The sequence below is a fragment of the Pseudomonas sp. HMSC057H01 genome (assembly GCF_001836405.1).
GTDB classification, from domain to species: domain Bacteria; phylum Pseudomonadota; class Gammaproteobacteria; order Pseudomonadales; family Pseudomonadaceae; genus Pseudomonas; species Pseudomonas aeruginosa.
In genome coordinates this window covers 26,246-81,503 of record NZ_KV828475.1, presented here as the reverse complement: position 1 = coordinate 81,503, position 55,258 = coordinate 26,246, and the positions used below count along the sequence as shown (strand labels likewise).

54 protein-coding genes (1 of these 54 only partly in view) are annotated in these 55,258 nt (G+C 67.8%); 33 read left to right on the top strand and 21 right to left on the bottom strand.

All coding sequences use genetic code 11. The annotated features are described in order from the left end of the window. The 5 genes from HMPREF2581_RS15825 to HMPREF2581_RS15805 form a co-directional block, all read left to right on the top strand. Positions 1-518, top strand: the 3' end of a protein-coding gene (locus HMPREF2581_RS15825) for a M16 family metallopeptidase (RefSeq protein ID WP_004365024.1). The gene continues 970 nt to the left of window position 1, outside the view; the window shows 518 of its 1,488 coding nt (coding positions 971-1,488); the start codon falls outside the window, past its left edge; its stop codon occupies positions 516-518. Further along, positions 518-1,114 carry a 16S rRNA (guanine(966)-N(2))-methyltransferase RsmD gene (rsmD, locus tag HMPREF2581_RS15820; protein WP_003102864.1) on the top strand — a complete coding sequence of 199 codons (597 nt, stop codon included), beginning with the start codon at positions 518-520 and terminating at the stop codon, positions 1,112-1,114. The genes HMPREF2581_RS15825 and rsmD overlap by 1 nt, the downstream gene beginning before the upstream one ends. A gap of 2 nt (positions 1,115-1,116) precedes the next feature. Next, complete coding sequence (locus HMPREF2581_RS15815; protein WP_003110405.1) at positions 1,117-1,683, top strand: hypothetical protein; 567 nt, start codon at positions 1,117-1,119, stop codon at positions 1,681-1,683. 36 nt (positions 1,684-1,719) lie between these two features. Further along, positions 1,720-2,718, top strand: coding sequence for a hydrolase (locus tag HMPREF2581_RS15810; RefSeq protein ID WP_003084490.1), 999 nt, complete (start codon positions 1,720-1,722; stop codon positions 2,716-2,718). 62 nt (positions 2,719-2,780) lie between these two features. Further along, positions 2,781-3,191: a GNAT family N-acetyltransferase gene (locus HMPREF2581_RS15805; protein ID WP_003084489.1), complete on the top strand. Its 411-nt coding sequence runs from the start codon at positions 2,781-2,783 to the stop codon at positions 3,189-3,191. Here the strand turns inward: HMPREF2581_RS15805 and HMPREF2581_RS15800 are convergent. Then, on the bottom strand, positions 3,176-3,823 hold the full coding sequence (locus HMPREF2581_RS15800; protein WP_003084488.1) for a TetR/AcrR family transcriptional regulator: 648 nt from the start codon (positions 3,821-3,823) through the stop codon (positions 3,176-3,178). The two genes, HMPREF2581_RS15805 and HMPREF2581_RS15800, sit on opposite strands and share 16 nt — an antisense overlap. Before the next feature lie 288 nt (positions 3,824-4,111). Here HMPREF2581_RS15800 and HMPREF2581_RS15795 point away from each other — a divergent pair, with 288 nt between their 5' ends. From HMPREF2581_RS15795 to HMPREF2581_RS15765, 7 genes are all read left to right on the top strand, one after another. After that, positions 4,112-5,542: a coniferyl aldehyde dehydrogenase gene (locus HMPREF2581_RS15795; protein ID WP_004365023.1), complete on the top strand. Its 1,431-nt coding sequence runs from the start codon at positions 4,112-4,114 to the stop codon at positions 5,540-5,542. A gap of 54 nt (positions 5,543-5,596) precedes the next feature. After that, positions 5,597-6,145 carry a hypothetical protein gene (locus HMPREF2581_RS15790; RefSeq protein WP_003084486.1) on the top strand — a complete coding sequence of 183 codons (549 nt, stop codon included), beginning with the start codon at positions 5,597-5,599 and terminating at the stop codon, positions 6,143-6,145. Positions 6,146-6,200: 55 nt separating this feature from the next. Continuing rightward, positions 6,201-7,796, top strand: coding sequence for a GMC family oxidoreductase (locus HMPREF2581_RS15785; protein ID WP_003102870.1), 1,596 nt, complete (start codon positions 6,201-6,203; stop codon positions 7,794-7,796). Positions 7,797-7,944: 148 nt separating this feature from the next. After that, positions 7,945-8,424, top strand: a complete 480-nt coding sequence (gene coaD, locus HMPREF2581_RS15780; RefSeq protein WP_003084466.1) for a pantetheine-phosphate adenylyltransferase — start codon at positions 7,945-7,947, stop codon at positions 8,422-8,424. A gap of 120 nt (positions 8,425-8,544) precedes the next feature. Then, positions 8,545-8,796 carry a YfhL family 4Fe-4S dicluster ferredoxin gene (locus tag HMPREF2581_RS15775; protein ID WP_003084462.1) on the top strand — a complete coding sequence of 84 codons (252 nt, stop codon included), beginning with the start codon at positions 8,545-8,547 and terminating at the stop codon, positions 8,794-8,796. Positions 8,797-8,923: 127 nt separating this feature from the next. Continuing rightward, positions 8,924-10,657 (top strand): gamma-glutamyltransferase, encoded by a 1,734-nt coding sequence (gene ggt / locus HMPREF2581_RS15770; protein ID WP_004365022.1) that lies wholly within the window; start codon positions 8,924-8,926, stop codon positions 10,655-10,657. Between the two features lie 151 nt (positions 10,658-10,808). Next, positions 10,809-11,240, top strand: a complete 432-nt coding sequence (locus tag HMPREF2581_RS15765) for a hypothetical protein (protein ID WP_003084454.1) — start codon at positions 10,809-10,811, stop codon at positions 11,238-11,240. 112 nt (positions 11,241-11,352) lie between these two features. Here the strand turns inward: HMPREF2581_RS15765 and HMPREF2581_RS15760 are convergent, their stop codons facing one another. The 5 genes from HMPREF2581_RS15760 to HMPREF2581_RS15740 form a co-directional block, all read right to left on the bottom strand. Beyond that, positions 11,353-12,339 (bottom strand): tetratricopeptide repeat protein, encoded by a 987-nt coding sequence (locus HMPREF2581_RS15760; protein ID WP_003110409.1) that lies wholly within the window; start codon positions 12,337-12,339, stop codon positions 11,353-11,355. Between the two features lie 269 nt (positions 12,340-12,608). Beyond that, positions 12,609-12,953 carry a hypothetical protein gene (locus tag HMPREF2581_RS15755; protein WP_003084452.1) on the bottom strand — a complete coding sequence of 115 codons (345 nt, stop codon included), beginning with the start codon at positions 12,951-12,953 and terminating at the stop codon, positions 12,609-12,611. 82 nt (positions 12,954-13,035) lie between these two features. Beyond that, positions 13,036-13,614, bottom strand: a complete 579-nt coding sequence (locus HMPREF2581_RS15750) for a lysophospholipid acyltransferase family protein (RefSeq protein ID WP_004365021.1) — start codon at positions 13,612-13,614, stop codon at positions 13,036-13,038. Between the two features lie 76 nt (positions 13,615-13,690). Further along, positions 13,691-14,503: a bifunctional DNA-formamidopyrimidine glycosylase/DNA-(apurinic or apyrimidinic site) lyase gene (gene mutM, locus HMPREF2581_RS15745; protein WP_003102876.1), complete on the bottom strand. Its 813-nt coding sequence runs from the start codon at positions 14,501-14,503 to the stop codon at positions 13,691-13,693. A gap of 58 nt (positions 14,504-14,561) precedes the next feature. Next, positions 14,562-15,386, bottom strand: a complete 825-nt coding sequence (locus HMPREF2581_RS15740) for an HDOD domain-containing protein (RefSeq protein ID WP_004365020.1) — start codon at positions 15,384-15,386, stop codon at positions 14,562-14,564. A gap of 216 nt (positions 15,387-15,602) precedes the next feature. Between HMPREF2581_RS15740 and pfpI the strand changes: the two genes are divergently transcribed. From pfpI to HMPREF2581_RS15715, 5 genes are all read left to right on the top strand, one after another. Beyond that, a complete protein-coding gene (pfpI, locus tag HMPREF2581_RS15735; RefSeq protein ID WP_004365019.1) occupies positions 15,603-16,142 on the top strand; it encodes a protease PfpI in 540 nt (179 codons plus the stop codon). 72 nt (positions 16,143-16,214) lie between these two features. Next, positions 16,215-17,411 (top strand): class I SAM-dependent rRNA methyltransferase, encoded by a 1,197-nt coding sequence (locus HMPREF2581_RS15730; protein ID WP_003084438.1) that lies wholly within the window; start codon positions 16,215-16,217, stop codon positions 17,409-17,411. Between the two features lie 327 nt (positions 17,412-17,738). After that, positions 17,739-19,577: a dihydroxy-acid dehydratase gene (gene ilvD, locus HMPREF2581_RS15725; protein ID WP_003084436.1), complete on the top strand. Its 1,839-nt coding sequence runs from the start codon at positions 17,739-17,741 to the stop codon at positions 19,575-19,577. A gap of 229 nt (positions 19,578-19,806) precedes the next feature. Then, the gene (locus HMPREF2581_RS15720) at positions 19,807-21,192 is read left to right on the top strand and encodes a nucleobase:cation symporter-2 family protein (protein WP_003102887.1); all 1,386 of its coding nucleotides are present in this window, start codon (positions 19,807-19,809) and stop codon (positions 21,190-21,192) included. Between the two features lie 138 nt (positions 21,193-21,330). Next, the gene (locus HMPREF2581_RS15715; RefSeq protein ID WP_003102894.1) at positions 21,331-21,804 is read left to right on the top strand and encodes a metallophosphoesterase family protein; all 474 of its coding nucleotides are present in this window, start codon (positions 21,331-21,333) and stop codon (positions 21,802-21,804) included. Positions 21,805-21,819: 15 nt separating this feature from the next. Here HMPREF2581_RS15715 and HMPREF2581_RS15710 read toward each other — a convergent pair whose 3' ends face one another. The 3 genes from HMPREF2581_RS15710 to HMPREF2581_RS15700 form a co-directional block, all read right to left on the bottom strand. Continuing rightward, on the bottom strand, positions 21,820-22,326 hold the full coding sequence (locus tag HMPREF2581_RS15710; RefSeq protein WP_003084430.1) for a dihydrofolate reductase: 507 nt from the start codon (positions 22,324-22,326) through the stop codon (positions 21,820-21,822). A 70-nt stretch (positions 22,327-22,396) separates the two neighbouring features. Then, entirely contained in the window at positions 22,397-23,437 is a 1,041-nt protein-coding gene (locus HMPREF2581_RS15705) for a hypothetical protein (RefSeq protein ID WP_004365014.1), read from the bottom strand. Then, positions 23,434-24,528 carry a hypothetical protein gene (locus tag HMPREF2581_RS15700; protein WP_003110414.1) on the bottom strand — a complete coding sequence of 365 codons (1,095 nt, stop codon included), beginning with the start codon at positions 24,526-24,528 and terminating at the stop codon, positions 23,434-23,436. The genes HMPREF2581_RS15705 and HMPREF2581_RS15700 overlap by 4 nt, the downstream gene beginning before the upstream one ends. Positions 24,529-24,737: 209 nt before the next feature. On the opposite strand from HMPREF2581_RS15700, the gene HMPREF2581_RS15695 reads away from it, so the two are divergent. Further along, the gene (locus tag HMPREF2581_RS15695; RefSeq protein ID WP_003110415.1) at positions 24,738-25,889 is read left to right on the top strand and encodes a glycerophosphodiester phosphodiesterase; all 1,152 of its coding nucleotides are present in this window, start codon (positions 24,738-24,740) and stop codon (positions 25,887-25,889) included. A 36-nt stretch (positions 25,890-25,925) separates the two neighbouring features. Here HMPREF2581_RS15695 and HMPREF2581_RS15690 read toward each other — a convergent pair whose 3' ends face one another. Beyond that, on the bottom strand, positions 25,926-26,288 hold the full coding sequence (locus tag HMPREF2581_RS15690; RefSeq protein ID WP_004365011.1) for a hypothetical protein: 363 nt from the start codon (positions 26,286-26,288) through the stop codon (positions 25,926-25,928). A gap of 191 nt (positions 26,289-26,479) precedes the next feature. Here HMPREF2581_RS15690 and HMPREF2581_RS15685 point away from each other — a divergent pair, with 191 nt between their 5' ends. From HMPREF2581_RS15685 to HMPREF2581_RS15675, 3 genes are read left to right on the top strand one after another with little or no spacing between them, the layout of a single operon-like run. After that, positions 26,480-27,865, top strand: a complete 1,386-nt coding sequence (locus tag HMPREF2581_RS15685; RefSeq protein ID WP_004365009.1) for a DUF2868 domain-containing protein — start codon at positions 26,480-26,482, stop codon at positions 27,863-27,865. Further along, entirely contained in the window at positions 27,858-29,237 is a 1,380-nt protein-coding gene (locus HMPREF2581_RS15680; protein ID WP_004365006.1) for a GTPase/DUF3482 domain-containing protein, read from the top strand. The genes HMPREF2581_RS15685 and HMPREF2581_RS15680 overlap by 8 nt, the downstream gene beginning before the upstream one ends. Positions 29,238-29,271: 34 nt before the next feature. Then, positions 29,272-30,069 carry an FkbM family methyltransferase gene (locus HMPREF2581_RS15675; RefSeq protein WP_003084414.1) on the top strand — a complete coding sequence of 266 codons (798 nt, stop codon included), beginning with the start codon at positions 29,272-29,274 and terminating at the stop codon, positions 30,067-30,069. Between the two features lie 26 nt (positions 30,070-30,095). Here HMPREF2581_RS15675 and HMPREF2581_RS15670 read toward each other — a convergent pair whose 3' ends face one another. The 3 genes from HMPREF2581_RS15670 to HMPREF2581_RS15660 form a co-directional block, all read right to left on the bottom strand. Beyond that, entirely contained in the window at positions 30,096-30,890 is a 795-nt protein-coding gene (locus tag HMPREF2581_RS15670) for a thymidylate synthase (RefSeq protein WP_003110588.1), read from the bottom strand. Between the two features lie 205 nt (positions 30,891-31,095). Next, on the bottom strand, positions 31,096-31,896 hold the full coding sequence (lgt, locus tag HMPREF2581_RS15665) for a prolipoprotein diacylglyceryl transferase (protein WP_003084409.1): 801 nt from the start codon (positions 31,894-31,896) through the stop codon (positions 31,096-31,098). A 9-nt stretch (positions 31,897-31,905) separates the two neighbouring features. After that, a complete protein-coding gene (locus tag HMPREF2581_RS15660; RefSeq protein WP_003128899.1) occupies positions 31,906-32,709 on the bottom strand; it encodes a sulfite exporter TauE/SafE family protein in 804 nt (267 codons plus the stop codon). Between the two features lie 121 nt (positions 32,710-32,830). Here HMPREF2581_RS15660 and HMPREF2581_RS15655 point away from each other — a divergent pair, with 121 nt between their 5' ends. Continuing rightward, entirely contained in the window at positions 32,831-33,586 is a 756-nt protein-coding gene (locus HMPREF2581_RS15655) for an NRDE family protein (protein WP_003084407.1), read from the top strand. Between the two features lie 3 nt (positions 33,587-33,589). On the opposite strand, the gene HMPREF2581_RS15650 is transcribed toward HMPREF2581_RS15655, so the two are convergent. The 3 genes from HMPREF2581_RS15650 to HMPREF2581_RS15640 all read right to left on the bottom strand — a co-directional run bounded on the left by HMPREF2581_RS15650 (position 33,590) and on the right by HMPREF2581_RS15640 (position 37,527). Further along, a complete protein-coding gene (locus HMPREF2581_RS15650; protein ID WP_016254322.1) occupies positions 33,590-34,627 on the bottom strand; it encodes a sensor domain-containing diguanylate cyclase in 1,038 nt (345 codons plus the stop codon). A gap of 118 nt (positions 34,628-34,745) precedes the next feature. Then, entirely contained in the window at positions 34,746-37,025 is a 2,280-nt protein-coding gene (ptsP, locus tag HMPREF2581_RS15645; RefSeq protein WP_003084404.1) for a phosphoenolpyruvate--protein phosphotransferase, read from the bottom strand. A gap of 22 nt (positions 37,026-37,047) precedes the next feature. Further along, complete coding sequence (locus HMPREF2581_RS15640; protein ID WP_003084400.1) at positions 37,048-37,527, bottom strand: RNA pyrophosphohydrolase; 480 nt, start codon at positions 37,525-37,527, stop codon at positions 37,048-37,050. A gap of 203 nt (positions 37,528-37,730) precedes the next feature. Here HMPREF2581_RS15640 and HMPREF2581_RS15635 point away from each other — a divergent pair, with 203 nt between their 5' ends. After that, on the top strand, positions 37,731-38,384 hold the full coding sequence (locus HMPREF2581_RS15635) for a histidinol-phosphatase (RefSeq protein WP_004364996.1): 654 nt from the start codon (positions 37,731-37,733) through the stop codon (positions 38,382-38,384). 49 nt (positions 38,385-38,433) lie between these two features. After that, a complete protein-coding gene (locus HMPREF2581_RS15630) occupies positions 38,434-39,675 on the top strand; it encodes an MFS transporter (RefSeq protein WP_004364994.1) in 1,242 nt (413 codons plus the stop codon). Here the strand turns inward: HMPREF2581_RS15630 and HMPREF2581_RS15625 are convergent. The 4 genes from HMPREF2581_RS15625 to ilvA form a co-directional block, all read right to left on the bottom strand. Beyond that, positions 39,648-40,115 (bottom strand): DUF2269 family protein, encoded by a 468-nt coding sequence (locus tag HMPREF2581_RS15625; RefSeq protein WP_003084393.1) that lies wholly within the window; start codon positions 40,113-40,115, stop codon positions 39,648-39,650. The two genes, HMPREF2581_RS15630 and HMPREF2581_RS15625, sit on opposite strands and share 28 nt — an antisense overlap. Continuing rightward, positions 40,112-41,383, bottom strand: coding sequence for an SDR family oxidoreductase (locus HMPREF2581_RS15620; protein WP_004364992.1), 1,272 nt, complete (start codon positions 41,381-41,383; stop codon positions 40,112-40,114). Before HMPREF2581_RS15620 ends, HMPREF2581_RS15625 begins: the two co-directional genes overlap by 4 nt. A 50-nt stretch (positions 41,384-41,433) precedes the next feature. Beyond that, on the bottom strand, positions 41,434-41,901 hold the full coding sequence (locus HMPREF2581_RS15615) for a DUF2269 domain-containing protein (protein ID WP_003084389.1): 468 nt from the start codon (positions 41,899-41,901) through the stop codon (positions 41,434-41,436). A gap of 119 nt (positions 41,902-42,020) precedes the next feature. Next, complete coding sequence (ilvA, locus tag HMPREF2581_RS15610; protein ID WP_071535559.1) at positions 42,021-43,559, bottom strand: threonine ammonia-lyase, biosynthetic; 1,539 nt, start codon at positions 43,557-43,559, stop codon at positions 42,021-42,023. Between the two features lie 234 nt (positions 43,560-43,793). Here ilvA and rpiA point away from each other — a divergent pair, with 234 nt between their 5' ends. The 3 genes from rpiA (at position 43,794) to HMPREF2581_RS15595 (ending at position 47,164) form a co-directional block, all read left to right on the top strand. Next, complete coding sequence (rpiA, locus tag HMPREF2581_RS15605; RefSeq protein WP_003084386.1) at positions 43,794-44,465, top strand: ribose-5-phosphate isomerase RpiA; 672 nt, start codon at positions 43,794-43,796, stop codon at positions 44,463-44,465. A 122-nt stretch (positions 44,466-44,587) separates the two neighbouring features. Continuing rightward, positions 44,588-44,920 carry a YegP family protein gene (locus HMPREF2581_RS15600; protein WP_003110581.1) on the top strand — a complete coding sequence of 111 codons (333 nt, stop codon included), beginning with the start codon at positions 44,588-44,590 and terminating at the stop codon, positions 44,918-44,920. A gap of 300 nt (positions 44,921-45,220) precedes the next feature. Next, positions 45,221-47,164, top strand: coding sequence for an autotransporter outer membrane beta-barrel domain-containing protein (locus HMPREF2581_RS15595; protein WP_004364986.1), 1,944 nt, complete (start codon positions 45,221-45,223; stop codon positions 47,162-47,164). Positions 47,165-47,202: 38 nt separating this feature from the next. Here HMPREF2581_RS15595 and HMPREF2581_RS15590 read toward each other — a convergent pair whose 3' ends face one another. Then, positions 47,203-48,168 (bottom strand): SdiA-regulated domain-containing protein, encoded by a 966-nt coding sequence (locus tag HMPREF2581_RS15590; protein ID WP_004364984.1) that lies wholly within the window; start codon positions 48,166-48,168, stop codon positions 47,203-47,205. Between the two features lie 327 nt (positions 48,169-48,495). Between HMPREF2581_RS15590 and HMPREF2581_RS15585 the strand changes: the two genes are divergently transcribed. The 6 genes from HMPREF2581_RS15585 (at position 48,496) to aphB (ending at position 55,212) form a co-directional block, all read left to right on the top strand. Continuing rightward, positions 48,496-49,545 (top strand): ABC transporter ATP-binding protein, encoded by a 1,050-nt coding sequence (locus HMPREF2581_RS15585; protein WP_004364982.1) that lies wholly within the window; start codon positions 48,496-48,498, stop codon positions 49,543-49,545. Then, positions 49,542-50,471 (top strand): ABC transporter permease, encoded by a 930-nt coding sequence (locus tag HMPREF2581_RS15580; protein ID WP_004364979.1) that lies wholly within the window; start codon positions 49,542-49,544, stop codon positions 50,469-50,471. Before HMPREF2581_RS15585 ends, HMPREF2581_RS15580 begins: the two co-directional genes overlap by 4 nt. Further along, positions 50,468-51,256 (top strand): ABC transporter permease, encoded by a 789-nt coding sequence (locus HMPREF2581_RS15575; protein WP_003084366.1) that lies wholly within the window; start codon positions 50,468-50,470, stop codon positions 51,254-51,256. Before HMPREF2581_RS15580 ends, HMPREF2581_RS15575 begins: the two co-directional genes overlap by 4 nt. A 47-nt stretch (positions 51,257-51,303) precedes the next feature. Beyond that, positions 51,304-52,347, top strand: coding sequence for an ABC transporter substrate-binding protein (locus HMPREF2581_RS15570; RefSeq protein ID WP_004364977.1), 1,044 nt, complete (start codon positions 51,304-51,306; stop codon positions 52,345-52,347). Between the two features lie 420 nt (positions 52,348-52,767). Next, on the top strand, positions 52,768-54,162 hold the full coding sequence (locus tag HMPREF2581_RS15565; protein ID WP_003110575.1) for an APC family permease: 1,395 nt from the start codon (positions 52,768-52,770) through the stop codon (positions 54,160-54,162). Positions 54,163-54,177: 15 nt separating this feature from the next. Continuing rightward, on the top strand, positions 54,178-55,212 hold the full coding sequence (aphB, locus tag HMPREF2581_RS15560; protein WP_003110574.1) for an acetylpolyamine amidohydrolase AphB: 1,035 nt from the start codon (positions 54,178-54,180) through the stop codon (positions 55,210-55,212). Positions 55,213-55,258: the final 46 nt, after the last annotated feature.

Here is a 55,258-nt window from a genome sequence, read left to right as displayed (position 1 = left end):
ACCAGATCCTCGGCGGCGGCGGCTTCGGCACCCGCCTGATGGACCAGGTGCGAGAAAAGCGCGGCCTGACCTACGGCATCTATTCCGGCTTCACCGCCATGCAGGCACGCGGTCCGTTCATGATCAACTTCCAGACCCGCGCCGAACTCAGCGAAGGTGCGCTGAAGCTGGTCCAGGACATCGTCCGCGACTACCTGGCCAACGGCCCGACCCAGAAGGAACTGGACGACGCCAAGCGCGAACTGGCCGGCAGCTTCCCGCTGTCCACCGCGAGCAACGCCGACATCGTCGGCCAGCTCGGCGCCATCGGTTTCTACGGCCTGCCGCTGGACTACCTGGAAAGCTTCCTCAAGCAGGTCGAGGGACTCAGCGTCGAACAGGTCAGGACCGCCATGGCCAAGCACCTGGACGCCGACGCCTTCGTCATCGTCAGCGCCGGCCCGAGCGTGCCGCAGAAACCCCTGCCGCCACCCACCGCCAAGCCGGCCCAGCAACCCAGCGGCGTTCCGGAGCATTGATGAGCAAACCTACTGCGAAAGCCCCCGGCCGCCACGGCGGCCAGGGACAGCTGCGGATCATCGGTGGCGAATGGCGCAGCCGGCGTTTCGTCTTTCCCGACGGGCCCGGCCTGCGACCGACCCCGGACCGGGTCCGCGAGACCCTGTTCAACTGGCTGGCACCCTATGTCGAAGGCGCACGGGTGCTCGATCCCTTCGCCGGCAGCGGCGCGCTGTTCCTCGAGGCGTTGTCGCGCGGCGCCCGCGAAGGGCTGGCCCTGGATACCAACGGCGAAGCGGTGGCGGCCCTGCGCAACCACCTCGACGCGCTCAAGTGCGGCACCGCCCAACTGGTCCTCGGCGATGCCGTGCGCTACCTGGGAAACCAGGCTCCGAGCGCCTTCGACCTGGTGTTCCTCGACCCGCCGTTCCATCAGAACCTGCTGCAGGACGCCTGCCGCCTGCTCGAAACCCGCGGCTGGCTGAACCCCGACGCCTGGATCTATACCGAGAGCGAGAGCGTCCCCTCGTCCCTCGGCCTGCCCGGAAACTGGCGGCTGCACCGGGAAAAGAAAGCCGGCAACGTACATTACGCGCTCTGGCAGCGGGGAGCCTGAGGATGAGCCCGGCTTCCGCGAGCATTCGCCAACGCCTGCTGGCGCTTGGCGAGCCTTGCGCGGCGCAATCCGCCGCCGACTGGCAGGGCGATATCGCCCTGCCCGCCGAGCTGGAGCGTTTCTACCGCGAGGTCGGCCCACTCGACTGCACCCTGGAGAGTGCCGGCAACCCATTTTTCCTGCCGTCCCTGGCCCGCCTCTGGCAGCGCCAGGCCGGCTACCGCTGGCACGGCATCAGCGGCGAGCGCCTGTCGGGCTGGCAGGACGACTGGCTGGTGGTGGCCGACCAGGGCGCCGACCCTTTCATCCTCGAGACCGGCAGCGGGCGCATACTCTTCGACCTGCATGGCGGCAGGGGCTGGGACCCGGCCCCGTGCTTCGACGACCTGTGGCAGATGGCGGCCAGCCTGGCCTGCTTCGGCGAGGTCTGGAGCGGCGCCGGCGAGGACATCCTGCTGGACGACTGCAGCGTCGCGCCCCGCTATCGGCAGCAGCTCGTCGACGAACTGCAACCGATCCTCGGTTCGCGCCAGCGGGCGGAGGACCTCGCCGACGAGTTCGGCTGGTAAGCTGGTGACCACACCACCACCGCCCATGACCTGCGCATGACCGCGTCCCCGACCTTCCAGCCCGCCTGGTGGCTGCCCAATCCGCACCTGCAGACCCTGTGGAGCCCGTTCTTCCGCCGCGGGCCGACCCTGGAACGGCAGCGCGAACGCCTGTGGCTGGCCGATGGCGACTTCATCGACCTCGACTGGGCCGGCCCGCACGATGCCGAAACCCCGCTGGTGCTGGCACTGCACGGCCTCACCGGGTCATCCTCGTCACACTACATCCTCGGTCTGCAGCGCGCCCTGCTGGAGCGCGGCTGGGCCAGCGTGGCGCTGAACTGGCGCGGTTGCTCGGGGGAGCCGAACCGCCTGCCGCGCGGCTACCATTCCGGGGTCAGCGACGACCTCGCCGAGGTGGTCGCGCACCTGCGCGCCAGGCGCCCGCAAGCGCCGCTGTACGCGGTCGGCTATTCGCTGGGCGGCAACGTGCTGCTCAAGTACCTGGGCGAAACCGCTGGGGACTGCCCGCTGCTCGGCGGCGTCGCGGTGTCGGTGCCGTTCCGCCTGGACGAGTGCGCCGACCGCATCGGCCTGGGCTTTTCCCGGGTCTACCAGGCGCACTTCATGAAGGCCATGCTGGCCTACGTGCAGGACAAGCAGCGGCTGTTCGGCGAGCAGGGCCAGGCGGAAGGCCTGGCCGCCCTGCAACGCCTCGGTCCGCTGGAGGGCATGCGCACCTTCTGGGACTTCGACGGCCGGGTCACCGCGCCGCTGCACGGCTTCGCCGACGCCAGGGATTACTATCGGCGCGCGTCCAGCCGCTACTACCTGCCGGACATCCGCACGCCGAGCCTGATCATCCATTCCAGCGACGACCCCTTCGTGTTCGCCCGCAGCCTGCCCGATCGCAGCGAACTGGCACCCTGCACCGAGCTGGAACTGCACGCCCGCGGCGGTCACGTCGGCTTCGTCGACGGCTCTCCGCGCCAGCCCACCTACTACTTGGAACGACGCATCCCCGACTGGCTGGAGGCCCGCCTGCGGCAGCACTGAGCTGGCCGGCGTCCGGCGACGGGCGGCAGAATAGGAACAGGCTGAAGGAAAAAGGGGGGCGAATGGAACTGACGCTGCGGCACAACCCGATGCTCGACGACGCCGACTGCGAGGCGATCCTGGCGATCCACGCGGCGGTCGGCTGGGACCGGCGCATGCCGCCTGCCGAGCTACGCACGCTGTACCAGCATTCCGGCTATTCCCTGCTGGCCGAACGCGACGGCCGCCTGGTCGGCCTGCTGCGCGCCGAGGAAGAAACACCGATTCGCGTCTGGCTGGCGGAAATCGCCGTGCTGCCCGGCGCACAGCGCAGCGGCGTCGGCGCAGCCCTGCTGCGGCGCTTCGCCGAGGATCACCGCGGCGCCTACCTGTTCACCGACGCCACCCTCGGTACCGAAGCCTTCTTCCGCCGCCACGGCATCCACATCCAGCAGGTGCTGGAGAAAACCCTGCGCGATCAGAGCGGCACGTAGAGCCGCTCGGAAATCCCGTCCACCGCATCCTGGGCCTGCGCCTCGATGTGCCCGCTCTCCAGCGCCAGCACCTGGTAGATGCCGCGACGCAGTTGCGCCTCGCTGAGGTCGCCGTCGAGATCGAGGGTGGTGCAGAGGAAGCGCACCCAGGAGGTGAGGATGATCCAGGCGTTGAGGGTCAGGGCCTCCAGCTGGGTCTCGTTCATCCGCAGGATGCCGGCCTCGGTGAAGCCCCGGTAGATCGCCTTGGCGTTGACCAGGCAACGCTGGGCGAAGGCGCGGTAGCGCGCCGCCAGCTCCGGGTCGCTTTCCAGCAGGTGCTCGAGGTCGCGGTGGAGGAAGCGGTAGCGCCACATCGCGGCCAGTAGCGCTTCCAGGTAGAAGGTCTTGTCGTCCACCGTCAGACCCCGCCCTTCGGGCAGGCGCAGGAAACTCTCGACGTGGCTTTCGTACTCGGCGAACAGCTCGGCGATGATCGCCTGCTTGTTCGGGTAGTGGTAGTAGAGGTTCCCAGGCGATATACCCAGGTGGGTGGCGATATGGTTGGTGGTGACGCTGCGCTCGCCCTGGGCGTTGAACAGTTCCAGGCTGGCCTGGGCGATGCGATCGCGGGTCTTGATGCGTGGTGCCATGGGGACGACGGGCTCGTTCGGGTAACAGTGCGGGGCGCGCCCCGCCGTGACAGCGTAGAAGGTACACAAAGCTGGCCGCCCGGGTCAGCCCCCGGGGTGGCGGCCGGCGACCGGCCCGCCTTTCGTTGGGTACGCAAGCGCCGGGCTGGCAGGCATGCTGTTTGACACTTTAGAGTATTTACTCTAGAAATCCAGCGACGCAGCGAAATTCATCGGACCGACCCAGGTCCGCCATAACGACAGACGCGCGGCCACGCAGCCGCCCACGCTTCGCCGAGGAGCCAGCCCATGGTCGCCGATATCGCCTACCTGCAGCAGAGCCAGCAGGAAATCAACCAGCTCGAAGCCCTCTTCGCCCGCCAGCGCGCCGCCTACCTGGCGCAGCCGATGCCCGACGCCACGCAGCGCGTGCAGTGGCTGAAGGCCCTGCGCGAGCTGCTGTTCAAGGAACAGCAGGCACTGATCGAGGCCATCGACCGGGACTTCAGCGCGCGCTCCGCCGACGAGACCCTGCTCGCCGAGATCATGCCCAGCCTGCACGGCATCCACTACGCCGCCAAGCGCGTGAAGAAATGGATGAAGCCCGCGCGCCGCGCGGTCGGCCTGCAATTCCAGCCGGCCTCGGCCCAGGTGGTGTACCAGCCGCTGGGCGTGGTCGGGGTGATCGTGCCTTGGAACTATCCGCTGTTCCTCTCCATCGGCCCGCTGACCGGGGCCCTCGCCGCCGGCAACCGGGTGATGATCAAGATGAGCGAGTCGACCCCGGCCACCGGGCGCCTGCTCAAGGACCTGCTGGCGCGGATCTTCCCCGAGGACCAGGTCGCCGTGGTGCTAGGCGAGGTAGACGTCGGCGTGGCCTTTTCCAAGCTGCCGTTCGACCACCTGCTGTTCACCGGCGCCACCAGCGTCGGCAAGCACGTGATGCGCGCCGCCGCCGAGAACCTGACCCCGGTCACCCTGGAGCTGGGCGGCAAGTCGCCGGCGATCATCTCCGACAGCGTGCCGATGAAGGACGCCGCCGAGCGGATCGCCTTCGGCAAGAGCCTCAACGCCGGGCAGACCTGCGTCGCGCCCGACTACGTGCTGGTACCGAGCCGGCGCGTCGAGGAATTCGTCAGTCAGTACAAGGAGGTGGTCCAGGGCTTCTTCCCGCGTCTTTCGGACAACCCCGACTACACCGCGATCATCAACGAGCGCCAGCTCGGCCGCCTCCGGGGCTATCTCGACGACGCCCGCGAGAAGGGCGCGACCCTCGTCCCGCTGTTCGCCGAAGGCCAGCAACGGCGCCTGCCGCAGACGCTGCTGCTGAACGTCAGCGACGACATGAAAGTGATGCAGGAGGAAATCTTCGGCCCGCTGCTGCCGGTGATCCCCTACGAGCGCCTGGAAGACGCCCTGGCCTACGTCAACCAGCGCCCGCGACCGCTGGCCCTGTACTACTTCGGCTACGACAAGGCGCAGCAGCAGCGCGTGCTGCACGAGACCCACTCAGGCGGTGTGTGTCTGAACGACACCCTGCTGCATGTCGCCCAGGACGACATCCCGTTCGGTGGCGTCGGTCCCTCCGGCATGGGCCACTACCATGGCCACGAAGGCTTCCTCACCTTCAGCAAGGCCAAGGGCGTGTTCAGCAAGCCGCGCTTCAACGCCGCGCGAATGATCTACCCGCCCTACGGCAAGTCGATCCAGAAGCTCGTCTACAAGCTGTTCGTGCGCTGAACCGGGGCGCGTGCGGCGCCCCCTCATTCCTACGCTGCAGGTGACATAACAACAATGAGCGACACCACTCTCGAAAGCGCCGGCCTGTCCCGACGCAGCCTGATGAAAGTCGGCCTGATCGGCGGCGCCTTCCTCGCCACCGCGGGCGTCACCGCCAGCCTCACCGGCTGTTCGGCGGAGAAACCGGCGAGCGGCCTGGAAAAGGTCCGCGAATCCGACCTGCCGTTCCTCCGTGCGCTGCTGCCGGTGATGCTGCTCGGCGCGGTTTCCGCCGAGCAGATGCCGAAAGCCGTGGAGGGCGCGATCCAGAGCCTCGACCACAACCTGGCGCGGCTCTCCCCGGAGATGTTCAAGCTCACCCAGCAACTCTTCGACGTGCTCGCCCTGCCGCTCACCCGTGGCCCGCTGACCGGTATCTGGGGCAGTTGGGAGAACGCCAGCGGCGACGACGTGCGGGCATTCCTTTCGCGCTGGGAAAACAGCTTCATCGGCCTGTTGCGGATGGGCCACAGTTCGCTGATGCAACTGGCGATGATGGCCTGGTACGCCCGCCCCGAGGCGTGGGCCCATTGTGGCTACCCCGGACCGCCGAAGATCGCTTGAGCCGCCCCCGGAACAATACGAAGAGCCCGAAGCCGCCTAGCCTGAGAGTGCATTCATGCCTGTACCCGATCTGTTCGCCGAGGGCCTCGCCCGCGGCTGGAAAACCTACAACGGCTCGCGCCTGGACGACGACCTGGAGCTGGAGGCCGACGTGGTCGTGGTCGGCACCGGCGCCGGCGGCGGCACCACCGCGGAAATCCTCAGCGCCGCCGGCCTGAAGGTGCTGCTGGTGGAAGAGGGCCCGCTGAAGACCAGCAGCGATTTCAAGATGCAGGAGGCCGACGCCTACCCCGAGCTGTACCAGGAAGGCATCGGCCGGATGAGCAAGGACGGCGCCATCACCATCCTCCAGGGCCGCGCCGTGGGCGGCACCACCCTGATCAACTGGACCAGCAGCTTCCGCACCCCGGAACCGACCCTGCAGCACTGGGCCCAGGTCTACGGGGTCAAGGGCCACAGCGCGGAGGACATGGCGCCCTGGTTCGAGAAAATGGAGCAGCGCCTGCACGTGGCGCCCTGGGCGCTGCCGCCGAATGCCAACAACGACGTGATCCGCCTGGGCTGCGAGAAGCTCGGCTATCACTGGAAGGTCATCCCGCGCAACGTCCTCGGTTGCTGGAACCTCGGCTACTGCGGCATGGGCTGCCCGGTCAACGCCAAGCAGTCGATGCTGGTCACCACCATCCCGGCGACCCTCGACAAGGGCGGCGAGCTGCTCTACCTGGCGCGCGCCAACCGCCTGCTGCTGGATGGCGACAAGGTGACGGGCCTCGAATGCCTGGGCATGGATGAGCGCTGCGTGGCGCCCAACGGCCGCCGGATCAGGGTCCGGGCCAGGCACTACGTGCTGTCCGGCGGCGGCATCAACACCCCGGCGATTCTTCTCCGCTCGAAGGCGCCTGATCCGAGCCAGCGGGTCGGCAAGCGCACCTTCCTGCACACGGTGAATTTCAGCGCAGGGCTGTTCGACCGGGTGATCAACCCCTTCTACGGCGCACCGCAGTCGATCTACTCCGACCATTTCCAATGGGACGACGGCGTCACCGGACGCATGTCCTACAAACTGGAGGTGCCGCCGCTGCAACCGTCGCTGGCCTCGGTGCTGCTCGGCGGCTTCGGCAGCGACAACGCCCTGCGCATGGAACAGCTACCGCATACCAACATGATGCTCGCCCTGCTCCGCGACGGCTTCCACCCGGACAGCGCGGAGGGCTCGGTCGGCCTGCGCGGCGACGACACCCCGGTGCTCGACTACCGAATGACCGACTACACCTGGGACGGTATCCGCCGTGCCTTCCATACCATGGCGGAGATCCAGTTCGCCGCCGGCGCCCGGGAAGTGCGGCCGGTGCACAGCGACGCGCGTAGCGCGAAGAACCTGCAGGAGGCGCGCGGGATCATCGACGGCCTGCGCCTGGAGATCTACCGCACGCGCCTGGGCAGCGCCCACGTCATGGGCGGCTGCGCCATGGGCGAAGACCCGGCCGTGGCGGTGGCCGACAGCCTCGGCCGCCATCACCACCTGCGAAACCTGTCGATCCACGACGGCTCGCTGTTCCCCACCAGCATCGGCGCCAACCCGCAGCTCTCGGTCTACGGTCTTACCGCGCAACTGGCCAGCGCGCTGGCCGAACGCCTGGCCAGGGCCTGAACCGCCGCCGGGCCGGCCGCGCGCCGCGGCAGCCGGCCCGGCGCCATCAGACCTATGGGCTAAAGGCCGATGGCCCGTGCGTCTTGGCCGCACGGGCATCCCTGCGCTACCATCCGATTCCCTTACGAAACCCTGCCAGGACGTAGCGATGAACCGAGTGCTGTACCCAGGCACCTTCGATCCCATCACCAAGGGTCACGGCGATCTGATCGAACGTGCTTCACGGCTTTTCGACCATGTGATCATCGCGGTCGCCGCCAGCCCCAAGAAGAACCCCCTGTTCAGCCTGGAACAGCGGGTGGCGCTGGCCCAGGAGGTCACCAAGCACCTGCCGAACGTCGAGGTGGTGGGCTTCTCCACCCTGCTGGCGCACTTCGTCAAGGAGCAGAAGGCGAATGTCTTCCTCCGCGGCCTGCGCGCGGTTTCCGACTTCGAGTACGAGTTCCAGTTGGCCAACATGAACCGCCAGCTCGCCCCCGACGTGGAAAGCATGTTCCTCACCCCGTCGGAGAAGTATTCCTTCATTTCCTCGACGCTGGTCCGGGAAATCGCCGCTCTCGGCGGGGATATCAGCAAGTTCGTGCATCCGGCCGTGGCAGACGCCCTGGCGGAACGTTTCAAGCGCTGATCCGCGTCTCTTCGCCGGCCTCCCGTCGGCGCCCCGCGTGCACTGCGGGCGCCGATGCGGCACAATTCCGCTATTCCCGTTACCGATGCCGTGGCTGTCCGTCGCGGTTGGAGTTGTTAGATGTCCCTGAAAATCACTGACGATTGCATCAATTGCGACGTCTGCGAACCCGAATGCCCGAACGGCGCGATCTCGCAAGGCGAAGAAATCTATGTGATCGATCCCAATCTCTGCACCGAGTGCGTCGGCCACTACGACGAGCCGCAGTGCCAGCAGGTCTGTCCGGTGGACTGCATTCCCCTCGACGACGCCAATGTCGAGAGCAAGGACCAGTTGATGGAGAAATACCGGAAGATCACCGGCAAGGCCTGATCCCCGCCGGCGCCTGTCCTTCAGGGACGGTTCGCGCCCCGTCCGACGCGCTTTTGGCTATCCTTGGCAATCCAGTCTGAGGCGTTCACGGTCCCGTCCCGCGAACGCCGCTGAACAGTGAGCCGCCATGTCCTTCCTGAACCTGCCCGTCCGTACCCTGGTCGCCGCCTGCGGCCTGTCCCTGCTCAGCCTCGCGGCGCATGCCGACAGCTTTCGCGGCGACGCCCACGCACCGCAGCAGGCCGCCGTCGCCACGCCACATCCGGCCGCGACCGTCGCCGGCCTGGAAACCCTGGCCAATGGCGGCAACGCCTTCGACGCCGCGGCGGCCATCGCCGCTGCCCTGGCGGTAGCCGAGCCTTACGGCTCGGGACTCGGCGGCGGTGGATTCTTCCTTCTGCGCCAGGCCGGCGCGCAGCCGACCTATCGCTTCCTCGACGCCCGCGAGCGCGCGCCGAAGGCCGCCTACGCCGACATGTACCGGCGCAACGGCAAGGTCGACCCCAGGCTGTCCGTCGACGGCCCGCTGGCGGCGGCGATCCCCGGCCTGCCGGCGGCGCTGGTCGAATTGAGCGGCCGCTACGGACGCAAGCCCCTGGCCGACAATCTGGTGCCGGCGATCCGCCTGGCGGTGGATGGCGTATCCGTCGACCGGGTCTACCGCGACCGCGTCGCCATGCGCCTGGAAGCGATGCGCAAGGACCCGGAAACCGCGCGGATCTTCCTCGACAAGGGCGGAATCCCCGACGAATGGAACCTGCTCCGCCAACCGCAGTTGGCACGTACCCTGGAACGCCTCGGGCGCTACGGGCGGATCGGCTTCTACGAAGGCGAGACAGCGGACAAGCTGCTCACCGGGGTCCGCGCCGGCGGCGGCATCTGGAGCGCGGCCGACCTGCGCGACTACCGGGTGATCGAACGCCGCCCGCTGGAGGTGAAGCTGGCCAACGGCCGCGAACTGATCAGCGCACCGCCGCCCTCGGCCGGCGGCGTGGCCCTGGCGCAGAGCCTGCAGATGCTGGAACAGCTGCCGTGGCAGAAGGCCGAGCCGGTACAGCGCGCCCATTACGTGCTGGAGGTCCTGCGCCGTGCCTACCGCGATCGAGGCCTGCTCGGCGACCCGGACTTCGTCGCCAACCCGCTGCCCAGCTTGCTGGCGCCGGACTACCTGAAGCGCCTTGCCGCCGGCATCGACCCGCGCCGCGCCACGCCCAGCTCGGCGCTGCCGGAAGCGCCGGCCTGGCGCGAAGGCGACCACACCACCCACTTCGCGGTGATCGATGCCCAGGGCAACGCGGTGGCCGCCACCCTCTCGGTGAACCTGCCGTTCGGCGCCGCCTTCACCGTTCCCGGTACCGGCGTGGTGCTGAACAACGAGATGGACGATTTCGCCGCCGACACCCAGGGCGCCAACAGCTACGGCCTGGCCGGCAGCCAGGCGAACGCGGTGGCGGCCGGCAAGCGCCCGCTGTCGAGCATGAGCCCGAGCTTCCTGGAAAGCCCGACCGACTTCGCCGCCTTCGGCACCCCTGGCGGCAGCCGTATCCCGAGCATGGTGCTGATCTCCATGCTGCAGTACTTCGACGGCCGCCCGGTCGGCCAATGGGTCGCCGCGCCGCGCTACCACCACCAGTACAAGCCGGACGTCGTCGAGTACGAACCGCGCGCCTTCAGCGATGCCGAGGCCGCCGAACTGCGCCGGCGCGGCTATCAGCTCAAACGCCTGGAGCGCAGCTACGGCAACCAGCAGGTGCTCTACTGGGACAAGCGCAGCGGCCGCGTCGACGCCGCCAGCGACCCGCGCGGGATCGGTTATTCGGCGTTTTCCCCGGAGATGCAGGCACAGCCCCAGGCGCACTGAACCCCAGGAGAGCGGCGAAACGAGAGACAGCGCTCAAAAACGCGGATACCAGCGATCGATGATGGCCTTTTGACATCCATCCATGCTAGCTTGCGCGCCGCCGCGCAGGCGGCTCACACGGATACTGGATAATCAAAAGCAAGGAAACCCGATGTCGCTGTTTCGTCCCCTCCTGATCGCCTCCACCCTCGCCCTCGCCAGCGGTTGCGCCAGCGGCCTCAACTCGCAGCAGACGGCCGAACTTGAGTATTACGAAGCCCGCAACCTGGCGGTCATCGAGAAATCCCCCGGCACCGGCGCGGCCCTCGGCCTGCTCCCCGGCGGCGGCTCCTTCTACGGCCGTTCCTACGGACTCGGGGTGGTCAACCTGCTGTTCTGGCCGCTGTCGATCCTCTGGGACCCGGTGAGCGGCTACGACGCATCCCAGCGCATCAACTACACCGCGACCCGGGTGCACCTGGAGAAGCTGCGCCAGCGCGACTTCGACGAACTGCAACGGCTGGCCGACAACGGCGCATTGGACGGCGCCACGCTGGCGCGGAAGCGCCAGGACGTGGAAACGAAATACCGCTACACCCCCTGAACAAGAAAAAGCCGATCGATGACCGGCCGGGTCCTCCTCGACCGACAGGGCGCCCCGGCCCACGCGTAGACGTCTCGCCGACGAGTCCGGCTGGCAATCCAGGCGGCGGGCCTCACTGGCTCGCCGCTTCAGCCGCCTGTTGCGCATCCTCCGCACTGGCTTCCACCGCCTCCGGTTCAGACGAGGCGCCCTCCATGCCTCGGCCGGAGTGCCGGCGATCGGCGACACCGGAGCAGTCGGCGACGCCGGACAGCTCTCCATCCAGCGCAGCGTGAATCCAGTTTTCCAAACGGGTGTACCAGGCTGCGTTCGCGGCGCTCTCCAGCCAGGCGATGGCATCCGCATCCTGCTGCTGTGCGGCCTTTTCCAGCCAGAGCCGTGCTTGCAGCTTGTTCATCCCGGCACCGGAACCGTTCCAGTAGGCCTCGCCCACCTTGAACTGGGCACGGGCATCTCCCTGGGTCGCAGCCTTGCAGAACCACTGGAAGGCCTTTTCCCGGCTGCCGGCATAACGGTCCAGCAGGGCGGCTTCCTCGTCTGAAGTGGCGGAATAGACGCCTTGCGAGTCGTCCAGGTAGAACCATCCCAGATTGGTTTCGGCGTCTTCGCTACCGCTGGCCGCCGCACGTTCGAACCAGGTCCCGGCCTTCACCCGGTCCTGGTCGACCCCTTCGCCTCTCCAGTAGAGAACGCCCATTTCATTCTGGGCGGCGGCATCCCCCTGCTCCGCGGCCTTCCGGAACCAGCGTGCCGCCTCGGTCTTGTCCTGTGGCCCGCCGTCACCATCGCGATAGAGCATGGCCAGTTGGATCTGCGCGCGGACCATCCCCGCAGCGGCCGCCTTGCCCCACCATTCGCGCGCGCTGGCGTAGTTCTGTTGCTGGTAGAAGTAGGCGCCGAAATCGAACAGAGCCTGCGGCTCCCCCGTCTCGGCGGCCTGGCGGAGGCGGGTGAATTCGGCGAACAGTTCATCGCCGCGCTTGTCGCCCTGCTCGGCCTTGGACTGCTCCTTGGCGAGGTCGGACACCGCATCCTCCGCCCAGGCGAACGAGGGTACGGCAAGAGCAAGGACGGACAGGAACACCCACTGACTGAACATACGCGAAATCCTTATCTTGGTTGAGTCGGTCGGCCACCCCTGGTCGACCTTGTGACCTTGCTGGTCAGCAGGACACTGTCACCATCGGAGAGTCCGATCAAGTGCCGCGAACGGTCCGTGCGGAACATCTGTCATCGGCCGATGCGGCGCTATAGCTGCCGCCTGCCGTGGCGGAAGAAAAGACTTAGCCCAATCTCCGTGCCCCCTGCAATGCATCGAGAAAACAAAAAGCCGGTCGATGACCGGCTTTTTTTCATTCCGTTGGAAACTCAGCTTTCGTCGTGGTTATAGCCGCTGGTGGTGCAGCCCAGGCAACGGACGAAGGCTTCCTTGCCCGGATCGACCACCAGCGCCTGGCCGGCCTTGCCGACGCTGCCGCTGGCCGCGGTGAACGGCAGGCTGACCACGAAGGCCACCGCCCCGACGGCCGTGGCGGCGATCAGGAAGGGACGGGCGATGAGCAGATCGCCGATCATGGCGTACGCGGGGGGCGCTTCGACGGTGTACATCGGGTCGCCGCTGGCGTTTTCCTGCACGGCATCCGCCAGCGCGGGCATGGACGAGAGCCCGGTGGTCAGCGCCAGCACGAGCGCGGTGGTGCGAAACAGGTTCATGGAGGCGGTCCTTTCTGGTTTTTGGTTGGGCAGATATCGCCTAACTATAACAGCGCTGCGGGTAGTGCCAGCGTGACCGCCTTCAATCGCCGAGGAATGCGTAGTGCGGCTTTTTCGGGATGAACGGCCGGTAGAAGCCGATCAGGCTGCACAGGTCGGCGTCCTCGTTGCCGGTCGGCCAGAAGGGTTCGCCGATGACGATCCGCCGGTTTTCGTAGTCCAGCGCCGCCGGCACCACCGGTACGCCGGCGCCACGGGCGATGTGGTAGAAGCCCATGCGCCAGCGGTCGACCTTCTTGCGCGTGCCTTCCGGAGCGATGATCAGCATGAACTCACGGTGCTCGCGGAAGGCCTGGATCGCCTGGTCCACGGTATTCAGCTTCAGGTGGCGCTGGATCGGGATGCCACCCCAGCGCCGCATCAGGCCGCCCAGCGGGCCCTTGAACAGGGTGTGCTTGCCGAACCAGCGGGCGTTCAGGCGCAGGACGAACTTGGCGGCGAGGAAGGCCACGAAGTCCCAGTTCGAGGTGTGGTGGGCGCCGATCACCACGAACTTGTCGAGCGCGGGCAATTGGCCCTCGATCTTCCAGCCGGAGAGTTTCAGCATGGCATGGCCGAGCGACTCGACCAGGGTGTTGCGAGGCAGGTAATTGCCGGACATCGTGCACCTTTCTTATGGCAGGCCGCTCACCGTGGCGGCCCTTCTTGTGGCGGTAGAGTATGCGCGGCGCGGCGCTTCAGCGTTGGCAGCGCGGGCAGTACACGCTGGCGCGCTGGCCTAGGCGGATCTCGCGCAGGGTGCTGCCGCAGACCTTGCAGAACTCCCCGCCACGGCCATAGACGAACAATTCCTGCTGGAAGTAACCGGGCTGGCCGTCGCCGCCGACGAAATCGCGCAGGGTGGTGCCGCCGCGCTCGATGGCGATCGCCAGGATCCGCTTGATCTCCTCCGCCAGGCGCAGGTAGCGCGCCTTGGAGATGCTCCCGGCGGGCTTGCGCGGATCGATGCCGGCGGCGAACAGCGCTTCGCTGGCGTAGATGTTGCCGACCCCGACCACCACCGCGTTGTCCATGATGAACGGCTTGACCGCCATGCTCCGCCCGCGCGACAGCTCGAACAGACGCTGGCCGGCGAAAGCGTCGGTCAGCGGTTCCGGGCCGAGGTTGCGCAGCAGCTCGTGTTCCAGTGGCGCCAGGCTCCAGAGCATGGCGCCGAAGCGCCGCGGATCGGTGTAGCGCAGGGCCATGCCCGAGGCCAGCTCGATGTCGACGTGCTCGTGGCGACTGGCCGGGGTGCCGCTCTCCACCAGCCTCAGGCTGCCGGACATGCCCAGGTGGCTGATCAGCGTACCGGCCTCGGCGCCCAGCAGCAGGTACTTGGCGCGGCGCTCGACGCTGACGATGCGTTGTCCGGACAGGCGCACGTCCAGGTCTTCGGGGATCGGCCAGCGCAGGCGCCGCTCGCGCACGATCACGCGCTCGACGCGCTGGCCTTCGAGGTAGGGGGCGATGCCCCGGCGGGTGGTTTCGACTTCGGGTAGTTCGGGCATGGCGGCAGCAATCCGGTTGACCGCGGCACCTTAGCAGGAAGCGCCGCAGCGCGGCCAGTCAGTAGCTGCCCTGGCCGACGCCCAGCTCGAGAATCGAGCCCTTGAGGTTCTCGAAGTCGTAGTCGGTGAGCCCGACGTAGTCCAGCACCAGCGCGCCGATGCTGTTCCACTCGTGGTCTTCCGGCTGGTTGCCGAGAATCCGGTGCGAGCCGCAGATGTGCTCGGCCATCTTCAGGATCGCCAGCAGGTTCTTCAGCTGGGTGTCGCGGGCCGACTCGTCGCCGAAGATCGACAGCGCGTTGTGGTGGTTGGCGATCGCCTCGCAGACGTGCTCCGGCAGGCGCCAGGAACGCGCGGTGTAGTAGCCGACCACCGCATGGTTGGTGTTCAGCACGCGGTTCTCGGTGTCCACCACCCGGCGCTTGTCGCTGGCGGCGGCATAGGCCTCCTCCAGCACCGCCATATAGTGCGGGAAGCGCTTGAGCATCAGCGGAATGCCGCAGTTGTGGAACAGGCCGAGGGCGTAGGCTTCGTCCACCGACTCGTAGCCGACCCGCTTGGCCAGGCTCAGGCAGCTCATGGCCACGTCCTGGGCGGTGTCCCAGAAACGGTTGAGGGTGACGATGGTGTCGTCGCTCATCTCGCCCTTGATCGACTGGGCATTGATCAGGTTGATCACCGAACGACTGCCCAGCAGGTTCACCGCGCGCTGGATCGAAGTGATGCGGTTGGCCAGGCCGAAGAACGGCGAGTTCACCAGTTTCAGGAGGGCGCCGGAAAGGCCCGGGTCCTGGCTGATCAGCCTGGCGATGTTCTTCAGGTCCGGATTGGGCATGACCTGCTCCATCTGCAGGTCGACCATGATCTGGGGTTGCGGCGGCACGCTGATGCCTTGCAGGGCCTGGCGGATCTGCTCGGCGGTGAGTTCTTGGACCATGAGGGCGGGGGCGAAAGTTGACGGTGTGCGCAGTTTACCCGGAGAACCCCGCCATGGGGCGGGCTTCTGCCGGAAAAGCGGCGCCAGGCAACGGGCATGGAACTTTTCCCGCAGCCGCCAGGGTCGGAATGAATACCCCCATCCGATATCGGGAGACACGCCATGACCCAATCCCTGCACGGCAAGGTCGTCGCCGCCCTGGTGACCGACGGTTTCGAACAGGTCGAACTGACCGGTCCGAAAAAAGCCCTGGAAGACGCCGGCGCCACGGTAAGGATTCTTTCCGCCAAGGCCGGCGAGGTGCGCGGCTGGAACCATCACCAGCCAGCCGACGCCTTCCGCGTCGACGGCACCTTCGAAGACGCCAGCCTGGACGACTACGACGCCCTGCTGCTGCCCGGCGGGGTGATCAATTCCGACCAGATCCGCAGCCTGGCCAAGGCCCAGGAACTGGCGATCCGCGCCGAACAGGCGAGCAAGCCGGTGGCGGTGATCTGCCACGGCGCCTGGCTGCTGATCTCCGCCGGCCTGGTGCAGGGTCGTACCCTGACCAGTTGGCCGTCGCTCAAGGACGACATCAACAACGCCGGCGGCCACTGGGTGGACCAGGAGGTAGCGGTGGACGGCAAGCTGGTGAGCAGCCGCAAACCCGAAGACATCCCGGCCTTCAACCGTCGATTCATCGAAATCCTCGCCGGCTGAACGGCCCGCGTTCGCGCAGCGGCGAATCCCGTCGCTGCGCTATAATCGCGCTCTTTTGCCGGAGCCTTTCCCATGACCCTGCCCAGCTTGCGTCTCAAAGCCAACGCCGAGCGCCGCCTGCGCGCCGGCCACCTGTGGGTCTACAGCAACGAGGTGGATGTCGCCGCGACGCCGCTGAATGCCTTCGCCGCCGGCGACCAGGCGGTGCTGGAAATGGCCAACGGCAAGCCGCTGGGCATCGTCGCGCTGAGCCCGAACAACCTCATCTGCGGCCGCCTCATTTCCCGTGATACCAAGCACGTTCTCGACAAATCACTGCTGGTTCATCGCATCAACATCGCCCTCAGCCTGCGCGAGCGGCTTTTCGACAAGCCGTTCTACCGGCTGGTCTACGGCGATTCCGACCTGCTGCCCGGCCTGGTGGTCGATCGCTTCGGCGACGTGCTGGTGGTGCAACTGGCGTCCGCGGCCATGGAACTGCGCAAGGACGAGGTGCTCGCTGCCCTGCTGCAGGTGCTCAAGCCCGCCGCCGTGCTCTGGAAGAACGACTCCAGCGCGCGCGACGCCGAGGGCCTGGAGCGCTACGTGGCCAACGCCTACGGCGAAGTGCCGGAGTGGGTTGCGCTGGAAGAGAACGGCGTGAAGTTCGAGGCGCCGGTGCTGGCCGGGCAGAAGACCGGCTGGTTCTACGACCACCGCATGAACCGCGCGCGCCTGGCGCCCTACGTGCAGGGCAAGCGGGTCCTCGACCTGTTCAGCTATATCGGTGGCTGGGGCATCCAGGCCGCCGCCTTCGGCGCCAGCGAAGTGATGTGCGTGGACGCGTCCGCCTTCGCCCTCGACGGCGTCGAGCGCAACGCGGCGCTGAACGGCGTGGCGGAGAAGGTCGCCTGCGTCGAGGGCGACGTGTTCGAGGCCCTGCGCGAGCTGAAGGCCGCCGACGAACGCTTCGACGTGGTGATCGCCGACCCGCCGGCCTTCATCAAGCGCAAGAAGGACCTGAAGAACGGCGAGGCCGCCTACCGCCGTCTCAACGAACAGGCCATGCGCCTGCTGAGCAAGGACGGCATCCTGGTCAGCGCCTCCTGCTCGATGCACCTGCCCGAGGACGACCTGCAGAACATCCTGATCGGCAGCGCCCGCCATCTCGACCGCAACATCCAGCTGCTCGAGCGCGGCGGCCAGGGCCCCGACCATCCGGTGCACCTGGCGATCGCGGAAACCCGCTACATCAAGAGCCTGACCTGCCGGCTGCTGCCCAACGGCTGAGCCCGTCCCGGCGGATGAGCGCCTGCGTTCATCCGCCCTACGGCCACCGCCTCTCATGGCGCGACGGGCGGCGCAAGACGCCAGCCGGGTCGCGACGCGCCGCTCCGCCGACCGCCAGCCTTCCCCATTCGCCCGCTCTGGGCTTAGAATCCGGGCATTCCTCGCCAATCATCCCCCGGCGGGCAGTGAGCCCAGGCCGTCGCCAATGGTGACCCCATTCAGACCCCGGCCAACTCCGTACACTCGGCTATTCCCCGTTTGCATCCGGTTCCTTCGACGCTCACGATACAGTCATAACCCGAACCTGATTAGCCGCAGGAAATCGTCATGCCCGATTACCGCTCGAAAACCTCCACCCACGGCCGCAACATGGCCGGCGCCCGCGCCCTCTGGCGCGCCACCGGGATGAAGGACGAAGACTTCAAGAAGCCGATCATCGCCATCGCCAACTCCTTCACCCAGTTCGTGCCCGGCCACGTGCACCTGAAGGACCTCGGCCAACTGGTCGCCCGCGAGATCGAGAAGGCCGGCGGCGTGGCCAAGGAATTCAACACCATCGCCGTCGACGACGGCATCGCCATGGGCCACGACGGCATGCTCTATTCGCTGCCGAGCCGGGAGATCATCGCCGACTCCGTGGAATACATGGTCAACGCCCACTGCGCCGACGCCATCGTCTGCATCTCCAACTGCGACAAGATCACCCCCGGCATGCTGATGGCGGCGCTGCGCCTGAACATCCCGGTAGTGTTCGTCTCCGGCGGGCCGATGGAAGCCGGCAAGACCAAGCTGGCCAGCCACGGCCTGGACCTGGTCGATGCCATGGTGGTGGCCGCCGACGACTCCTGCTCCGACGAGAAGGTCGCCGAGTACGAGCGCAGCGCCTGCCCGACCTGCGGCTCCTGCTCCGGCATGTTCACCGCCAACTCGATGAACTGCCTGACCGAGGCGCTCGGCCTGTCGCTGCCGGGCAACGGCTCGACCCTGGCCACCCACGCCGACCGCGAGCAACTGTTCCTGCGCGCCGGGCGCCTGGCCGTGGAACTCTGCCAGCGCTACTACGGCGAAGGCGACGACAGCGTGCTGCCGCGCAACATCGCCAACTTCAAGGCCTTCGAGAACGCCATGACCCTGGACATCGCCATGGGCGGCTCGACCAATACCATCCTGCACCTGCTGGCCGCCGCCCAGGAGGCCGAGGTGCCGTTCGACCTGCGCGACATCGACCGCCTGTCACGCAAGGTGCCACAACTGTGCAAGGTGGCGCCGAACATCCAGAAGTACCACATGGAAGACGTGCATCGCGCCGGCGGCATCTTCTCCATCCTCGGCGAACTGGCCCGCGGTGGCCTGCTGCACACCGACGTCCCCACCGTGCACAGCCCGAGCATGGCCGACGCCATCGCCCAGTGGGACATCACCCAGACCCGCGACGAAGCCGTGCACACCTTCTTCAAGGCCGGTCCGGCGGGCATCCCGACCCAGACCGCGTTCAGCCAGAACACCCGCTGGCCGAGCCTGGACGACGACCGCGCCGAGGGCTGCATCCGCAGCGTCGAGCATGCCTATTCCAAGGAAGGCGGGCTGGCCGTGCTCTACGGCAACATCGCTCTCGACGGCTGCGTGGTGAAGACCGCCGGGGTCGACGAGTCGATCCACGTGTTCGAAGGCAGCGCGAAGATCTTCGAAAGCCAGGACGCCGCGGTGAAAGGCATCCTCGGCGACGAGGTGAAGGCCGGCGACATCGTGATCATCCGCTACGAAGGACCGAAGGGCGGGCCGGGCATGCAGGAAATGCTCTATCCGACCAGCTACCTGAAGTCCAAGGGCCTGGGCAAGCAGTGCGCCCTGCTCACCGACGGACGCTTCTCCGGCGGCACCTCGGGCCTGTCCATCGGTCACGCCTCCCCGGAAGCCGCCGCCGGCGGCGCCATCGGCCTGGTGCAGGACGGCGACAAGGTGCTGATCGACATTCCCAATCGCTCGATCAACCTGCTGGTCAGCGACGAAGAACTCGCCGCCCGCCGCGCCGAACAGGACAAGAAGGGCTGGAAGCCGGCCGCGCCGCGTGCCCGCCGCGTCAGCACCGCGCTCAAGGCCTACGCCCTGCTCGCCACCAGCGCCGACAAGGGCGCGGTACGCAACAAGGCGCTGCTGGACGGCTGAATCGTCCCGCGACGAAAAAAGCCCGGTCCCGCGCCGGGCTTTTTCATTCGCGCGTGCGCACGCCGAATGGCGGATAACCGCAAGCGGTCATTCGCCCTACCGCTCACCCACGCTCCAACCGTAGGGCGCATACGCCACCGGCGTTATCCGCCGACATGCGGCGCAGCCAGGCCTGGGCGAGACCGCGTTCGCCCAGTAAAATCGCGCTCTTTTTCCCCGGACCGCCACCATGAGTTCCCTGCAAAGCCCGTCGGACGCCAGCGCCCGCAACGACCTGGTCTATGGCCTGGACGACCGTCCCAGCGCTCCCATCGCCCTGCTCGCCGCCCTCCAGCACCTGCTGGCGATCATCGTGCCGATCGTTACCCCCGGCCTGCTGATCTGCCAGGCGCTGGGCGTATCGCCGCGCGACACCAATCTGATCGTGTCGATGTCGCTGGTGATCTCCGGCATCGCCACCTTCGTCCAGTGCAAGCGCTTCGGCCCGTTCGGCGCCGGACTGTTGATCGTCCAGGGCACCAGCTTCAACTTCGTCGGCCCGCTGATCGCCGGCGGGGCGCTGATGGTCAAGCAGGGCACGCCGGTGGAAAGCGTGATGGCGGCGATCTTCGGCGTGGTCATCGCCGGCTCCTTCGTCGAGATGGGCATCTCGCGCATACTGCCGTTCGTCAAGCGGCTGATCACCCCGCTGGTGACCGGCATCGTCGTGCTGATGATCGGCCTGACCCTGATCAAGGTCGGCCTGATCAGCATGGGCGGCGGCTTCTCGGCGATGTCCAACGGCACCTTCGCCAACGGCGAGAACCTGCTGCTGTCCGGCGTGGTGCTGGGCATCATCGTGGTGCTCAATCGCATCCCGGTGGTATGGATGCGCAGTTGCGCCATCGTCATCGCCCTGGCCGTCGGCTACGCGCTGGCCGGCTACCTCGGCCGCCTGGACTTCACCGGCATGCACCAGGCCGAGCTGTTCCAGGTACCGACCCCGCTGCACTTCGGCCTGGACTTCTCCTGGCCGCTGTTCATCCCGATGCTGGTGATCTACCTGGTCACCTCCCTGGAAGCCATCGGCGACGTCACCGCCACCAGCAAGGTGTCGAAGCAACCGGTGGAAGGCCCGCTGTGGATGCAGCGGATCAAGGGCGGCGTGCTGGTCAACGGCGCCAACTCGTTCCTCGCCGGTATCTTCAATACCTTCCCCAGCTCGGTGTTCGCCCAGAACAACGGGGTGATCCAGCTCACCGGCGTGGCCAGCCGCTACGTCGGCCTGTGGATCGCCGCCATGCTGGTCCTGCTCGGCCTGTTCCCGAGCGTCGCCGGGGTCATCCAGGCGGTGCCGGAACCGGTACTGGGCGGCGCGGCGATGGTGATGTTCGGCGCGGTGGCCGCTTCGGGCATCAACATCCTCGCCGGCATCCAGCTGGACCGCCGCGCCCTGCTGATCATCGCCGTGTCCCTGGCCCTCGGCCTGGGCGTTTCGCAGGTGCCGGAGTTCCTCGCGCACATGCCCGCGGCGCTGCGCAACGTGCTGGAATCCGGGGTCGCCACCGGCGGCATCTGCGCCCTGCTACTGAACTGGTTCCTGCCGGAAAGCCCGGTCCAGAAGGCCGGACACTGATAGGCGCGGCGCCACCTCCGGGTGGCGTCGCGGTTTTCGCCGAAGGGTTTTCGTACCCGGCCAATGGTTGGGTATGATCGACGGCATGGCCATGCCCGTCGGCCACCCTCTTCCGTCCCGCAACCCGGACCCGCGCCCATGCCCCAGTCCCGCCGCCCGTTGCGCATCGGCCTGATCGCCGACACCCATGGCCTGCTTCGGCCCGAGGCGCTGGAACGGTTGCGCGGCTGCGACCAGTTGATCCATGCCGGCGACATCGGCAAGCCGGAAATCCTCGCCGAGCTGGAACGCCTGGCGCCGCTCTCGGTGGTGCGCGGCAACAACGACACCCAGGACTGGGCGGCGGACATCCCCGAGCGCCTGCTGCTGAAGATCGGCCGGCTGACCCTCTACGTACTGCACGACCTCAAGCGACTCGACCTCGACCCGGCCGCCGAAGGCATCGACGTGGTGGTCGCCGGACATTCGCACAAGCCGCTGAAGGAAGAGCGCGACGGCGTGCTCTACCTCAACCCGGGCAGCGCCGGGCCTCGGCGCTTCAGCTTGCCGATCGGGATCGGCGTGCTGGAAGTGGCGGGGAAGAAGATCGAGGCGGAGCTGATCACCCTCTGACCCCGCCTGGAACCGTCAGCGGCGCTCCCATACCTCGAAGGCGTAGGCAGGCGCATCGTCAGCCGCGGCGTGTTCGATGCTCGACGCCAGGCGCCAGGCCGCGCCATCGATCTCGGGGAAAAAGGCGTCGCCTTCCGGCGCCAGGCCCACCCGGGTCAGGTAGAGGCGCGCGGCGCGCGGCAAGGCCTCGGCATAGAGCTGGGCGCCGCCGATCAGCATCAGTTCGTCGGCGTCCTCCGCCTGCGCCCACGCCTCGGCGCGCGCCAGCGCGGCGTCCAGGCTGGCGAACACTTCCGCACCCTCCAGTGCCAGGCCGGCCTGGCGGCTGACCACCAGGTTGAGCCGGCCCGGCAGCGGCCGACCCAGCGAGTCCCAGGTCTTGCGCCCCATGATCACCGGCTTGCCGAGGGTCATCGCCTTGAAATGCTTGAGGTCGGCCGGCAGGCGCCAGGGCAGGCGGTTGTCGATGCCGATCGCGCGGTTCTCGCCAAGGGCGGCGATCATCGCCAGCGGTCGTGCCATGGGGTTACCTCATCGTGGAAGGACAAAGGCGCGAGGATAAACACTCGCGCCGGCGGACTCCAGGCCCGGCCTACAAGGGATTGGCATACGGCGGCACCTGCATGAAGAAGGTGCCATCCTCGTTGACCTGGGTGGTGCCGGTCGCCAGCACCTTGCGGTAGTCCTGCAGGTTGAAGGTCAGCACCTGGTCCGGGGTCTCGGTCTTCAGCAGCACCTGGGCGTAGGTGATGAGGATTTCGAAGATCTTCAGGTCGCCGGACTGTAGCCAGAGGAAGGATGGGCCCGCCGCGGCCGGCGGGCTGAACACCGGCGACGGCTGGCCGGGCGCCTGGGAGAAACGCAGGTGCAGCCCCTGGTCGTCGAGCCAGGCCTCCTGTACGTGGCCATCGATGCCCAGCAGCGGGAAGACCTTGCGGTAGTCCAGGCGCATGGCGCTGCCGACCAGGCTCGCCCCCGGCCGATCGAGGCTGACCAGCGCCGACATCGGCAAGCCGACCAGGCTCATCGCCCCGTACAGCGGCAGACCGATCACCTTCAACTGGTCGGGCCGATAGACCAGCGCGCCGCTGGCCGCGTCCACCTCCACGCCGCCGCCCAGCCGCAGCGGCAGCCAGGGCCCTACGCCGAGCGGACGCACCCGTCCCTCCACCTCCAGGCGTCCCGCCGCACTGCTCATGCGAAAGTCCTTCAACATGGTCCCGTCGTAGGCGAGGATGTGCTCGTTGAACAGGTTGGCCAGTTGCCGCGGGCTGAGCAGCACCTCGCCCTCCATCACCTGGAAATGAATGTCCTGCGGGCGATCGAAGTCCACCGGCTGGCCGGCCCGGTTCGGCACCAGCCAGCCCTTCACCTCGGGCACGTGGAAACCGATGTTGCCGCGCAGGTACATGTCCACGTTGCGCAGCAGTATGCCGACGCCATCCTGGCCGGAATCCGCCGGCCCGGCCGTACGCATGGGCAGCGGCACCGGCGCCGGCGGGACCTGCCGGTACCAGCCCTCGCGCAGCAGGGCCAGTTCGCGCTGCTGCCGGTCGATGGCGCTTTCGGCCTGGACCGCGCTGGCCGCCAACAGGCACCAGCCAAGCAGCACGCCCCACGGACGCCGGCTCACAGCCGTGCCTCCAGCGGCGCCGGCGCCTTCACCGGCGACACGGCGATCTGCACCATGCCGTCCTCGCGCAGGCGGATCACACCGTTCTGCAGTTGCCGCCGGTAGTCGTAGAGATTGAACAGCAGCGGCTGCCCCGGGCTGAGGCTGGTGAACAGGGCGTAGGCCTTGACCAGCACGGTGCGCGCCATCTTGATATCGCCGCCCTCGATGAACATGTAGCTGTCCGGCGCCCGTAATGCCGGCCATTGCAGGTCGGCCAGGGAGTCGCCGAGGGCGAGTTGCATGCCGCCGTCGGCCAGGGCCAGGCGACTGACGCGGAAGTCCAGGCGCGGCGGCGGGAACAAACCGTCGAGGTCGACGCGGATGCGGTTGCCGACCAGCTCCATGTGCCGGGTCTTCAGCTTCAGCACCTCGGACATCTCGATCGAGGCCGCCGCCAGCGACGAAGTGACCTCGACCCCGTCGACGAAGATCCGCCGGGGTACCAGGGTCACCTCCAGCGGACCGCTCAGCTCGATCTCGGTGAGCATCCGCAGCGGCCGCCAGCGCCCCTTGCGCAACAACTCGCCACGCACTTCCTGGCCGTCCTTGCGGGTGCTCATCCTGAGGTTGCGCACGGCCGCGCGGGACGCGGCGAGGTCCTGGTTGAGCAGGGTCGCCAGGGTGGCGTCGCTGACGAATATCTCACCGGCCTGGATCCGCGCCACCATCGCCGTCGGATCGTCGAGCGACAAGGGCGCGCCGGGACGAGTCGGTTCCATGCGGATCAGCATGCGCTGGATGAAGAAACCGATGTCGTCGTGCAGGCGGAAGTCGGTATCGGCGATCCACAGTCGCGAACTCGCCGATCCCGAGCCGCGGGCGCCGACACTCGCCTCCAGCGTACGCGGCGGCACGGCGCTCATCAGGCTGTCCGGCTGGCGCCCCCAGTCATCGGTAGCGGCCGTCGGCACACGCGCTTCGACACGGGCCGGCGGCGCCACGGCCTGGCCGCCACCGTGGGCATCGAAGGCCAGCCAGGCGCCCAGCAACAGGCAGGCCAGTTGCAACGACAGGCAGGGAAACGCGGAGGCAGGTTGCGCGGAAGCCATCACCGATCCTCTTATTGTTATGCGAGCGCCGTCACCCTATACCCTGCCCCGGTCGTCCGCCCCTTTCGTTGGATTGGCCGGGAAAACGCCGACGTCGTCACGCTGGCGGCGATTGTCACGGGAATGTCGCGAAACGGGCAAAGAAGTATCACCTGGCTGCGTCACTCTGCTGGACTGGAACACTCCCGAACCGCCGACGAGGACCCGTCATGCAACCAGCCTTCCTGCGCCGCCACCTCGGCGCCGCCTGCCTGATGCTCGCCGCTGGCCTGGCCAGCGCCGCCCACGCCGACACCGGCAACGTACAACGCGCCATCGACTGGGCCCAGGGCCAGGCCTCCGTTCGCCACCCGGCCGGCCACGAACGCTCGCCTCTGGTCATCGCCCACCGTGGCGCCAGCGGTTACGTACCGGAACACACCCTGGGCGCCTACGCCCTGGCGGTGATGATGGGCGCCGACTACGTCGAGCCGGACCTGGTGATGACCCGCGACGGCAAGCTGGTCGCCCGCCACGACAACGAGCTGGGCCTGACCACCGATGTCGCCCAGCACCCGGAATTCGCCGACCGCAAGCGCACGCAGAAAGTCGACGGAGTGGAACTCACCGGCTGGTTCAGCGAAGACTTCACCCTCGCCGAACTGAAGACCCTGCGCGCCATCGAGCGCATCCCCACGATCCGCCCGGGCAATGCGCGCCTGGACGGCACCTTCGAGATCCCCACCCTGCAGGAGATCATCGACCTGGTGAAAAGCCTGCAAATCAGCCAGCAACGCACCATCGGCCTGTACCCCGAGATCAAGCACGGCACCCACTTCCAGCGCCTCGGCCTGGCCATGGAACGCCCGCTGGTGAAGACCCTGCACCGCAACGGCTACCTCGGTCCGCGCGCGCCGGTATTCATCCAGTCCTTCGAGGTGAACAACCTGAAGGAACTCAAGCGCCTCACCGGCATCCGCCTGGTCCAGCTCTACGGCAGCGGCCAGCCCTACGACCAGCAGGCCAGCGGCGGCAGCCTGACCTACGCCGAGATGGCCACCGCCAAGGGCCTGCGCCAGGTGGCGCGCTACGCCTACGGGGTCGGTCCGGACAAGAGCTACGTGATTCCTCGCGATGCCAACGGCAACCTCGGCCAGCCGACCCGCTTCGTCGGCGACGCCCACGCCGCCGGGCTGAAGGTGCATCCCTACACCTTCCGCGCGGAAAACAGCTTCCTTCCGGCGGAGTTCCGCAGCGCCGACGGCAACCCGCAGTCGCGCGGCGACCTGGCCGGCGAGATCAGGGCCTACCTCGACGCCGGCATCGACGGCCTGTTCAGCGACCAGCCGGACGTCGCCGTGCGCCTGCGCGAGCAGCGCTGACGCAGCCCGACCGGCGCTCGTACGCGGGCGCCGGCCTCATGGACACTCGATGTAGCCGTCGAAGGGCTGTGCCTTGCCCTTCTCCAGCGCCTGCCGCCTGATGTTCCGGCAGATCCGCCGATCGCGCTCGTGCATGGCGTCGATCGACAGGTTGCCGGTGGGTTCCACGCCCTTGTGGTCCTTGACGCCAAAGGTCACCAAGGGCTGCTCCGGCTCCACCCGGAAGCGCGACGGCGTTTCCTTCTCCTCCTTGCGCGACGGCGGATCCGCCGCCAGGGTCGGCAACTGGTCGGCCTGCACGCCATAGCGTTGCAGCAAGGAGCCATCGGGCAACTCGTCGGCCAGCGCGCCCGCCATCCCCAGCAACAGCGCCAGGGGGTATCGGCGTACTACCTTCATCTCAGTGTTCCTCTCGCTACCGGCGCCGAACGCTTTCGCCACGGCGCCAGTCAAAATCCCACACCCCGCCGCCAGCCGGCTGGCAAGCCAGCATGAGCCGCCGGGGCGCTTTTTGCTATGTTTGGCGCTGATCAGACGCCGTTGGCCGGGCACGATTCACGCTCGGCAGGGAAATCGACACAGGAGGTGACTTGAGTCACACGACGCATCCCGGCCTCGACGCCCTCTGGCTGACCGAGGCCGTTCGCCTGCGCGAGGAGCAGGCCGGTCCGCTGGAAGACAGCGAGGCGCTTCGCCAGGCGCTGGCCCAGGGCGGTTCCCTGCCGCGCCGTATTCTCACCCGCGCCCACTGGCTGGGCCGCCGCGAGGGCCTGCTGGACGCCCAGCGGACCTGGCGCCAGGGTTCGCGGCTGGCGCTGGCCCTGCTGCTGGTGCTGGCCCTGGCCAGCGGCGCCGGACTGGCCTTCGCCGCGCTTGGCGACGGCCAGCGCCCGGTCAACGTGTTCTGGGCGCTGGCCAGCCTCCTCGGCCTGCACCTGCTGACCCTGCTCGGCTGGGCCCTCGGCCTGCTCGCCGGCGGCGAGGCCGCGGGCGCGCTCGGCCGGCTCTGGCTGTGGCTCAGCGGCAAGCTGGCGCGCGATGCCCGCGCCGCGCACCTGGCGCCGGCGCTATTGGTCCTGCTCGGCCGGCGCCGGCTGGCGCGCTGGGGCCTCGGCGCGCTGGTCCACGGGCTCTGGCTGCTCGGCCTGCTGACCGCGCTGGCCATGCTCCTCGGCCTGCTGGCGACCCGCCGCTACGGTTTCGTCTGGGAAACCACCATTCTCGGCAGCGATACCTTCATCGCCCTCACCCAGGCGCTCGGCGCCCTGCCGGCGTTGCTTGGCTTCCCGTTGCCGGACGCCGAGCTGATCCGCGCCAGCGGCGACGCCGCCCTGGCCAGCGAAGCCGCACGGCACGCCTGGGCCGGCTGGCTGGTAGGCGTACTGCTGGTCTATGGGGTCCTGCCGCGCGCGCTGCTCGGTCTGTTCTGCCTGTGGCGCTGGAAACGCGGCCTGGCCGACCTCGACCTGGACCTCGACGACCCAGGCTACAGCCTGCTGCGCGAACGCTTGATGCCGGCCAGCGAACGCCTCGGCGTCAGCGACGCGGCGCCGGACTGGCTACCGGAGCCGCAGGGCGGCCAGTCCGGCCAGGAAGCCGCCGGAGCGGTGCTGGTGGCGGTGGAGCTGGACGATCGCCGGCCCTGGCCGCCGAAGCTCGCCGAAGGCGTCGCCGACGCCGGCATCCTCGACGACGGCCAGCAGCGCCGTCGCCTGCTCGATCAACTGACCCGCTACCCGCCGGCGCGCCTGGCCATCGCCTGCGACCCGCGTCGCTCGCCGGACCGCGGCACCCTGGCACTGCTCGGCGAACTCGCCCGCTGCGCCGCCAGCACTCGCATCTGGCTGCTCCAGGCTCCGCCCGGCGAAGCGCTCGACAGCGACCGCCTGGGCGACTGGCACACCGCCCTGGAGCGCCTGCAACTGCCGCACGGCGAGACCTCGCCGCTGGCCTGGCTGGAGACCGGCCATGACTGAGCCGCTGATCCTGGCCGTGGTCGGCCACACCAATACCGGCAAGACCTCGCTGCTGCGCACCCTGACCCGCGACCGCGGATTCGGCGAAGTCTCCCATCGCCCCAGCACCACCCGCCACGTCGAGGGCGCCAGGCTGTCGGTGGACGGCGAAGCGCTGCTGGAACTCTACGACACGCCCGGCCTGGAAGACGCCATCGCCCTGCTTGACTACCTGGACGCCCTGGAGCGCCCCGGCGAGCGTCTCGATGGCCCGGAACGCATGGCGCGGTTGCTGGACAGCAACGAAGCGCGCGGGCGTTTCGAACAGGAAGCCAAGGTGGTCCGCCAGTTGCTCGCCTCCGATGCCGGGCTCTACGTGATCGACGCCCGCGAACCGGTGCTGGCCAAGTATCGCGACGAACTGGCGGTGCTTGCCGGCTGCGGCCGGCCGCTGCTGCCGGTGCTGAACTTCGTCGCCAGCCCGCAGCATCGCGAGGAGGAGTGGCGCGCCGCCCTCGCTCGCCTGGGCCTGCACGCCCTGGTGCGTTTCGACAGCGTGGCGCCGCCGCTGGACGGCGAACGGCGCCTCTACGAGAGCCTGGCGCTGCTGCTGGAGCGCGCCCGGCCGCAACTCGACCGGCTGATCGCCGACCATGAGACCCAGGCCGCCGCGCGCCTGCGCGCCGGGCAACGGCTGATCGCCGAATTGCTGGTCGACGTCGCCGCCTGCCGGCGCCTGGTGCCCGGCGGCGAAAGCGCCGTGCAGGAAGCCACCCGCGACCTGCACCAGCAGGTGCGCAAGCGCGAGCAGGCCTGCGTGGAAGCGCTGCTGCGGCTCTACGCCTTCGCCAGGGACGACGCCCGCGCCGCCGACCTGCCGCTGCTCGACGGCCGCTGGGGCGACGATCTGTTCAATCCGGAGACCCTGCGCCAACTCGGTATCCGCCTCGGCGGCGGGGTTGCGGCCGGTGCCGCGGCCGGCGCCGGCATCGACCTGCTGGTGGGCGGCGTCACCCTTGGCGCCGCCGCCGCCCTCGGCGCCCTCGCTGGCGGCGCCTGGCAGACCGTCGGGCACTACGGTTCGCGCCTGCTCGGCAAGCTCAAGGGCGCCCGCGAGCTGACCGTCAACGACGCCGTGCTGCGCTTGCTTGCGCTGCGCCAACGGCAGCTCCTGGCAGCCCTGCAAACGCGCGGCCACGCGGCGATCGAGGCGATCCGCCTGGAGACCCCGGAGGACAAGCAGTGGCGCGAAGGCAAGCTGCCGGAAGCACTGCGCAAGGCGCGCGCGCATCCGGAGTGGTCGTCGCTGAACGGCAGGCGGGTGGGCGGCAGCGACCGCCAGGAACAGATCGACGCGCTGGCCGAATTGCTGGAGAGCGGACGCGGGGAATGACAGACTGGGCGACGATCGCCCAAGAGGTAGGCCCATGCCCTTCGTTTCCTACGCGCAGAACCTGGAAGACGTCCGACTCTGGCGGGCCCTGAAACTCTTCCCCAGGGGGTTCTACATCGACGTCGGCGCCAACCACCCGCGGATCGACTCGGTCACCCTGGCGTTCTACGAGCGCGGCTGGCGCGGCATCAACATCGAACCGCTGCCCCACCTGCACCGCGAGCTGGAGCGGGAACGGCCGGAAGACCTCAACCTGAACCTCGCCATTGGCGAGCGCGAAGGCCGCGCCACGCTCTACGAGATGGCCGCCTCGGGTCTCTCCACCCTGGACCCCGAGCTAGCCCGCCAGCGCCAGGCCGAGGGCTGCACGGCCACTCCGCGCGAAGTGATGGTCAGCACCCTGGACGCGATCTGCGCGGCCCATGTCGAAGGGCCGATCCACTTCCTCAAGATCGATGTCGAAGGGCTGGAAGGCGCGGTGCTCCGCGGCCTCGACCTGAACCGCTGGCGCCCCTGGCTGATCCTCGCGGAAACCCCATTCGACCACGACCCCGAGTGGAAAGCGCCGCTGCTCGCCGCGGGCTACCGTTTCGTCCACTTCGACGGCCTTAACGGCTATTACCTGGCGGAGGAACAGGCCCGCCTGGAAGGCGCCTTCGCGCTACCGCCGAACCTGCTGGACGACTTCCAGCTCTGCCATGGCCACGCCATGAGCCATCCGGTCGCACCGCTGGAGCAGGCCCTGGAGCAGGCGCTGCAACGCGCAGAAGATGCGGAGCGGGCTTTGCGGGACTGGCGCGCGCTTCCCTGGTACCGCCGCCTGTTCGGTTGAGCGGAGCCGACGGCTCCGCCGAAGGGTCAGACCGCGACCGGTGCCTTGATGTGCGGATGGGCCTCGTAGCCGACCAGCTCGAAGTCCTCGAAGCGGAAGTCGAACAGATCCTTCACCTCGGGATTCAGCTTCATGCTCGGCAACGGCAGCGGCTCGCGGGTCAACTGCAGGTCGGCCTGCTCCAGGTGGTTGGCGTACAGGTGGCAATCGCCGCCGGTCCAGATGAACTCGCCCGGCTGCAGGCCGGCGACCTGCGCCACCATCAGGGTCAGCAAAGCGTAGCTGGCGATGTTGAAGGGTACGCCGAGGAAGATGTCCGCCGAACGCTGGTAGAGCTGGCAGCTGAGCTTGCCGTCGGCGACGTAGAACTGGAACAGCGCGTGGCAGGGCGGCAGGGCCATCTCGTCGATCAGCGCCGGGTTCCAGGCGGAGACGATCAGCCGGCGCGAGTCCGGATTCTTCTTCAGCATCGCCATCAGGTTGGCGATCTGGTCGATGTGGCGGCCGTCCGGCGCCGGCCAGGAGCGCCACTGGTAGCCATACACCGGGCCGAGGTCGCCGTTCTCGTCGGCCCACTCGTCCCAGATCGAGACGCCGTGCTCCTTGAGGTAGGCGATATTGGTGGAGCCCTTGAGGAACCACAGCAGCTCGTGGACGATCGACTTGAGATGGCACTTCTTGGTGGTCACCAGGGGGAAGCCCGCGGCCAGGTCGAAGCGCATCTGGTGGCCGAACACGCTATAGGTGCCGGTGCCGGTGCGGTCGCTCTTGAAGGTGCCGTGCTCGCGCACGTGGCGCATCAGGTCGAGGTACTGTTTCATCGGAGGCTCGGATCGATATCGGTGCGGCGCCGACGTGGCGGCTCCCACCGAGGGATGACAGAAGGATGGCCAAGTCTACGGCGACGGGGCCGGCATCGCCAGTTCGGCGCGACCGGCGCAAGCCATGCACGCCCTGGAGCGGAAAGCCGGCTGCCCGGAGCGGATGACGCCTGCGACGTTATCCGCCCCGGGCACGAAAAGCGGCTCAGGCCGCCTTCGGCTGCGCCGCGTCGCGGCGGTAGGCCCAGACCATCAGGGCAATGCCGGCCAGCACCATCGGTACGCAGAGCACCTGGCCCATGGTCAGCCAACCCCAGGCGAGGTAGCCGAGCTGGGCATCCGGCACGCGGACGAACTCGACGACGAAGCGGAAGATCCCGTAGCACAGCACGAACAGGCCGGAGACCGAGGCGGTCGGCCGTGGCTTGCGGGTGAACAGCCAGAGGATGACGAACAGCGCCACGCCTTCCAGGGCGAACTGGTACAGCTGCGAGGGATGCCGCGGCAGCGGGCCTCCGTTGGGGAAGACCATGGCCCAGGGCACGTCGCTGACCTTGCCCCACAGTTCCGAGTTGATGAAGTTGCCGATGCGCCCGGCGCCCAGGCCGATGGGCACCAGCGGGGCGATGAAGTCCATCAGCTGGAAGAAGCTCTTGCCATGGCGCTTGCCGAACCACCAGACCGCCAGCATCACGCCGAGCAGACCGCCATGGAAGGACATGCCGCCTTTCCAGACCTCGAAGATCAGCGTCGGGTTGGCGATGTACTCGTCCAGGTTGTAGAACAGCACGTAGCCCAGGCGGCCACCGAGGATCACGCCGCAGGCGACCCAGAAGACCAGGTCGGAAAGGCGCTCCTTGGTCCAGGTCGGGTCGAAGCGCTTCATCCGGCGCGACGCCAGCAGCCAGGCGCCGCCGATCCCGATCAGGTACATCAGCCCGTACCAGTGGATCTTCAGCGGGCCGACGGCCAGCGCAACCGGATCGATCTGGGGATACGTCAGCATCGATAACTCCTACGACAGAAAAGCGAGATCGGGGGTCAGGAAACTTATGCCCACGCTGAACAGCAGCAGGGCGAACAGTCGCTTGAGTACGCGCGGCGACAAACGATGCGCCAGGCGCGCGCCGAAGCGGGCGAACAGCATACTGGTGGCGGCGATGCCGACCAACGCCGGCAGATAGACGTAGCCCAGGCTCCACTCCGGCAACTGCGGGTTGTGCCAGCCGACCGCGATGAACGACAGGGCGCCGGAAATGGCGATAGGTAGGCCGCAGGCCGAGGAAGTCGCCACCGCCTGCTGCATCGGCACGCTGCGCCAACTGAGGAAAGGCACGGTCAGCGAACCGCCGCCGATGCCGAAGATCGCCGAGGCCCAGCCGATCACCGCGCCGGCCAGGGTCAGGCCGCCCTTGCCGGGCACCTCGCGGCTACCCTTTGGCTTGAGATCGAGAACCATCTGCAAAGCGACCAGGATGGCGAACACCCCGATTATCTTCTGCAACAGCAGCCCCTTGATCTGCGCCGCGGTCAGCGCGCCGAGGGCACTGCCGATGAGGATGCCGAGGGTCATCCAGGCGAACACCGGCCAGCGCACCGCGCCGCGCCGATGGTGTTCGAGAATGGAATTGATCGAAGTGAAGACGATGGTCGCCAGGGAGGTGCCGACCGCCATCTGGGTCAGGACGTCGCCGCCGAAACCGTGCGCGGTGAAGCTGAAGACCAGCGCCGGGACGATGATCAGGCCGCCACCGACGCCGAACAGTCCGGCCAGCACGCCGGCACAGGCGCCCAGCACGATATAGAGGAGAAACTCCATGCACGCCCCCGTTGGAAAGCCGGCATGGTAACGGAATTGCGCGCCGTGCGGCAGGCGTCGTGCTTGAACGGCGATGGCGGATGCCTTTAGCCTGACGGCCAGCCCATCCCAAGGACCGCGCATGTGCCTGATCGTCTTCGCCTGGCAACCGGGGCACGCCCTGCCGCTGCTGGTCGCCGCCAACCGTGACGAATTCTATGCCCGCCCGAGCCTGCCGCTGGCGGCCTGGGAGGACGCCGAGGGGGTATTCGCCGGACGCGACCTGGAGGCCGGCGGCACCTGGCTGGGGCTCGGCCCGGCCGGCCGTTTCGCCGCCCTGACCAACGTCCGCGATCCGTCGCAGGCTCTCGGCAAGCGCTCCCGTGGCGAACTGGTGGCGGACTTCCTGCGCGGCGGCGGCAACCCGGCCGACTACCTGGCGCAGGTCGCCGGGCGCGCTGCGGACTATTCCGGCTTCAACCTGCTCATTGGCGATCGCCATCAGCTCTGGCACTACAACCCCCGCGTAGGGCCACCGCGCCTGCTGCCGGCGGGGGTCTACGGGCTGTCCAACGCGGCCCTCGATACGCCCTGGCCGAAGCTGCTCAAGGCTCGCGCCGCCCTCGCCGAGCGGCTTGCCGAGCCGCATCCGCAGGCCCTGCTGGAGCTGCTGGCCGACGCAGCGCCGGCCGCCGACAGCCAGTTGCCGGATACCGGCGTGGGTCTGGCCACGGAACGTCTGCTCTCCAGCGTGTTCATCGCCAGCCCGAGCTACGGCACTCGCGCCAGCAGCGTCGTACGGGTACACGCCGACGGCACGCGGGAGATGATCGAGCGCAGCTTCGGGCCGTCCGGCGCCCGGCTCGGCGAGGTCAGCCTGGTGCTGCCGCCAGGCTGACCTTCAGCAACAGGCCACGCAATCGCGACGCTGCTTGGCCCGATAGAGGGCGTCGTCCACCCGGCACAGCAGCAGGTCGAGGGTCTCGCCATCGTTCAGCACGCCGACGCCGAAGCTGGCGGTCAACCGCTCGCCCATCTCGAAGGACTGCGAGCGAACCCGCTGGCGCAGGCGTTCGGCCAAGGCCGCCGCGGCCTCCAGGCCGGTTTCCGGAAGCAGCAGGATGAACTCCTCGCCGCCCCAGCGCGCCAGCACGTCGACCTCGCGCAGCTCGCTGGCGACCAGGCGGCCGAAGGCGACCAGCACGCGATCGCCGGTGGAGTGGCCGAACAGGTCGTTGATCCGCTTGAAGTGATCGACATCGATCATCATCAGTGCCGTCGCGCGTCCATGGCGCTGCCGGCGCATCCATTCATGGTGCAGGCACTGCTCGAACTTGCGCCGGTTGTACAGCTCGGTGAGCGGATCGATTTCGCTCAGGCGCTGGGCCTCGGCCATCTTCGAGGCCAGCGCCTGGTTGACCCGGTGCAGCGCCTCGGTGCGCTCGGCCACCAGGTCCTCGAGACGCCGGTTCCAGTCGAACAGTTCCTCGTTGCGCTGCTGCAACTCCAGCTCGACCAGCTTGCGCTGATGGATCTCGTGGTGCGCACCGATCATCCGCCGTGGCTCGCCGCGCTCGTCGAACTCGACGAAACGCCCGCGATCGCTGATCCACAGGTAATCCCCGCTGTAGGTGCGGCAGCGGTATTCCTCGCAGTATTCCGGGCTTTCGCCGTCGAGGTAGGCCTGGAAGCTGGCCATCACCCGCGGATAGTCCTCGGGATGGATGATGTTCTTCCAGGTCTCCACGCTCTCCGGCAGGCTATGTGGCGGATAGCCGAGCATCAGGTACCAGCCGGCGCTGCGGCTGACCTGGTTGGTCGCGATGTTCCAGTCCCAGATCCCGTCGCTGACGATCTCCAGGGCATATCGCAGGGTTTTCTCAAGGTCTTCGCGTGACAGCGGAAGAAGACCTGGCGGCTTCGACGCCCGTTCGTCCATTTTGCGGCAATCCCTCGCACGTTCGACTGGCCAGTGGCCTCTACCGAATGGCAGGCAGTCTATACGCTTGCGGGGAAAGCGTAAGCGCCGCACGACGAAGCGTCCGGCGCGCGGGAAATCAGGGCTGGACGGTAGCCGCCGGGTTGATCACGCGACCCAGGCCGAGGTTGCGCAACGCCAGGTGCAGCGAGCTGTGGATGACCTGCGGGTTGTCGAAGGTGAGCAACTGGCCGAGCAGGTCCCGGGCCTTGTCCAGGGTGATCTGGCGCAGCAGCCACTTCACCTTGGGCAGGTTGGTGGCGTTCATCGACAGGCTGTCGAAGCCCATCGCCATCAGCAGCACGGCAGCCGCGGGATCGCCGGCCATCTCGCCGCAGATGCTCACCGGCTTGCCTTCCAGGTGGGCATCGTCGACCACCTTCTTCAACGCATGCAGCACGGCCGGATGCAGGTAGTCGTAGAGGTCGGCGACCCGCGGATTGTTGCGGTCGACCGCCAGCAGGTACTGGGTCAGGTCGTTCGAACCGACCGAAAGGAAGTCGACCTGACGGGCCAGCTCGCGGGTCTGGTACACGGCGGCGGGAATCTCGACCATCATGCCGATAGGCGGCATGGCGATGTCCACGCCCTCGTCGCGCACCTCGCCCCAGGCGCGGTGGATCAGGTGCAGGGCCTCTTCCAGCTCGTGGGTGCCGGAGATCATCGGCAGCAGGATGCGCAGGTTGTCCAGTCCTTCGCTGGCCTTGAGCATGGCGCGGGTCTGGACCAGGAAGATCTCCGGGTGGTCGAGGGTGACGCGGATGCCGCGCCAGCCGAGGAACGGGTTGTCTTCCTTGATCGGGAAGTAGGACAGCGCCTTGTCGCCGCCGATATCCAGGGTGCGCATGGTCACCGGCAGCGGGTGGAAGGCACTGAGCTGCTCGCGGTAGATCGCCAGCTGTTCCTTCTCGCTGGGGAAGCGGTCGTTGATCATGAACGGCACTTCGGTGCGGTACAGGCCCACGCCCTCGGCGCCACGCTCCTGGGCGCGGGCGACATCGGCGAGCAGGCCGGTGTTGACCCAGAGCGGCATGCGGTGGCCGTCGAGGGTCTCGCAGGGCAGCTCGCGCAGGGCCGCCAGGCCCTTGCTCAGCTCGCGCTCCTCGGCGACCACGTCGCTGTACTGGCGCACCAGCTCGGCGGAGGGGTTGGTGTAGACCTCGCCGTGGTAGCCATCGACGATCAGGTCGATACCGTCGACCTTGGAGTACGGCAGGTCGACCGCCCCCATCACCGTGGGGATGCCCATGGCACGGGCGAGGATCGCCACGTGCGAGTTGCCCGAGCCGAGCACCGAGACCAGGCCGACCAGGCGCCCTTCCGGCACCTCGCCGAGCATCGCCGGCGACAGCTCCTCGCTGACGATGATGGTCTGCTCCGGGTAGGTCAGGTTCTGCTTGCGTTCTTCCTGCAGGTAGGCGAGCAGGCGGCGACCGATGTCCTTGACGTCGGAGGCGCGCTCGCGGAGATAGGCGTCGTCCATCAGCTCGAAGCGCTGCACGTGCTCCATCACCACCTGGCGCAGGGCGCCCTGGGCCCACTGGCCGGTACGGATGATGCGCTTGACCTCGTTGCCGATGGAGGCATCGTCGAGCATCATCAGGTAGACGTCGAACAGCGCGCGTTCTTCCTTGCGCAACTGGCTGGCGAGCTTGCTCGACAGCGCGCGCATGTCGGCGCGAACGCCCTCCAGGGCCTGCTTGAACAGGGCGATCTCGGCGTCGATGTCGTCGACCTGCTTGTCCGGCACCACTTCCAGGTCGGCCGGAGGCAACACCACCACCGCCTTGCCCACCCCGACCCCGGGGGCGCCGGGCACGCCGACGAACTTGGCTTCCTGGATGCCCTTGCCGAGCTTGCCCAGGCCGCGGATCGAACCGGTCGCCTCGGCATGCGCGATGACCCCGGCGAGCTGGGCGCTCATGGTGACGAGGAAGGCCTCCTCGCCTTCGTCGAACTGGCGGCGCTCCTTCTGCTGCACCACCAGCACCCCCATCACCCGCCTATGGTGGATGATCGGCGCGCCGAGGAACGACGCGTAGCGCTCCTCGCCGGTCTCGGCGAAATAGCGGTAGCGCGGGTGGGCGGCGGCGTTCTCCAGGTTGAGCGGCTCCTCGCGGGTGCCGACCAGGCCGACCAGGCCTTCGCTGGGGGCCATGCTGACCTTGCCGATGGAACGCTTGTTGAGGCCTTCGGTGGCCATCAGGACGAAACGCTGGGTCTCGGTGTCGAGCAGGTACACCGAGCAGACCTGGGTACCCATGGCTTCCTTGACCCGCTGCACGATGATGCCCAGCGCCGCCTTCAGATCCTTGGCGGAGTTCACTTCCTGGACGATCTTGCGCAGCGTGTTGAGCATGCTCGGGGCCTTGTCTCCGTGTTCAGTCCCGCGCCAGAAGGCGCGGGGCCAGTTCCTTCAGGGCGCGGCGGTAGACCTCGCGCTTGAAGGTCACCACCTGTCCCAGGGGGTACCAGTAACTCACCCAGCGCCAGCCGTCGAACTCGGGCTTGCTGGTGATATCCATGCGCACGCGCGCCTCGTCGGACATCAGCCGCAGCAGGAACCATTTCTGCTTCTGGCCGATGCACAGCGGCTGGCTGTGGGTCCGCACCAGGCGCTGCGGCAAACGGTAGCGCAGCCAGCCGCGGGTGCAGGCCAGGATGCGCACGTCCCCGGCCTCCAGCCCGACTTCTTCGTTCAATTCGCGATACAGCGCCTCTTCCGGCGTTTCGCGATCATTGATGCCTCCCTGCGGGAACTGCCAGGCTTCCTGATTGATACGCCGCGCCCACAGCACCTGCCCCGCCTCGTTGGCGAGAATGATGCCGACATTCGGGCGAAAACCATCGGAATCGATCACGCTGGGACATCCTCGAAATCGCATGTGCCCGCATTGTTCCATAAAGCTTGTGATAGCGGCAACGCGCGGCTTTGCGACTCGTGCGGGGAGGATACAGGGCCGGCAAAAGCCGGTAGGCTAGGGGTTTTCCCAAGGCCCGGTGGGAGCCTTCGCAAAAGGCTCTCGCGGCCCTCCCGCCACCCGCCAACCGATGGAGTCACCCCGTGCGTCTGGCCCTTTTCGATCTCGACAACACCCTGCTCGCCGGCGACAGCGACCATAGCTGGGGCGAATGGCTGTGCCAGCGCGGCCTGGTCGACGCCGCCGAATACCAGGCGCGCAACGACGCCTTCTATGCCGACTACGTGGCCGGCAAGCTCGACGTCCTTGCCTACCAGGCCTTCACCCAGGCGATCCTCGGTCGCACCGATATGGCCCAGCTGGAAACCTGGCACCGCCAATTCATGCAGGAAGTGATCGAGCCGATCGTGCTGGCCAAGGGCGAGGCGCTGCTCGCCGAGCACCGCGCCGCCGGCGACCGGCTGGTGATCATCACCGCCACCAACCGCTTCGTCACCGGCCCGATCGCCGAACGACTCGGGGTGGAGACCCTGATTGCCACCGAGTGCGAGATGCGCGACGGCCGCTACACCGGGCAGACCTTCGACGTGCCCTGCTTCCAGGGCGGCAAGGTGGTTCGCCTGCAACGCTGGCTCGACGAGAACGGCCTGAACCTGGAAGGCGCCAGCTTCTATAGCGACTCGCTGAACGACCTGCCGCTGCTGGAGAAGGTCAGCCGGCCGGTGGCCGTCGACCCCGATCCGCGCCTGCGCGCCGAGGCGGAAAAACGCGGCTGGCCGATCATTTCCCTGCGTTGACCCACTGACAAGTGCGCCGTCCGACGGGCGGCGCCACGGCGGACCCAGGATGCCCCACACCGCCCCCACTCCCGGCTCGCTGCGGCCGGTCGTGATCGTCGCCCTGGTCACCGCGCTATGCCTGGCCGGCGATTCGATGCTTTATATCGCCCTGCCGATCTACTGGCACGAGGTCGGCCTGGAGGCGCTCTGGCAGGTCGGCGTGCTGCTGTCGATCAACCGCCTGATCCGCCTGCCCTTCAATCCGCTGATCGGCCGCCTGTACAAGCACCTGGCACTGAAGACCGGCCTGCTCCTGGCGGTCGTCATCGGCGTGTTGAGCACCGCCGGCTACGGCCTGGCCAGCGGTTTCCTGGCCTGGGTGCTGCTGCGCGGACTGTGGGGGATCGGCTGGTCGTTCTTCCGCATCGGCGGGCTCTCGGCGGTGGTCTACTGCGCCGCCGACCACCAGCGCGGCCACGCCATGGGCCTGTACAACGGCCTCTACCGCCTGGGCAGCCTGGTCGGCATGCTGCTCGGCGGGCTGCTGGTGCCGGTCCTCGGCCTGCCGGCGCTGGCGCTGTCCTTCGCGATCCTGGCACTGCTCGGCCTGCCGCTGCTGGCGAAGGGTTTCGACCTGCCGGAGAATCCCGCCGGACAGGCGCGGACCTCCGCCGCAACGGCATCCACCAGCGTCGCCAGGCGCCCGCCGCCGCGCGGCCTGGTGATCCTCAGCGGCTTCGCCACCGCCCTCCTGATCCAGGGCGTACTCGCCGCCACCCTGAGCGCCCTGATCGCCCGCAGCTTCGGCACCGAGGTCAGCCTGCTCGGCCTGGCGCTCAGCGCCGCCGGCCTCTCCGGGATCATCCAGGCCCTGCGCTGGTCCTGGGAGCCCTGGCTGGCCGGGCGCTTCGGCGCCTGGTCGGATGGCCCGCGCGGGCGTCGGCGCTTCTACGTGGCTGCGCTACTGGTCGGCGCAATGGGCTTCGGCCTGCTTTCCAGCAGGCTGCCCATTCTCGCCTGGCTGGCCATCGCCCTGCTGGTGATGCTGGTCGCCACCGCCCTCACCACCCTGACCGACGCCCTCGCCGCCGACGTCGCCCGCGCCGGCGACGTGGTCGGTTTCATGACCCGCTACTCCATCGTCCAGGACCTCGGTGCCGCGCTGGGCCCGGCCCTGGCCTTCCTCCTGCTGGAGCGGCCCGGCGGCTTCGCCTGGTTGTACTGGGGCGGCTCCCTGGCGTTCCTGGTCCTGGCGTTGCTCTGGTTGCGCCGAGCGGACTCTCAGACCGGCTTGTTGACCATCAGGTAGAAGATGACCATGAAGGCGATGAAGGCCGGCCAGCCGAGGATGAACCAGGCGTTCATGTAGCGGTACGCCAGCGGTTCGATGGGCCGCGCCTCGCGCAAGGCAGCCTCGGCCATGTCGCGTACGCGGATCTGCAACCACACCACCGGTAGCCAGCAGAGCCCGGCGAACACGTAGAGGCCCAGGCTCCACAGCAACCAGCCCTGGGCCAGCGACCAGCCGGCGACATGCACCATGGCCAGGCCGCTGAGCGGCTGGAACACCGCGGTGGTGGCGATGAACAGCCAGTCGGCGGTGACCAGGTGGCGGAAGGTCACTGCGATCACCGGCAACTGCCCGCTGCGCCAGGCACGCAGGGCGTAGTAGGCCGACCCCAGGCCGGTGCCGAAAAGAATGGTCGAGGAAAGGATATGCAGGGTCTTCAGCAGTAGGTAAAGGTTCATCCACGGGCCTCCTTGGCTCGAGGTTCGTCGCCCAGCAGCCAGAGCGTGGCCACCATCAGCACGATGTTCTTGCCGACCGCCATGTAGGGGTCGTACCAGTAGTGCGGCAGGATCAGGCTGATCGCCAGGCTGTAGCCAAGCATCAGCCAGAACTGCGCCAGCAGCGCGCGCCGACGCCAGCGGCGGAGCAGCAGGCCGACGCCGAGCGCGCCGTCGAGCAGGGCCCCGGCGATCACCGCCAGGCTCGCCGGCCAGCCGTGGATGCCGGCCTCGCCGAGGATCCGCAGGCCCCAGCCGTAACCCGGCCCCAGGCAGGCGACCAGGGTACCCAGCCAGATCAGCACCAGGGCCGCCAGCATCAGCGGCCGCATCAGAGCCGCCAGGCTGCGTGCCGCCTGCGGCCAGCCGAGCAGCCGACTGGCCAGCGGCGCGCAACGATAGCCGCAGGCCGCATCGAGGAGTGCCGGGTCGGCCAGGTTGTCGTGGCGCACCAGCTTCAGCATCGATGGACTCAGTGTCCGCCAGCCAGCACGCCGGCCAAGCCCGCCCAACGCATCGAGAAGCGCCGCGGGCGGCACCACATAGCGGCCGCGCGGCCAACCCTGGGCGCGGCGCAGCTCGTCCAGCAGCTCGCCCTGGGTCAGCGCCTGCGGACCCACCAGCGGAATCACCTGCGCCCGCTCCGGCCAGCAGCGCAGCAAGGCCAGCACCGCGCCGACCAGGTCCTCGACATGCAGCGGTTGCAGGCGCGCGCGATTGTCCAGCAAGGGAATCAGCGGTAGCGGCGACAGGCGTTCCAGCCAGGCGCTGCTGGCGCCGCCCGGCCCCAGCAGCAGGGACGGGCGCAGCACCAGCGCCGGGATGCCCAGTTCCAGCAGGTGGCGGTCGGCCGCCGCCTTGCTGGCGAGGAAGGTCACGTCCGGGTGCGCACCGGCGCCCAGCGCGGAAATCTGCAGGACCTTCGCCCCATGGGCCGCAGCGAGGTCGAAGAGTGCTCGCGCGCCGCTGTCCTGGACGCGAGCCATGCTCGCCTCGTCGAGGCTCATGGTGCCGGCGGCGTTGATCAGCAGGTCGACCCCGGCGGGCCAGGCGAAGCTGTCCGGCCTTTCCGCAAGCCGCTCCAGGTCGAGCGCCAGCCAGCGTACGCCGGCAGGCGCATCGACCGGCGGGCGGCGCGCGGTGAGGAGCAGTTCGTGTCCGGCGGCGAGCAGCGCCGGGAGCAGGTGCCGCCCGACGAAACCTCCCGCGCCTACCAGCAGAATACGCATGCGTTCCTACAGAACCGGCGAAGGCCGGTGAAGTCCATTTCGTTGGCGTTTCAGAGCGGCTTGCTGACCATCAGTACCGCCACCGCGATGAAGCTGGCCGCACCGAGCAGGGCCATGACCAGGCCCACCTTGATCTCGCGCAGGGTCTGCTCGCCCAGCGCGGCCCCCGCCGTCTCGGCGGCGCCGGCCTGGTGCTGGACCCGCGCCAGGCGGCCGGCGAGGACCAGCCAGAAGATGCAGCCGAGCAGATAGAGGCAGGCGCCGAACAGCAGCCAGCTCTGGCCCAACGGCCAGCCGGCCAGGTGCACCAGCCACCAGCCGCTGACCGGCAGGGCCAGCAGGCTGAGCCCCAGCAGCGGCCAGCCGATCAGGCGGACCCGCTTGAAACCGCGCGCGATCCGCGCCGCGTCGCCCGTCCGCCAGCTGCGCCAGGCGTAGAACGCCAGGCCGAGCAGGCCGCCGAAGAGCAGCACGGTGGCGACTCCGTGGAGAATCTTGATCTGGAGAAAATGTTCCATCAGCGCATCCTTGTCCGTGTTCCCGGCCCGTTTGAGGGGCCGGGGGCGGGCTCAGTTCCCGAGGAAGGAGATCACCTGCCCGTGAAGCTTAGCAGCCCGTGTCGGCGAGCCGCCGCGGGTCAGCCGAGGAACAGCTGGTAGGCCGGGTTGGCGGTCTCGTCCCAGTACGGATAGCCGATCGCCTCCAGGGTCTGCGGGATCAGGTGGCGCTCGTCTTCCGGCACCTGCAACCCGGCCACCACCCGGCCGTCGGCCGCGCCATGGTTGCGGTAGTGGAACATCGAGATGTTCCAGCGCCCGCCGAGCTTGGTGAGGAAGTTGAACAGCGCGCCGGGCCGCTCGGGGAATTCGAAGCGGAACACCATCTCGTCGCTGACTTTCACTGCATGGCCGCCAACCATGTGGCGGATGTGCAGCTTGGCCAGTTCGTTGTCGGTCAGGTCGAGGACCGGGAAGCCCTTCTCGCGCAGATAGGCCACCAGCGCCTCGCGCGGGTCGTTCTCCGGGTGGGTCTGCACGCCGACGAAGATGTGCGCCTCGCTGCCGCTGTGGTAGCGATAGTTGAACTCGGTGATCTGGCGCTTGCCGACCGCCTCGCAGAAGGCCTTGAAGCTGCCCGGCCGCTCGGGAATGGTCACCGCGATGATCGCTTCGCGGCGCTCGCCCAGTTCGGCGCGTTCGGCGACATGCCGCAGGCGATCGAAGTTGACGTTGGCGCCGGAGTCGATCGCCACCAGGGTCTGCCCCTCGGCGCGCTCGCGCTCAACGTACTTCTTGATCCCGGCCACCGCCAGCGCGCCGGCCGGCTCGGTGATCGAGCGGGTGTCGTCGTAGATGTCCTTGATCGCCGCACAGATCTCGTCGGTGCTGACGGTGATCACTTCGTCGACGTGGTCCTTGCAGATGTCGAAGGTGTGCTGGCCGATCTGCGCCACCGCCACGCCGTCGGCGAACAGCCCGACCTGGCCCAGCATCACCCGCTCGCCGGCGGCCATGGCCGCCTGCAGGCAGTTCGACTCGTCCGGCTCGACGCCGATCACCTTGATCTCCGGACGCAGGTACTTGACGTAGGCGGCGATGCCGGCGACCAATCCGCCACCGCCCACCGGGACGAAGATCGCATCGAGGCGGCCGGGCTGCTGGCGGAGGATCTCCATGGCCACGGTGCCCTGGCCGGCGATGGTGTCCGGATCGTCGTAGGGATGGACGAAGGTGTAGCCCTTCTCGTCGACCAGCTTCAGCGCGTGGGCCAGCGCCTCGGGGAAGGCGTCGCCGTGCAGCACCGCCTTGGCGCCGTGGGCGCGCACCGCCTGGACCTTGATCTCGGGGGTGGTCTTGGGCATCACGATGACCGCCCTGATCCCCTGCCGCTTGGCCGCCAGGGCCAGGCCCTGGGCGTGGTTGCCGGCCGAGGCGGCGATCACCCCGCGGGCCTTCTCCTCCTCGGTGAGCTGCGCGACCTTGTTGTAGGCGCCGCGGATCTTGAAGGAAAACACCGGCTGCAGGTCCTCGCGCTTGAGCAGGACCTGGTTGCCGAGGCGTTCGGACAACTGGCGGGCGGGTTGCAGGGGCGTTTCCACCGCGACGTCATAGACGCGCGAGGTGAGGATCTTCTTGACGTATTGTTCGAGCATCGGAGGCGGTTCGGCGGACTTCACGGAAGCCCGGAGTCTACTCCAGGCCCGCCGGGCGGACTACCGGCGTGCCGCAGGAAAACACCGCGACTGCCGGTCATCCGGGGCAAGACCGGAGCACGCCAGGCCGCTATAATTCGTCCCTTCGTATCGCAGCGGCACAGGACGTGCCGGAAACCCGCCGGGCCGCCCCGGCCGCGCGCACCCTCCGCCTGCGCCGCCGGGACGGCCGGCCAGGCAACCAGACAGGCACCCGGGATGAACCAGGATCAGCTCAAGCAGGCAGTGGCACAGGCCGCCGTCGACCACATTCTTCCGCACCTCGACAGCAAGAGCATCGTCGGCGTCGGCACAGGCTCCACCGCCAACTTCTTCATCGATGCCCTGGCCCGCCACAAGGCCGAGTTCGACGGCGCAGTGGCCAGTTCGGAGGCCACCGCCAAGCGCCTGAAGGAACATGGCATCCCGGTCTACGAGCTGAACACGGTCAGCGAGCTGGAGTTCTACGTCGACGGCGCCGACGAAAGCAACGAGCGCCTGGAGCTGATCAAGGGCGGCGGTGCCGCGCTGACCCGCGAGAAGATCGTCGCCGCGGTGGCCAAGACCTTCATCTGCATCGCCGATGCCAGCAAGCTGGTACCCATCCTCGGCCAGTTCCCGCTGCCGGTGGAGGTCATCCCGATGGCTCGCAGCCACGTCGCCCGCCAACTGGTGAAGCTCGGCGGCGATCCGGTCTACCGCGAAGGCGTGCTGACCGACAACGGCAATATCATCCTCGACGTGCACAACCTGCGCATCGACAGCCCGGTGGAACTGGAAGAGAAGATCAACGCCATCGTCGGCGTGGTCACCAACGGCCTGTTCGCCGCCCGCCCGGCCGACCTGCTGCTGCTCGGCACCGCCGACGGCGTCAAGACCCTCAAGGCCTGAACCCGCTCGCCCCAGGCCGATGACCGGTGCGGGGCGACACTGCAACAAAAGCGGCTACGCTGTGTCTCAGCAGACGGCTGGTCCGTTGCGATCCGCCGCACCCCGTGAACAAGGAGCTAGACATGGCAGCCAAATTCCATCTGAAGAAAGCGAAAGACGGCCAGTTCCACTTCAACCTGCATGCCGCCAACGGCGAGATCATTCTCACCAGCGAACTGTACAAGGCCAAGGACTCGGCGCTCGGCGGCATCGAGTCGGTGCGCAAGAACTCCCAGCGCGACGGTGCCTTCGAGGTCAAGCCGGCCAACAACGGCAAGTTCCACTTCGTGCTCAAGGCCACCAATGGCCAGGTCGTCGGCCAGAGCCAGCTCTATGCCAGCCAGGCCAACGCCGAAGCCGGCGTGCAGTCGGTGAAGCGCGCAGCGCCGGAAGCCGGCCTCAGCGACGAAAGCTGAGGCCTGGCGGCGCCTGTGCCGAGGCACAAGCGCCGCCCATCCACCTCTGCATTCCCTTCCGCGGTTACTTCCCGTCCCAGGAGTTGAACGCAGCGCCCCATTTTCAGGCTCGCAAGTAACACTCCCGGCCGCTGCCTCTCTCTGCTTCGCCGTCCAAGCCGCTGCCAGTTACAACGTAGCGACACCTCAGGTCGCCCAGGCGTCAATTCGTGCTCCAGAGACATGAAACGGTCCGCATCCTGCTTTCCGCGGCGCGAGCATCATTCGATGCACCATCGTACCGACACAGAGGAAAGTGCCGTGTTCAAACCATTAGCTGTCGCTGTAGGCCTGGGATGTGCTGCGCTGTCGTTGGGTGCCAACGCCTATCAATACGGGGAATACGCCGGGGAGACCCTGGAGCGCCTGATCACCGACTACCCGGGCCGCTATCGCGGCACCGCCAGCTTCGCCGGCGCCAGCGAACTGATGCAGTCGCGCCTGGGCTTCGGCTACCAGACCAGTCGCCAGGACTTCACCTGGGCCGGCAACCGCAGTTCGCAGAACGTCATCGCCTCGGCGCCCGGCAGCAGCGGGAAGTTCCTGGTACTCGGCGCGCACTACGACACCTACTACGGTCGCCCGACCCTGCAGGGCCTGGACGATAACGCCTCGGGCGCGGCGGTGCTCACCGAGATCGCCCGCAACCTCGGCGGCATCGCCCTGGAGAACGGCCTCGAGGTGGTCGGTTTCGGCGCCGAGGAGGAAGGCCTGCGCGGTTCGCGTGCCTACGTCGAGTCCCTCGACGCCAGCCAGCGCGCCAACCTGCTGGGAATGATCAACCTCGACAGCCTGGTCACCGGCGACAAGATGTACGCCCATGCCGGCTCCAACAGCGTGTCCAACCCGGCCCTCGGCGCCTACCGCGAACAGATCCTGCGCATCGCCCGCGAGCTGGACATCCCGCTGTTCACCAACCCCGGCCTGAACGCCGAATACCCGGCGGGTACCGGCTGCTGCAGCGACGGCGAAAGCTTCAACGGGATGGACATCCCGGTGTTGTTCATCGAGGCGACCAACTGGGAACTGGGCGACCTGGACGGCTACGAGCAGACCGACAACCCGGCGATTCCCGGCGGCTCAACCTGGCACGACCCGGCCGAGGACAACAAGGAAGTACTGACCAACGCCCTCGGCCAAGAGCGCATCGAGCAACGCATGCGCGACTTTTCCCGCCTGCTGACGCGCCTGGTGCTGGAGCTGACCAACGCCGACCTGCTGGCCTCCACCGCCTCCGGCGGCGCCCTGGCGCGGCAGATGGAAGACCAGTTGCAGCGCCAGCACCAGGCACTGACCCGCCTGCACGACCGCCGCTGGCTGACCCTGCTCGGCAGCAACCGGCCGGTAGGCAGCTTCGACGGCGAGGTGGGCGCGGAGGGCGAGGTCTCGCCGGACAGCGGTTTCGACATGCCTGGCGATCCGGAGTCCAGGCGCGCCGGCGTGCATCTGCTCGGCGACTACCGCTACAGCGAGGCCCTGACCCTCGGCGGCAGCCTGGCCTTCCAGCGCAGCCGCGACAAGCTGGACCATGGCGGGCGCATCGAGGGCGACACCTGGCAGCTCGGCCTGTTCGGCCTGTACAACGACGGCGGTCCGGAATGGCTGGCCGGCGAGCTGAACCTCGGGCATACCCGCTACGACAGCAAGCGTTCGGTCTACCTCCAGGCCGCCGGCGGGCCGGTGCTGCTCGACCAGCGTCTGTCGGGCGACACCTCGGCCTGGTCCTGGGGCGCCCGGCTGGAAGGCGGCTATGACTTCAGCTTCGGCGAACTGCGGAGCGGGCCGCTGGCCGGTCTCGACTACATGCGCTACCGCATCGACGACTTCCGCGAGGACGAGGCCCTGCGTACCGCACTCGGCTACGAGAAGCAGGACTACGACTCGCTGGAGGCGAGCCTCGGCTGGCGCCTGCGCGGCGAGCTGGCGCTGGGTGCGAGAATGCGCCTGCAACCCTACGCCAGCCTGCGCTGGGTCCGCGAGCTGGCGGACGGACGCCTGGAGGACATGGACCTGACCAGCCGCGGCGACGGGCGTGTCCGGGTCGCCGACATGGGCGGCGTGGACAAGGATTTCGGCCGCGCCCAGCTTGGCGCGCAACTGGCGATCACCGAGCAGCTCGGGGTCTTCGCCGAAGCCAACAGCCGCTTCGCCCACAGCGAAGGCAACCAGGCGGGCTATTCGCTCGGGGTGAACTGGCAGTTCTGAGCGGGCCAGGGGACGCTCCTGCCGTCCCCGCATCCGCGTCAGGGCTGCGCCGGCTCGTCCTTGCTGAACACGTAGAACAGGTTCGGTTCGCTGACCAGGTAGAGCACGCCACGGTCGTCCATCGCCACGCCCTCGGCCTGCGGCACGCTGCGCTTCAGGCCGTGCATGCCGCGCAGCAGCGACAGGGTGCTGACCGGCTCGCCGTCGGTGTCCAGCTCGACTACCAGACGCGACTCGTCGGACAACGCCAGCAGGTGCCCAGTGCCCTCGTCGAACTGCAGGCTGGACAGGTCGCGGACGAACAGGCGCTTGTCGCGCCCGGGGTCGTCCACCACGTGCACGGCGAACGGTTTGTCCGCCTGGGTGTGGGGGAAACCGTGGATCTCGTAGATGCGCACCGGGTCGCGCTCCTTGGCGACGAACAGGCGCTTGCCCTCGGCGTCGTAGGCCAGCCCCTCGAAACCCTTGTTGCCGTTGAGGCCGATACCCAGCGAAAGCTGCTGGGCATCGGCAGCGTCGATGAAGCGCGTATCGTCCTCCAGGCGCACCTTGACCAGGCGTTGCTGGCGCTCGTCGGTGATCACGTAGACACCGCGGCTGATGTACTCGATGGCCTCGGCGTCGCCGAAGCCGGTCAGCGGGATGGTCCGCAGTACCTTGCCCTGCAAGGACAGCTCGATGATCTGCGCCGGCTGGTTGGTCACGGTGAACAGGGTGCGCCGGTCGGGATCGAAGGTCAGCGCGGAAACGTCGTCGTTCAACCCCTCGATGGGCTGCGCCTCGATCCGCACGCGGTAGTCCGGCAGCCATATCGAGCGCTCTTTCCAGGCATCGGCGTGACGCCACTCCTGGACAGCGAACCAGGCCCGGTCGAAGACGCGGAAGCTCTGGCCGAGAAGGACCAGCGCGGTCAGCGCGACCAGCAGGACGGCCAGCAGCAGACGGCGAGGCGTAAAAGCTCGGGACATTGAAAACGGCTCGGGAGTTTGGGCGTGGATAGTCATAGCATAGAGCCTGTACGCTGTATGGAAACGGGCTGCGCCCGACCTTTCCTACGCAAGCTACGGCTCCAGGCTGAAGCCAAGCTTAAAGTCAGCCAGCCGCCCGGGCGACTCGGACAGGTCCGAGTTTCCTGTCCGAAAGAGACGACAAGAGAGCATCCGCAGTCTTCTTCCAGCGCCACCAGATTGGCCTGTTCGATCCCTTATTGGCCGCATCTATCGTTCTGCGCCCGCGGCGCCCCGGTCATTATCGAACCGCAGCAGGTGAAGCGGGCCCCAGAAACCGCAAAACCTCAACAATAACAACTGCTTGACTGCATGGAATTCAGCATGACCAGCGCGATAGCCATCGAGCGGATCTGCATGGAATTCGGTACCCCCGGCCAAGGCCTGAAGGCCCTTGACGATGTGTCCCTGGATATCCACGCCAACGAATTCTTCACCCTCCTCGGCCCTTCCGGCTGCGGCAAGACCACCCTCCTCCGCCTCATCGCCGGTTTCGAACAACCCAGCTCCGGCAGCATCCGCCTCTATGGCGAACGCATGGAAGGCCTGCCGCCGTTCCGCCGCCCGGTCAACACGGTGTTCCAGAGTTATGCGCTGTTCCCGCACATGAGCGTCGCCGAGAACATCGGCTTCGGCCTGGAGATGCAGGGCCGCCCGCGCAGCGAGATCGACGCCACCGTGAGCCGCATGCTCGAGCTGGTGAAGCTGCCGGAGGTCGGCAAGCGCCGCGCCGACCAGTTGTCCGGTGGCCAGCAGCAACGCATCGCCCTGGCCCGCGCGCTGGCCAGCCGGCCCAAGGTGCTGCTGCTCGACGAGTCGCTGTCGGCGCTGGACCTGAAGCTGCGCAAGGAAATGCAGATCGAGCTGAAGCGCCTGCAGCACGAGACCGGGATCACCTTCATCTTCGTCACCCATGACCAGGAGGAAGCGCTGACCATGTCCGACCGCATCGCGGTGATGAGCAAGGGCAAGGTGCTGCAGGTCGGCACACCCAGCGACATCTACGAGGCGCCGCTGAACCGGGCGGTCGCCGACTTCATCGGCGAAACCAACTTCCTCGAGGGCCAGGCCGACGCCGACGGCGTGCGCCTGGCGGACGGCCAGCGGCTGGCCGCGACGACCCCGGGCAGCGGCGCGGTGACCCTGGCGATCCGCCCGGAGCGCACCGAACTGGCCGCCGACGGCCAGTTGGAAGGCGTGCTGGAAAACGTCGTCTATGTCGGCACCGATACCGTCTACCACCTGAACGTGGCCGGCCAGCCGGGCTTCCGCGTGCGCCAGCAGAACCGCGACGGCGCACGCTGCCCGCACAGTCCGGGGGCGAAGGTGCGGGTGCGGGTTCCCGCCGCCGCCATCCGGGTGCTCGCCGAATGAGCGCCACCGGCCGACCTTCCGCGCAACAGTCGGCCGAACGCCGGCAACTGCGTCGGCGCCTGCTGCTGAGCAGCCCGGCGATGCTGATGCTGGTGCTGTTCCTGGTGATCCCGCTAGGCATCATGTTCGCCGTGTCGATCCAGCAGTCCGGCGACTACGGCGGGGTGAAGTGGGGCCAGCACAGCCTGGAGGCCTACCTCAATTTCCTCTGGGAACGCGACCTGGACGACAGCCTGGTGTTCAACGCCGACTACCTGGGCATCTTCCAGCGCTCGTTCTGGCTGTCGCTGCTGACCACCCTCGGCTGCCTGGCACTCGGCTTCCCCACCGCGCTGTACCTGGCGTTGCAGCCGGAACGCCGGCGCAACCTGCTGCTGTTCCTGGTCACCGTGCCGTTCTGGACCAACCTGCTGGTGCGGGTCTACGCCTGGATCCTGCTGCTGCGCAACGGCGGGCTGGTGGACGCCGGCCTGCAAGGCATCGGCCTGACCGACACCGGGCTGGGGCTGCTCTATACCGATAACGCGGTGATCATCGGCCTCCTTTATACCTACCTGCCGTTCATGGTGCTGCCGATCTACACCAGCCTGGAAAAGATGGACTGGCGCCTGGTGGAGGCGACATTCGACCTCGGCGCCAACCGCTGGAAAGCGCTGCGCCGGGTGATCGTGCCGCTGGCGATGCCGGGGATAGTCGCCGGCTGCATCCTGGTATTCATCCCGGCCCTGGGCAGCTACATCATTCCGGAATTGCTCGGCGGCGGTAAGGCGCTGATGATCGGCAACCTGATCCAGCTGCAATTCGGTACCGCGCACAACTGGCCCTTCGGCGCCGCCCTTTCGTTCGCCCTGCTGGCCTTCGTCCTGCTGGCGATGCTGATCCACAGCCTGCGCTTCCGGGCCAACGCCGGCGGAGGCCAGCCATGAACGGCCGCAATCCACTCTGGACCTTCAGCGGCGTGCGCCAGGCCGCCTGGCTGTTCTTCGCCTTCCTCTACATCCCGATCCTGGTGCTGGTAGCGCTCAGCTTCAACAGCGGCCAGTCGGCGACGCTCTGGGAGAGCTTCAGCCTGAAATGGTACGCGGTGGTGGCCAACGATCCGGAAATCCTCCGCGCGGCGAAGAACTCGCTGATCGTCGCCACCCTCGCCACCCTGGCCTCGACCGTCCTGGCCACCCTCGCCGCGCTGGGCATGCGCGGTCGCGCCTTCCGCGGACAGACCCTGATGAACGGCGTGCTCGGCCTGCCGTTGCTGGTGCCGGAGATCGTCACCGCGGTGGCGACCCTGATGTTCTTCTCCTTCATCGGCCTGAAGCTGTCGTTGTTCACCATCCTCATCGCCCACATCGTGTTCTGCATCCCCTTCGCCTACCTGCCGATCCGCGCCCGCCTGGAGGGCCTGGACCCGCGCCTGGCAGAGGCCGCCGCCGACCTCTACGCCTCGCCGTGGAAGGCCTTCTGGAAAATCACCCTGCCGCTGCTGATGCCCGGCGTGCTGTCCGGGGCGATGCTCGCGTTCATCATCTCGATGGACGATTTCGTCATCACCTATTTCGTCGCCGGCGCCGGCGCAACCACCCTGCCGGTGTACATCTTCAGCTCCATCCGCATGGGCATATCCCCGAAGATCAATGCGATTTCATCGATCATCCTCATGATTTCCATCGCCTTCGTCGCCCTGTCGTACTACCTCGGCCAACGCCGCCGCTGAGAATCTGCCTCCACGAAGAAAAAACAGAAGATCGCCAGGAGTCCACCATGACCTACCGCACACCGCTCACCCTGCTCTTCGCCGCCGGTCTAGCCCTGGGCGGCCAGGCTCGCGCCGAAGGCACCCTGCACTTCGCCAACTGGTCGGACTACTACCCGCCGGAGTTGCTGAAGAAGTTCGAGAAGGACACCGGGATCAAGGCCACCCTCGACGCCTACGACAGCAACGAGACGCTGCTGGCCAAGCTCAAGGCCGGGGGCGGCGCCTACGACGTGGTGGTGCCGTCGGACAGCTTCATAGAGATTTTCGTCAAGGAGGGGCTGCTGCAAAAGCTCGACAAGAGCCAGTTGCCGAGCCTGGGCAATCTGAAGGAAAACTTCCGGACCCTTGGCTTCGATCCCGGCCACGACTACAGCATTCCCTATCTCTGGGGCACCACCGGCTACAGCTACGATACGGCGAAGGTGCCGGGCGGCAGGCTGGAAGAAAGCTGGAAGCCGTTCTTCGAACCACCAGCCGAGCTGAAAGGCAAGGTGGTGGCGCTGAACTCCATCGAGGAACTGTTCATTCCCGCCACCTACTACCTCGGCATCGACGAATGCACCGAGGACGCCAGGGAAGCGCAGAAGGTCCTCGACCTGCTGCTCAGGCAAAAGCCGGCGCTGGCCATGTACAACAGCGACGGCACCATCGAGCGCATGGCCGCCGGCGAGGTCGCCATGCACCAGCAGTGGAACGGCGCCTTCCACCGCGCCCACGCCCAACGCCCCAGCCTCGAATACGTCTATCCGAAGGAAGGCATCCGGCTGTTCATCGACAACTTCGCGATTCCGCGCGACGCCAGCAACGTCAAGGAAGCCCACGTCTTCATCGACTGGATGATGCGCCCGGAGAACATCGCCGCCGCCTCCAACTTCGCCAAGTACAACAACGCCATCGTCGGCTCGGAGAAATTCATGGAGAAGGCGCTGTTCGACGACCCGGCGATCAACACCCCGCAGGACAAGCTCAACCGCCTGAAGCCGTTCAAGCTCTGCTCGCCGAAAGCCCTGGCGCTGCGCAGCAAGGTCTGGACCAAGCTTAAGAAATGATCGACGCGGCGCTGGCGGCCAGCTCGCGCCAGCGCTGGCCGGCCAGCCAGTTTGGCCATCTCGATCCCTTTTTGACCGTCTACAGGGTTCTCCCCGGCGAAACCGGATTGCTAGAGTCGAACCGCGCCCTCCTCGAGGGGTCGCCCGGAGCCGCGGAAACGGCGCCGGCAGAGCCCAAGGGAACCTCGCGACCGCGAGCTAGAAATCCAACAAGAACGCTTCCTGAGAACGCCATGAACACTATCGACGCCCCAACGCCCGTGCCCGCACACGCCGCGCGCCCTCTCGTCACTGCCCTCTCCACCGACCCGGCGGAAACCCCAGCGGCTTTCCACTAGCCCGTCCATTCACCCGGCGCAGGAAAGGTCCGCCCACGCGGCCGCCTGCGGGATCGATACGGCATTTCGCGAGGAGCGGAACATGGCCAGCCAACGCAACAACGGCATCCTCATCGGCGGCAAGCGCCCCGAGTACGTCCACAGCGCCCAGGGCACCGGCCTGCGGCGCATCCTCGGGCTCCCCGCCCTGGTCTTCTTCGGGCTGGTCTACATGGTTCCGCTGACCATGTTCACCACCTACGGGGTAGTCACCGAGATCACCGGCGGTCGCACCGCCAGCGCCTACCTGATCACCCTGGCGGCGATGCTCTTCACCGCCTTTTCCTACAGCTTCATGGTGAAGAAATATCCCATCGCCGGCTCGGCCTATTCCTATACCAGCCTCAGCTTCGGCCCCTGCGTCGGCTTCCTCGCCGGCTGGTCGCTGCTGCTCGACTACCTGTTCCTGCCGATGATCAACTACCTGCTCATCGGCCTGTTCCTCAACATCGCCTTCCCGATGGTGCCGGCCTGGGTCTTCGTGCTCACGGCGATCGGCCTGGTCACCGTGCTCAACGTGATCGGCATCAGCTCGGTGGCCGGCATGAGCAACGTGATCGTCGGCGCCCAGTTCGTCTTCGCCGTGGTGTTCGTCGCCATGGCGGTCAAGCACCTGGCCGGCATCCCCTCGCTGGACCTGAGCCTGCCCTTCGTCGGCGACGGCAGCCAGCCGGGCTTCGCCCCGTTGATGGCCGGCGCGGCGGTGCTGTGCCTGTCGTTCCTCGGCTTCGACGCGGTCTCGACCCTGGCCGAGGAAACCCGCGACCCGCAACGCGACATCCCGCGCGCCATCGTCATCACCACGGTCGGCGCCGGCCTGCTGTTCACCGTGCTGGCGGTCTTCAGCCAACTGGTGTTCCCCGGCAGCGTATTCCAGGACGCCGAGTCGGCGGCCAACGAAGTGATGCTGGCGGCCGGCGGCAAGTTCCTCGCCAGCTTCTTCACCGCCGCCTACGTCGCCGGCGCCGCCGGCTCGGCACTGGCCTCGCAGGCCTCGGTGTCGCGCATCCTCTACAGCATGGGCCGCGACGGCATCCTGCCGCGGCGCGTGTTCGGCAGCCTCTCGGAGCGCTTCAAGACGCCAGTGATCGCGATCCTGGTGGTCTCGGTGATTTCCCTGCTGGCGGTGGTCATCGACCTCACCACCCTGGCCTCGATGATCAGCTTCGGCGCGCTGGTGGCGTTCTCCGCGGTGAACCTGGCGGTGATCCGCAGCTACCTGCTGCTCGACGGCCGCCGCGCCCCGCGCGACCTGCTGCGCTACGGGCTGGTGCCGGCCATCGGCCTGGGCCTGACCCTGTGGCTGTGGACCAGCCTCTCGGCGCTGACCCTGGTGATCGGCCTGACCTGGTTCGCCGCCGGCCTCGCCTACCTGGCGTTGCATACCGGCGGTTTCCGCCGCAAGGCGCCGACCGTGACCTTCTCCGAACAGAACTGAGCCCGGGAGCCCGACATGCTGACCATCTACAGCGACGACCATCGCCTGCACCACGGCCGGCACGAACTGATCGGCGGCCAGTTCACCCCCTGCTTCGAAAAACCCAGCCGCGCCGACATGGTCCTCGACCGCGTGAAGGCCGTCGGCCTCGGCGAAGTCCGCGCACCGCGCGACTTCGGCCTGGAACCGATCCGCCGGGTGCACAGCGAGGGTTTCGTGCGTTTCCTGCAGAACGCCTGGCAGGACTGGCTGGCCACCGGCCGCAGCCACGACATGCTGCCGATCGCCTGGCCGACCCGGCGCCTGCGGCAGACGGAGCCGGACAACATCGACGGTCGCCTCGGCTACTACTCCTTCGACGCCGGCGCGCCGATCACCGCCGGGACCTGGCAGGCGATCACCAGTTCGGCCAACGTCGCCCTCAGCGGCCAGTCCGAACTCGCCAACGGCGCGCGCTCGGTATTTTCGCTCTGTCGCCCGCCGGGCCACCACGCCGCGGCCGACTACATGGGCGGCTATTGCTTCTTCAACAATGCCGCCATCGCCGCCCAGGCCTTCCTCGACCGGGGCGCCGGGCGGGTGGCGATCCTCGACGTCGACTACCACCATGGCAACGGCACCCAGGACATCTTCTACGACCGCGCCGATGTGCTGTTCACCTCGATCCACGGCGATCCGCGCTTCGAATACCCCTATTTCCTCGGCTACGCCGACGAGAAGGGCAACGGCGTCGGCACCGGCTACAACTTCAACTACCCACTGGCGGCCGGCAGCGACTGGGCGACCTGGAGCCAGGCGCTGCAGGCGGCGATCCGGCAGATCCAGGCCTATGCGGCGGACGTCCTGATCGTTTCCCTGGGGGTGGATACCTTCAAGGAGGACCCGATTTCCCAGTTCCGCCTGGACAGCCCCGACTACCTGCGCATGGGCGAAGCCATCGGCAAGCTCGGCCTGGCCACGCTGTTCGTGATGGAGGGAGGCTACGCGGTGGAGGAAATCGGGATCAACGCGGTGAACGTGCTACAGGGTTTCGAAGGGGTTCACCGGTAAGCCCGCCCGCAACTTCACCCGGTCGGAACGCGAAACGGCCCGCCTC

Excerpts from the sequence above, each read along its gene's own strand:
- rsmD (WP_003102864.1), top strand. The coding sequence starts at position 518 with ATGAGCAAACCTACTGCGAAAGCCCCCGGCCGCCACGGCGGCCAGGGA.
- HMPREF2581_RS15815 (WP_003110405.1), top strand. The coding sequence starts at position 1,117 with ATGAGCCCGGCTTCCGCGAGCATTCGCCAACGCCTGCTGGCGCTTGGC.
- HMPREF2581_RS15810 (WP_003084490.1), top strand. The coding sequence starts at position 1,720 with ATGACCGCGTCCCCGACCTTCCAGCCCGCCTGGTGGCTGCCCAATCCG.
- HMPREF2581_RS15805 (WP_003084489.1), top strand. The coding sequence starts at position 2,781 with ATGGAACTGACGCTGCGGCACAACCCGATGCTCGACGACGCCGACTGC.
- HMPREF2581_RS15800 (WP_003084488.1), bottom strand. The coding sequence starts at position 3,823 with ATGGCACCACGCATCAAGACCCGCGATCGCATCGCCCAGGCCAGCCTG.
- HMPREF2581_RS15795 (WP_004365023.1), top strand. The coding sequence starts at position 4,112 with ATGGTCGCCGATATCGCCTACCTGCAGCAGAGCCAGCAGGAAATCAAC.
- HMPREF2581_RS15790 (WP_003084486.1), top strand. The coding sequence starts at position 5,597 with ATGAGCGACACCACTCTCGAAAGCGCCGGCCTGTCCCGACGCAGCCTG.
- HMPREF2581_RS15785 (WP_003102870.1), top strand. The coding sequence starts at position 6,201 with ATGCCTGTACCCGATCTGTTCGCCGAGGGCCTCGCCCGCGGCTGGAAA.
- coaD (WP_003084466.1), top strand. The coding sequence starts at position 7,945 with ATGAACCGAGTGCTGTACCCAGGCACCTTCGATCCCATCACCAAGGGT.
- HMPREF2581_RS15775 (WP_003084462.1), top strand. The coding sequence starts at position 8,545 with ATGTCCCTGAAAATCACTGACGATTGCATCAATTGCGACGTCTGCGAA.
- ggt (WP_004365022.1), top strand. The coding sequence starts at position 8,924 with ATGTCCTTCCTGAACCTGCCCGTCCGTACCCTGGTCGCCGCCTGCGGC.
- HMPREF2581_RS15765 (WP_003084454.1), top strand. The coding sequence starts at position 10,809 with ATGTCGCTGTTTCGTCCCCTCCTGATCGCCTCCACCCTCGCCCTCGCC.
- HMPREF2581_RS15760 (WP_003110409.1), bottom strand. The coding sequence starts at position 12,339 with ATGTTCAGTCAGTGGGTGTTCCTGTCCGTCCTTGCTCTTGCCGTACCC.
- HMPREF2581_RS15755 (WP_003084452.1), bottom strand. The coding sequence starts at position 12,953 with ATGAACCTGTTTCGCACCACCGCGCTCGTGCTGGCGCTGACCACCGGG.
- HMPREF2581_RS15750 (WP_004365021.1), bottom strand. The coding sequence starts at position 13,614 with ATGTCCGGCAATTACCTGCCTCGCAACACCCTGGTCGAGTCGCTCGGC.
- mutM (WP_003102876.1), bottom strand. The coding sequence starts at position 14,503 with ATGCCCGAACTACCCGAAGTCGAAACCACCCGCCGGGGCATCGCCCCC.
- pfpI (WP_004365019.1), top strand. The coding sequence starts at position 15,603 with ATGACCCAATCCCTGCACGGCAAGGTCGTCGCCGCCCTGGTGACCGAC.
- HMPREF2581_RS15730 (WP_003084438.1), top strand. The coding sequence starts at position 16,215 with ATGACCCTGCCCAGCTTGCGTCTCAAAGCCAACGCCGAGCGCCGCCTG.
- ilvD (WP_003084436.1), top strand. The coding sequence starts at position 17,739 with ATGCCCGATTACCGCTCGAAAACCTCCACCCACGGCCGCAACATGGCC.
- HMPREF2581_RS15720 (WP_003102887.1), top strand. The coding sequence starts at position 19,807 with ATGAGTTCCCTGCAAAGCCCGTCGGACGCCAGCGCCCGCAACGACCTG.
- HMPREF2581_RS15715 (WP_003102894.1), top strand. The coding sequence starts at position 21,331 with ATGCCCCAGTCCCGCCGCCCGTTGCGCATCGGCCTGATCGCCGACACC.
- HMPREF2581_RS15710 (WP_003084430.1), bottom strand. The coding sequence starts at position 22,326 with ATGGCACGACCGCTGGCGATGATCGCCGCCCTTGGCGAGAACCGCGCG.
- HMPREF2581_RS15700 (WP_003110414.1), bottom strand. The coding sequence starts at position 24,528 with ATGGCTTCCGCGCAACCTGCCTCCGCGTTTCCCTGCCTGTCGTTGCAA.
- HMPREF2581_RS15695 (WP_003110415.1), top strand. The coding sequence starts at position 24,738 with ATGCAACCAGCCTTCCTGCGCCGCCACCTCGGCGCCGCCTGCCTGATG.
- HMPREF2581_RS15690 (WP_004365011.1), bottom strand. The coding sequence starts at position 26,288 with ATGAAGGTAGTACGCCGATACCCCCTGGCGCTGTTGCTGGGGATGGCG.
- HMPREF2581_RS15680 (WP_004365006.1), top strand. The coding sequence starts at position 27,858 with ATGACTGAGCCGCTGATCCTGGCCGTGGTCGGCCACACCAATACCGGC.
- HMPREF2581_RS15675 (WP_003084414.1), top strand. The coding sequence starts at position 29,272 with ATGCCCTTCGTTTCCTACGCGCAGAACCTGGAAGACGTCCGACTCTGG.
- HMPREF2581_RS15670 (WP_003110588.1), bottom strand. The coding sequence starts at position 30,890 with ATGAAACAGTACCTCGACCTGATGCGCCACGTGCGCGAGCACGGCACC.
- lgt (WP_003084409.1), bottom strand. The coding sequence starts at position 31,896 with ATGCTGACGTATCCCCAGATCGATCCGGTTGCGCTGGCCGTCGGCCCG.
- HMPREF2581_RS15660 (WP_003128899.1), bottom strand. The coding sequence starts at position 32,709 with ATGGAGTTTCTCCTCTATATCGTGCTGGGCGCCTGTGCCGGCGTGCTG.
- HMPREF2581_RS15655 (WP_003084407.1), top strand. The coding sequence starts at position 32,831 with ATGTGCCTGATCGTCTTCGCCTGGCAACCGGGGCACGCCCTGCCGCTG.
- HMPREF2581_RS15650 (WP_016254322.1), bottom strand. The coding sequence starts at position 34,627 with ATGGACGAACGGGCGTCGAAGCCGCCAGGTCTTCTTCCGCTGTCACGC.
- ptsP (WP_003084404.1), bottom strand. The coding sequence starts at position 37,025 with ATGCTCAACACGCTGCGCAAGATCGTCCAGGAAGTGAACTCCGCCAAG.
- HMPREF2581_RS15630 (WP_004364994.1), top strand. The coding sequence starts at position 38,434 with ATGCCCCACACCGCCCCCACTCCCGGCTCGCTGCGGCCGGTCGTGATC.
- HMPREF2581_RS15625 (WP_003084393.1), bottom strand. The coding sequence starts at position 40,115 with ATGAACCTTTACCTACTGCTGAAGACCCTGCATATCCTTTCCTCGACC.
- HMPREF2581_RS15620 (WP_004364992.1), bottom strand. The coding sequence starts at position 41,383 with ATGCGTATTCTGCTGGTAGGCGCGGGAGGTTTCGTCGGGCGGCACCTG.
- HMPREF2581_RS15615 (WP_003084389.1), bottom strand. The coding sequence starts at position 41,901 with ATGGAACATTTTCTCCAGATCAAGATTCTCCACGGAGTCGCCACCGTG.
- rpiA (WP_003084386.1), top strand. The coding sequence starts at position 43,794 with ATGAACCAGGATCAGCTCAAGCAGGCAGTGGCACAGGCCGCCGTCGAC.
- HMPREF2581_RS15600 (WP_003110581.1), top strand. The coding sequence starts at position 44,588 with ATGGCAGCCAAATTCCATCTGAAGAAAGCGAAAGACGGCCAGTTCCAC.
- HMPREF2581_RS15590 (WP_004364984.1), bottom strand. The coding sequence starts at position 48,168 with ATGACTATCCACGCCCAAACTCCCGAGCCGTTTTCAATGTCCCGAGCT.
- HMPREF2581_RS15585 (WP_004364982.1), top strand. The coding sequence starts at position 48,496 with ATGACCAGCGCGATAGCCATCGAGCGGATCTGCATGGAATTCGGTACC.
- HMPREF2581_RS15580 (WP_004364979.1), top strand. The coding sequence starts at position 49,542 with ATGAGCGCCACCGGCCGACCTTCCGCGCAACAGTCGGCCGAACGCCGG.
- HMPREF2581_RS15575 (WP_003084366.1), top strand. The coding sequence starts at position 50,468 with ATGAACGGCCGCAATCCACTCTGGACCTTCAGCGGCGTGCGCCAGGCC.
- HMPREF2581_RS15570 (WP_004364977.1), top strand. The coding sequence starts at position 51,304 with ATGACCTACCGCACACCGCTCACCCTGCTCTTCGCCGCCGGTCTAGCC.
- HMPREF2581_RS15565 (WP_003110575.1), top strand. The coding sequence starts at position 52,768 with ATGGCCAGCCAACGCAACAACGGCATCCTCATCGGCGGCAAGCGCCCC.
- aphB (WP_003110574.1), top strand. The coding sequence starts at position 54,178 with ATGCTGACCATCTACAGCGACGACCATCGCCTGCACCACGGCCGGCAC.